The following is a 57671-nucleotide window of genomic DNA, read 5'->3' as shown; positions in this document are numbered from 1 at the left end:
AGCCCAGCCCTGATCCATAATGTATGACAGCAGCACACCATTAAAATTAGGCATAGACTGCACTCTTAATGTAGTTAGTTCTTTACCTGATTCTGAGGTCTCTGCCTTTTTGCCGGAATCCTTTTTCTCTTCTTTCTGCCCCTGACATCCTGTCAATGCCGTTGCGAGTATCGCCGTTGCCAATAACAGACTCATCACTTTTTTCTTCATATTCCTTTTCCTTTCTCTTACTGATTGTTTTTAAGCTGTCTAAATTATATTCTTTTTTCATTTTTACTGCTATTCCAAAAAAGTAGAGTATTTAACAATTTTTCGTCCTATTGTACTATACAAAAATAATCGGAAATTATCTTTATTACAAATCCGTATATTTAATATCACTTATCCGCGTATTTTTTATTTCAAATTACTTTCCAGTTCTTTTTTCTTGACATTCCTTTTTTCTTATCAGAAACTAGAGTTATAACTTATTTATCGTTTTCACATAAAGCAGGGGATACTATGAGAACGCATATTTTTAGATGTAAAAAAACCTTGGGGTTAAAACATATACTATCTATTCTTTTTATTACATTTATTTTATCTGTATCTGCATTAATCATTTTTCCTTCTTTTTACTTTTATAAACAGCAGCTGATTGAGAATATTTCCCAGGGACGTATTGATACCCTGTCTCAGGTAAATAGCAATATAAATAAAATAAAAGATGAAATTGTAACAATATCAGATATGTTCTTTTATGATGAAGAGCTAAACCAGATGTTATACCAAAAAGACATATTTAAATCTCCCGAGAAAGAGTTAACATATATCCGCAGCCTGGATCGCAAAGTCAGGAGGACGCTGGCTCATTACTCTTTTGAATACGAAATGCAGTTGATTACAGATAATGGACTAATATACTCCACAGATTCCGAAAAAATGGATGAACCGCCACAATATAAAGAGGAGTTGTGGTACTACAAAGCAATTGGTTCGGCAGAACAGTTATACTGGCTTTCCAGTCTTCGAACAAGCAGCAGCCGTTTGAATGACAAAAACTATTTTTCCCTTCTTCGTTTTATTAGAGACGAAGATTCCCGGCCTGTCGGACTCCTGATGATTAACATACCTGAACGCTTTTTATACAATACCTATCAGAATTTGACTTCAGACGATGGAAATATCTATCTTGTAGATACAGACGGACAAATTATATCCCATACAATAGAATCCATGGTCGGACACTATTTTTACAAAATGCCGGTATTCTATGAACTGTTTGGGGATAAAAACTCTGCAACAATAAAAAAATCAGGAGTACCCTACCTTTTTTCCAAGTATTCAACAGATGCTTCCTCCTGGATTGTAGTTGAGGAGATACAGATGTCCTCCATTCTGCAGCCCCTGTACAGAATTGAAAGAGCGATCCTCCTGATTGCATTTTTGGTATGCGTTATCAGCATTTTAACCTCTTCTTGGATTGCAGCCGCTGTTTCCCGCCCCCTGACAGAAGTATATACTGTTATGGTGCAGGCTCAAAATGGAAATTTTAATGTGGCCTTTCCCAGAAAAGGCTTTGCCGAAACAAGGTGGATTGCAGATGCCTGCGAGAATTTTGTCATAAAGATAGCCTCTTTGCTTAATGATATAAAGAAAAAAGAGCACTTGAAAAGAATTACGGAACTTCATTTTCTGCAGATGCAGATTAACCCACATTTTATGCACAATACACTTTTCAGCATAAAATGCATGGTGGATATGGGACGTTCCGAAGATGCCTGCCGGATGATAGATGCTCTGAATGCCATGCTGAAAAATATTCTGAACTGTGAACAGCAGTTAGTCTCCGTTCAAGAAGAGGTCGACACCCTCAGACAGTATACGTATATTTTACAGCAGCGTTATACCAACTCTTTCATTTTTAAATTTCTGATAGATGACAGCTGCAGGGAATTATTAATTCTGCGGTTTATACTACAGCCTATTATTGAAAATTCTGTATTCCACGGTTTTTCTAATAACAAGAAAAACGGAATCATTGTAATCAGGGTGAAGGAAACCAAAGAACATATTATTTTAAAAGTAACTGATAACGGGATGGGGATGGCAGAGGAAGTCATTCAGGAGATTATGACGGATGATAAAAAGAAGAATCATATCGCCCTTAGAAATATTGCTTCCCGGCTGGAGCTGCATTATCACAATCAGGCCAAATTTGAAATATCAAGCACTGTGGGAAAAGGGACATCCGTACAAATTACAGTACCTAAATATACGATTTAAAATGCCGGCACAATCCTATTAAACAATATGATTGTATTGATTCGTATCAGCACGGCAGTGTTCTGTTGATATTAAACCGGCTGTTGCACCAGAGAGGAGCGAAACCTATGAATATCTTAATTGCGGATGATGAGACAATTATACGCGAGTGGCTGCAGCATACGATAGAATCTTTTGATTTTATCACTGTTCACGCCGATACTGCTTCTGACGGACTTGAAGCATTAGAAAAAATACGAAAAACAGAATACGAGATTGTCTTTATTGATATCCAGATGCCAAGGATGAACGGAATCGATCTTATCCGTGAAATCTATAGCGTAAACAGTAATATCCTCACTGTCATCTTAAGCAGCCATGATCAGTTTGACTACGCCAGAGAGGTTATGAGAAACGGTGCATTTGAGTATATGCTAAAAAGTGAATGCAGCAGACAGGCTCTGGAGGAATTATTGAAAAAGTGTAGTGAGCATTTACTTAGCAGGCAGGCCAGCATTGATTCCTTACGAAGTGCTTTCTTAAGCCTCTCGCTTCAGCCAGATAAGCAGGACTCTGCAAAAGACCAGATTGACGCCCTTTTCTCTGATCTTACAGACAAATCTTATTTTACTGCTGCTCTTTGTAATGAAAACATTCCTGTACACATATCTGTTCCCATAGCTCCGGCAGACGGCATCTTTTTTTGCGGTTCGCTTCTTGGCCTGGAAGCAAACCTGCATTACTATGTGTTTGAATATGTACAGCTTTCGGAATCTGAGGATTTCCGTAAAACACTTCACCTATTTTTACAGGAACTGCATAACCAGTATCCAAAAATGACCATAGGATGCAGCAATGTTTACCATTATAAGTCTGAACTTATCATCTCCATCAATCAGGCCCGCACAGCTTACGAACAGCTTTTTTACTCTTCATGCCCCTATATGCTGTCCGATAAACAAAAAAACAGTCTTCCCATAAAGGAATTTAATCTCTTAAATGCCAAAGCTATAGAATATATTCGTTCTTATCAAAATCAACTTTTTTTTCAAACTATGCGTACTCTTGAAAAATGGATTTTGGAACAAAAACCTGAGGTTGATTATGTAAAAAATACTTACGGGAATCTGATCCATACACTGTATCTCTGCTATAGTAAGGATACCGACGAACTACCCGATATGCTGAGCCTGATAAAAAAACGTATAAATGATATCTCCTCATATGTTATATTGAAAGATTATATATGGTCACTCATACGTCAATGTATGTTATCACTCCCGGCATCTAAAAAATACAGCTCCCATGTAGGGGCTGCATTAACTTATATTGCGGAACACTATGCTGAGATTATATCGTTAAAAGAAGTGGCCGATTCCATCCATATAAACACGGATTATCTGACCCGTCTTTTTAAAAAAGAAACCGGCAGGAATATGAGCACGTATCTGATGGATTATAAACTTGACATGGCTTCCTTCATGCTGAAAACCACAAATCTGCAAATCAGTGATATTGCCATGAATGTTGGTGTGCCTAATATCAGCTATTTTTCAAAAAAATTTAAAGAGCGGTTCGGAATGCAGCCTATTAATTACCGGGCAATCAGCAAGGAGTAAGTTTTTTCTTCAGGTACAGTAACTTAGCCTGTCTGCCTCTATATAGGAGACATACAAGTATGGCACATCATTTCCCCTCATAAGTCATAGGAGGCTGAAAACAAACATTTGTTTTCAGCCCATATCATCATACAGACCACCCTAAATGACTACAGATAGTTTTTCATATTCTTTTTTATCAGTTCCTGATAAAACGCTTCCCCTACTTTCCCATCCTTACCATAACGTCCAACATAATCCGCAAGATCCCAGCTGATTCCTCCTGACACATCTTTTTCATTCCCTGTATCCGGTATGGTGGGATGCGCCGTTTTCACCCTGCTTGTCCTTATAAGCCAGCAGTATAACTGATATCGTAAGTCCTGTACCACCTTCTCATATTCCGGTTCAAAATACAGGTTCTTCAATTCATAAGGATCTGCCTCTATATCATATAACTCACCGAATTCCTGTCCCTCAAACTCAGGAAGATACTGTGTCAGCTTATACTTTTTGGTATGTATGGTCTTCGTATTCGGATTTTCTGTTACCGCAAAGTCGTGAATAGCTCTGCCGCTTTCTATCAATTCCAAAGCATCTTTCCCGTCCACCCAGTCCGGCATCATAATACCCAACAGGCTGCAGATCGTAGGCAAAATATCTACCGATTCTATAATTTCATCTCTGACCTCGTTCTCCGGAAGCCTTCCTTTCCAGGAAAATATCATTGGTATCTGTGTCACGCATCTGAATCCAATTCCTGGTGCTTTTTCTATCATACCATGCTCTCCGGCAAACTCACCGTGATCCGTCATATATATAATCAATGTATTTTCCCGTATCCCCAGCTCCTCCAGCTTATTCAATACTGTACCAACCGCATCATCCATTTGGGACACACATGCATAATATCCTCTGAGTACTCTTTTCCTTGCCGCATCAAAATCCTTGTCCCCAAATGCAATCCAGTCCTTATCCATCTGGAACTTTCTCTGGGTATCCTTCGCTGCTGATGAACGGTGTTCCATTTTATCATCATAGTTTGGCGGAAGCTCTAATTCAATCCCTTCATACAAATCCCAAAACTCCTTCGCTGCCGCATATGTCTGATGCGGTCTGGGCATTGTAAGCCAAAAGCAAAACGGCTTTTGTTCCTGATCAGCCTGTTCTATAAACTTATTTGCACAGTTTGCCGACCACATTTCTATGGTATGTTCCTTGGGAATTCTGGAATATCTGGCATCCACACATTGTCCTTTTTTATGTTGATTTTCCTCAAACCATTCCTGAAGAATTTTGTCATCTCTGTCCCCATAGCAGCCGAGCCTGGCGAGATAGTCTGTATAGTCATTTGTTACAAGCCCCTGACACCCTTCTTCCAAATGTCGGTTCCATGGTTTTAAAGGCACCTCATATCCATACCCGTCAGCAACGTAGTCACACTGGTCAGACACCCAGCCTGCCGGAGTATGTAATTTGCCCGCTGCTCCCGTCATATATCCCTGCTCTTTTAATAATCCGAACAGATTAGGGAGCTTCTCGGGCTTCTCCCCCGCCAATCCATAGTATCCTGTGTTATGCGCATATTGTCCGCTAAGCATGCACATTCTGGATGGTGTACAAATCGGATTCTGTGTATATGCATGCTGCATAAGCACACCTTCTCTTGCAAGCCTGTCCAGATTCGGGGTTTTGACCTGCTTATTCCCATAACACCCAAGTGTACGTGCTGAATGTTGGTCACTATATAGAATCAGCACATTTGGTTTCTTTTTATTTTCCATTCCCATCACCTACCACCATTTAATTAAGTCAGTTACCTGATTTCTCAGATTAACAAATTCAGCCGCTGCAATATCTCTGGGTCTTGGAAGCTTATCATCCAGAAATGTCTTTACCGTTGTGGGTTTATTGGTAAGTACAAGAATTTTTCGTCCTAAATATACTGCTTCCTCTATGTTGTGTGTAATGAACATCACTGTTGTTCCCGTAGCTTCCCACAGCTTAATCAATTCATCTTCCAGCTTATACCTCAGTTCAATATCCAGCTGGGCATATGGTTCGTCCATCAGAAGTAAGTCCGGCTTTGTCGCAAAGGCTCTTGCGATTGATACTCGTTGAAGCATACTCGCCGACAGCTGGCAAGGAAAGAACTTCCTATATTCTGTAAGACCCACAATCTCCATGAATTCCTCGACTCTTTCCATTTTTTCTTTTTGAGGAAACTTTTTTATATCCAGTCCAAAGCCTATATTTTCTTCGACTGTGAGCCACGGCATCGTTGAATTTTCCTGAAAGATATAGGAAACATTATGCCGCTTCAAATCTACAGGCTCATCATTCAGCAGAATCTTCCCTTCTGTTATTTCATACAATCCGGTCAGACTGTTTAAAAAGGTTGTTTTTCCGCAGCCTGTAGGTCCTACCACGCAAAGCAGCTCTCCTGCTTCCACTTCAAAATTCATATTATCCAGCACTAGTAAATCCCCAAATTTCTTTGTAAGATTCACTGCCTTAATGCTTGCACCCTGTCCCATATTTTCCTCCTACTTTGTCACATCCACAATGCCCGTGATTTCTTTTCTGAGCCGTAAAAATTCAGGATCCACATAGCTCCTCGGTCTGGGCAGGTCGATTTTATACTCTGCTTTTATATGCGCCGGGCAATTGCTCATCACAACAATCCGGTCTGCAAGATACAAGGCTTCTTCGATATTATTCGTGACAAAAATGACTGTCCGCTTTTCTTTCTGCCATATTTTTTCAAGCTCTTCCTGCATCAGGTATCTTGTCTGTGCATCCAATGCTCCAAATGGTTCATCCATCAATAAGACTTCAGGCTCATTGCAATATGCACGGGCAATTCCCACCCGCTGCTTCATCCCTCCAGACAATTTAACTGGAAATGCGTTCTCGAAACCCTTCAGGCCAACTAAATCAATATAATACTGAGCTTTTTCTCTGCGCTCCTGTTTCTTAATGCCTCTGATTTTAGGTCCGTACTCTACATTCCCCATTGTCGTGAGCCACGGAAACAGGGAAATGGTCTGATATACGACACCTCTGTCCGGACCAGGGGCCGTTACTTTTTTCCCATTTACAATAACCTCACCTTCACTTGGCAGATCCAGCCCCGAGATGATATTTATCATCGTAGTTTTTCCGCACTGCCCCGGACCAAACAGAACAAGAAATTCATTATTTTCCACTTCCAGGCTGATATCATCAATGACCAGATGCTCCTCCCCGTGCAGATTAATAAAGCTTTTATTGATATGGCTGCAGGAAATTACTGAATCTTTTACTTGCCTCTTACATTCCACTGACATAATCTTGCCTCCACTCCTCTCATACATGTGGCCAATAAAAACCCGACCAGACCAATTGCGATAATCCCAACAAATATCTGTGGAATATTATTCAGATCCATTCCGCTGACAATCAAAAAGCCAACTCCCCTTGAAGAACGCACCATCTCTGCTGCCACAACTGCCGCCCAACTGGTTGACAGGCCAATCTGCATGCCGGCAAAAATATATGGAACAGTTGCCGGCAGCACAACCGTCCAGAATACCTGTGTCTCGTTTGCTCCAAGCATCTTGGCACAGCCTGCCAGCTCCTGGTTTAAAGCTTTCGTCCCCCGGTAAACATTGATTGTCAGTACATTAAAAGTAGCCAGGAAGATAATGAAGTATGTCATGCTTTCTCCGATTCCAAACCACAAGATCGCAAGAGAAATCCAGGCAATCGGCGGAATAGGGCGGATCATTTCGTAAAATGGATTAAAGATCGCCTCCATCAGCCGAAAGCGTCCCATAAGCAGTCCAAGCGTTATTCCCAGGAGACATGCCAATATGTACCCCACAAGCACCCTGCTGAGAGACCAAAAAATATGTCCCAGAACCGTGTATCCGGCAATTTCCTCTACAAAAGAGCGGAAAAAGGCATTTAATATTACTGCCGGACCCGGCATGATTTTTCCTAATCCAGTTAACGACACGGCTGCCTGCCACAGAAGAAGGAAACCCAGGATAGAAATCGCTCCACAGATTATTTTCTGCATGTTTTCCGGTAAACTTTTCGTCTTTTTCATCTACCACCTGCCTCCTCTCATCAATGCCTTTTCAATCAGACTTAATATTCCTGCAAGAACAGCCCCTACCAGTCCAATCATGGCCATGCCCGCTATAATAATATCCACACGCATCAGGCCTCTGCTCTGCTGAATCATGAATCCAAGCCCTCTTGTCGATGCCAGAAGCTCGGCTGCCACCAGCGCCCCCCATGATGTAGCAAGCGCACCCTTCATCCCCGTCATGATCATAGGCAGAGCGGTCGGCAGCGCAATCTTAAACAGCATCTGGCTGTTGCTTGCCCCATAAGTCTGTCCTACCCAGAGATGCACACTTTCCGTCTGTTTGATGCCCGAGTATGAATTAATAACACAAGCCGTAAAGGATGAAATAAAAATCACCATAGATTTTGAAAGGAGTCCAATTCCAAACAGTATGATCATCAGAGGAATCCATGCAATTCCCGGTACCGGGCGTACCAAATCAAATAATGGTCTGGCAAACCAGTCGAACCTCTTATACCAGGCCATACATACCCCCAGGGGAATTCCTACAATCAGACCAATTACATAGCCTGATAATGCAACCTGGAGTGATGCCAGCAGATGCTGCCACATGGTAGATCCATCCGGATTAGGATCTGAAAATTTTGTAAAAAAGGCCTTTACTACACTTACCGGTGTCGGCAGCATTCCTGTATTATTAACAGTAGCAAAAATCTGCCATACGATCAGGAATACTGCGACTGAAATAATTGATACAGGCAAATACTTATTAAACTTTTTATCTCTCATAATGTTCTCCCTGTTTTCCTATTCCATTGCTGCCGCCTTCAGGTCAATATCAAGTGCTTTGTTCAAATATTCCGGGTTTAACGAATCATACAGCTTCGGCACCTGATCCTCTGTAATTTTTCCATTTTCCACATAAAAATCACACTGATCTGCAAATGCCTTTCCAAACACATAGTTAGAATCTAAAAACTCTTCTTTTCCCATATATGCTCTTACTGCAATTTCATCGTCCATATCCTCTTCTGTATATTCACGTCCATTTGCTGCAAAAAACTCCATGGAATATTCTTTTCTGAGTGCATCATCTTTCATTTCTTCTGTGGCCTTCATGACACATTTCATGAACTTCTCAATATCCTCAGGGTGTTTATCTATCACTTCCGTGCGTCCGAATATTGCATCATACATAGAAAAACCTGATGAATCTTCGAAGGTGGCAGCCTCAACCATTCCCTCACTCAATGCATAGAACGAATACGGCGGGTATGCTGCAAGCGCATCTCCCTCTCCTGCTATAAAAGCCTGATAGGCCGGACCGGCATCCATATGCACAACCGTATAATCATCCGCTTTGAGGCCGAACTGTTCTGCATAGCGAATTACATTTAACTGGCTTGAGGTTCCAAGCTGTCCTAAAAATGTCTTACCCTTCAGGCTTTCCGCTGATCCATACATTTCTGACAGACCCTCAATCTTTCCTTTCTCTTTCAATATCTCAGAATCTGGTCTTACATAAATTCCCATGCCGCCTGCAACATCCAATTCTGCCAATAAGGTACAATTTCCACTTGCTAATGAGAAAATACTTGCTGCACCAGAAGCGGCTAAATCGATTTGTTTTGCTACAATTGCTTCATTTACAGGTGCCCCCGTCTGAAAGACAGATATCTCTATGTCAAGCCCTTCTTCTTCAAAATACCCTTTGTCATAGGCATACTGAACCGGAACCCCAACTGTCGAAGGCATAATCCCCACCCTCAGTTTTTCTGATTTTTCTTCTTTACTGCCTGAATCATTTTTCCCCTGGCATCCGGCTGCCATCGTTCCTACCATTACGACCATCAGAAATACACTTACCATTTTTTTGAACATACTAATCCTCCTCGTTTTTCTTTTCGTTTCTTTATTTTTTGTTTTTTATCTTGTGTTTTTATCTTATCACAATGCCTTTTTTATTCAATATGCCAAAAAATCTTTTTTTCAAATCGATTTGATTTTCTTTTTTGACATCCTATTCTCATAATGATATAGTAATTGTAATATTAAACTATATCAGACGTGAATGCTCGTATTCCGGAACAATACACGTTACCAATGAACAAATGAGGTATTTAATATGGGAAATGTTAAAATCAAAGATATTGCCGAGGCTGCCGGAGTCTCTCCAGCGACTGTATCCTGCTGCCTTACCGGTACTAGAAATGTAAAACCCGAGACAAAAGCCCGAATCATGGAAACAATTGAACGTTTGCGCTATATCCCCAACTCTTCTGCCAGAAACCTGCGTTGTAATTCTTCGAGCCATGTCGGTATCGTTCTCACAGGTATGGATGAATCTTTTTATGCAAATGTGCTGATTGGCATTTCTTCTGCCTTATCTTCTTCAGAACTATCATTGAGAGTGGCATTTTCACATAATTCTCCGGAAACAGAGTGCACCATCATTGATGATTTTATAAGTCAAAATATCTCTGGCCTGATACTTGTAACATGCCAGCCTGAGAATACGGCATTTTTTGAAAGCAGAATTGAACATTACCAAATTCCTGCAGTTTTTTTGGACAGAACCCCACATAGTTTAAAGACAAATTATGTAGGTTTCGATAACTTCAAAACGATTTCGTATTTTATGGATATCCTGCTCCGGAATCATTACCAGAAAATCGCCCTCTTCTGCGGCCCCACACATTTCAGTTCTGAAGCTGACTGTATTCACGCTTATCAGCATCATATGAGTCGTTTTCATCCCCAGCTTAAAGAGCTTATTTTTCCTACCAATGCTTCTAAAGAGGATGCGTTTAAAAATGCATTTATCAGCCTCAATGAACAAAATATGCAGGCTATTATATGCTCTTCTGAAGCAATTGCGACCGGTGTTTCGACGGCCGCCTCTCTCCTTGGACTGGATACAGAAAAAGACCTGCTGATTCTGTCACTGGCCGGAGAAAACTGGTGCCTTCCGGTTCAGTCACATGGCATGGTCTATTCCTCTAAATCAGCTTATAAAATGGGACTCCAGGCAGGCAGACTTTTAATGCAGGCAATGCAGGATGAAAGCCACAGTCAGGCTGTATCAACTATCCTAACGGATTCTATCTTGAGTCAGCTTACCTCCGAAACCATCCGGCAGGCGCCGCCTTTGATACAGAATCCCCATTCCCAGCCAAACTCCGTCCTACGGATTATGCTTACCGATTTAAATTCCGCTAATTCTATTACTATTCTCTCAAAACAGTTCGAAAGATTGGAAAATGTTAAAATAGAGTATGAGTTTGTTACACAAAAAGATGTCCTGAAATCAATTATTGCCGACAGCAAACTGCCAAGGCCCAGATTTGATATTTATATGTACGATATACCCTGGATTCACTATCTTGCACAAAATCGCCTGATTGAGGATATAACTGAATATATAAAGACAAGCCCTTTCCACGAAGGAAACTTTTTTTCACATAATTTAAACAATTGCCGGGTTGGAAACAGCTATTTCGGTGTACCCGTCGTAGGCGGTGCGCAGATCATGTTCTACAGAAAAGACCTGTTCGAAAATAAGACCTTGCAGAAAAGATATAAAGAATTATACAAAACTTCATTGAAGCCACCAAAAACGTGGAAGCAATTTCTTCAGACAGCACGTTTTTTCACAAAAAAATACAATTCCGGCTCTCCGACTCCATATGGCACGTCCCTGGCCGGAATTGATTCCCTGACATTAGCGCCAGAATTATTTGCAAGAATACTTTCGTGCGGCGGTTCTGTATGGGACTCCCACTGCCGGGTATCATTGAATTCACCCGAGAACCTCCAGGCTTTTTGCATTGTACAGGAGACAATTCGTTATTGTGAGAATTCTCCATTCGAAACTTCCATTGCTAAGACTGTACAGGATTTTTGCACCGGTAAAACAGCAATACTTATTACATATATTGAACGTGCAACCGAAATCACAAATGCCCTCACCCATAATATGATAGGTTCCGTTGATTACACTACCGTCCCCGGCTATGTCCCGGTAAGTATAGGCTGGAATTTTGGGATCAGCCCTTATACTGAGAATCTGGACGTAATCTATCACTACCTGAACTGGCTGGGAGACCGGGATGTCAACAATTATCTGACCATTCTTGATGGACAGACTGCCCACATGGAGCCTTACCATAATCCTGAATTTATCAGGCTGTATCCCTGGATGAAATATACGGAAAATAGTTTTAAATATTGCCGCAACCGAATACAGGTCTACAAGAAAAATGCTATGATAATACCACAAAATGAGATTGATAATCTGTTATATTTAATTTTAATGGATATTGAAATGAATGATTATACCGTAGAAGATGCCTTGTACAAAGCTCAGACCGAAGGCAAAGAGCTATTGAAGAAATATGGATATTATCCGACACCTAAACTGCATTGATTCTATTACCATATTCCTCGAAGAAAGGATTGGCAGTCCATTCATATGCGCTGCTGACCATAATGAATCGCCGGCATAAAGATGTTGACTGACCTCGATGGACTGCCTGACATATTTCATCCTTTCAGATGGAGGAATTTGCGTAATTCTTATCTTATCTGTTGTAAAGGAGTATGGTTTTGTCGGGTCAGCTTTATATTTTAAACATTCAGAAAATAGTAAAAGTCAATTTCATGCTTAGTTATCGTCATTCCCGGATTATCCAATCTGCCCCTGACTTCTTTAATGACTTCTTTATATGCATTCCAATATGCTTCTTCGCTGATTGTCAATGAAGGATTTCTTATGCTTACAACTATATAAATTATATCACCTGATTCGTGCCCACTTTTCAATTCACTCACAAGGTAATTTGTATCTATGATGCCTGTGACATAAATGCCCGTTTCCTCAAAAACCTTCTCAGCGCTCACTTCCCAAATATCGGCTAAAACATTAATTGTATAGCTTCTCTGGTCAACTCCCAGAAAAGTAACTGAATAGCGTTCTGTTATCATAGTTTTCCTCCATTTGTTTACAATTAGTATATGTTTCATGCCGAATATTGTGCTATAGAGCACTCCCCTAATCGCCTGCATCATATGTACTATTGTTTTCGATTTTTATACTATCAAACTCTTAATTTGTAAATATATAGTAATTATAAATATTAATGCAGATAATCAGAATCAGTAAGGCTGTAAATAATCTGTCAACAGCCCTGTTGGAAATTCTACTGTTGAGACTGCGCCCCATTATCCCACCCAATATGCCGCCGAGAACCATCATTAAAAGCATCGGTACGCTGAATTTAGGTATACTCCCTGTTAGAATAGCGGAAAGCAGGCTTGTAATCTGTGAATAGAAAATTATGTAAAGGGAATTTTCTGCTGCCGCCTTCGTATTCATGGAAAAGAAAAAGTATAAAACAGCAAGATTAACGGGGCCGCCGCCTATACCGAGAAAAGAAGAAAGAATTCCCAAAACAATACCTATAAATACACATACCGCAGCATTGGTAATATGATATGAGTTAAGCTTATTTCTGCAAAGGGTATATAATAGAGTTGCTGCAGTAATAATCAACAGGCAAATGGCCTGTATTGCTCCTATTTTATTTTTATCAGAACTCAAAGCAGAAATAAACCCAAACATCCATTTCCCTAAGATTCCCCCCGCAGCAGCACCGAGTGCAAGTGGAAGCCCGGTTTTGGGCTCAAGCTGTGATTTACCGTTGACTTTACTTTTCAGAACAGCATATGTGCTCATGGACAAAACAGTACAGCCAGATAAGAAGCTGATTGTGGCAACATCTAAAATTTGAAAAGCATCTAAAACAGGCTTAATAATAACACCGCCTCCAATGCCACAGATTGCACCGACAATAGACGCGCCGAAACAGATTACAAAAAATATAACCAGTAACATAGTTTCTCCTCTCTTTGTTTTATTTTTATGGTCTGTTTTAGTGTATAGTGGTTTATTGAAGTAAAACAATTGTTATGTTAATATAGAATACATATAAGAAATGATATAAATAAAACTGCAATTGGAAGAAAGGAACATAATATGACATTAAAGCATTTTCAGATATTTTCAGAAGTATGCCGATTTGGGAGCATAACAAAAGCAGCAGAATATATGAACATGGCTCAGCCCGCTGTCAGCCATGCTATCAGAGAATTGGAAAGCTACTATAGTGCCAGACTCTTTGAACGTATGAATCGCCGCATATATATCACACCGGCAGGTGAACAACTTCTTGCATATGCAGATTCCATACTTGGCCAGTTCAATGAAACAAGAGATGTTCTCAGAGATGCAGGTCGGTTCACAAAAGTAAGAATAGGAACGAATGTATCATATGGAACAGGAATATTTCCAAGTATGGTATCTGCCTTTTCGAAAGAGCATCCAGATATCCCTCTGTTTTTTACAGTACATAATTCAGGGAAGATCGAAGAATCTCTTTTGCGAAATGAACTGGACTTTGGAATCATTGATTATCCCAATAATCCTTTATATTTTCATTATATGCTGATAAGAGAGGAGGAAATGGCGGCGGTATGTACGCCAGAGTTTGAAATTCCTGATACTATCTCTATGGAAGAAATAGAAGGTATCCCTCTATTAGTAAGGGAAAAGGGGAGCGGTTCCCGCAATTATGTTGAACGCATTCTGTCTGATTACAGTATAAAACCACTGATTAAAATGGAAAGCGTAAGCACTCAAAGCTTAATTGAAATTTGTAAAACTGGAATGGGGATGTTATTTTTGCCCTTATCTTTAGTAAAAAGGCAGCTTGAAGACGGAAGCCTTCGGAAAATTAAAATTATAGAGAATAAATGGGAGAGAAAATATTATCTGGTTTACCATAAGAGTAAGTATTTGACCCAGAGCATGAAATTATTCCTGCAGTATGTAGCCGGAAATAAATAGAGCTAACAGGGATTGTAATCAACATAAATTTTTAATAAGTACGGTATGAGGAATGCGCTTTCTAAGAAAACATATGGAATATTACCCAGTGAATATATTCAGGAATGCCATCTGGAAAAAACAAAAGGACTTCTGCTGGCTGGAAAAACATCAAAGGATGTCGCTGAAATGGTAGGCTTTAAAGAGCCGCTGTATTTTCCAAAAGTATTTAAGAAAAACATGGCTCTGCCTCCGTCAAAATACGTGAAGCTGTGGGCCGGAAAACAAAGTCTTTAAAAACGAAGTGTTTCATTTTCTCCATATTGAAGTTTTCATATTTCCATTTCAAAATATAGATCTCAGAGATATAATATCAATATCAAAAATGCAAGAAAGGGAAAGACATATGAATAAACAAGAATATTTAGAAGAGATTGAAAAGGTAATTGAAAATGGTCCATATAAAGCGACCTGGGAATCGCTTTGCGGACATGAAACGCCAAAATGGTACCAGCAGGATAAATTTGGCATTTTTATCCATTGGGGAATATACAGCGTCCCTGCTTTTGGAAATGAATGGTATGCGCATTATGTATATAAACAGGGGAGCCCTGAATTTCAATATCATAAGGACAACTACGGGGATTTAAAAGCCTTCGGATATAAAGACTTTATTCCCATGTTTACAGCGGAAAAGTTCTGTGCAGAGCAGTGGGCGGAACTCTTTAAAGAAGCTGGCGCCAGGTTTGTTATGCCGGTCGCGGAACACCATGATGGATTTCAGATGTACGAGAGTGAACTAAGCGACTGGAATGCAAAGAAAATGGGACCAGGGAGAGATGTACTGGGAGAACTGAAAACAGCAGTGGAAAAACGGGATATGAAGATATGCGCATCTTCTCACCGCGCCGAGCACTGGTGGTTTTTTAACAGAGGACGGGATTTTGACTGTGATGTGCAGGATCAGGCATATCAGGCGTTCTACGGGCCTGCCTGCGGTCCAAGCCATAACTGGAATACCTTGTACGATAATGCCCCTGATGAGGAGTTTCTGGAAGACTGGTTGGTTAGAAGCTGTGAGATCGTAGATAAATACAGGCCTAAGATTATGTTTTTCGACTGGTGGATACAGGTATATGCGTTTAAAAGATATTTGCAGAAGTTTGCTGCCTATTATTATAACAGGGCGGCATCATGGGGAACTGATGTGGCAATAGATGCGAAGTTTGACGCTTATGTACATGGCAGTGCCGTAAAAGATATCGAAAGGGGACAGCTGAATCACATCAGTCCTGATTTCTGGCAGAATGATACCTCTGTAGCCAAAAATTCCTGGGGATATACGAAGAATAATGATTATAAGGATTCTGTAGAAATTATTCAGGATTTGGTTGATGTAGTAAGTAAGAATGGGGCGCTTCTTTTAAACATTGGTCCAAAGGCAGATGGAACAATCCCTAAGGAAGATGAAAATATATTAAGAGAAATCGGAAACTGGCTGAAGATTAATGGAGAAGCTATTTACAACACCGTTTATTGGAAAACTTTTGGGGAGGGTCCGACGGAAGTTCCTGAAGGACACTTTACGGACACACAGCGGAAGGAGTACACACCTCAGGATATCAGATTTACGGCCAGAGCAAATTACATTTATGCAACAGTCATGAAATGGCCTGTGTCTGGTACTGTGAAGATTAAATCCTTGGGAACCGGCAGCGGCTATTTCAAATCCTCTATTAAGGATATTGAGATTCTGGAAACAGGAGAGCATCCTTATTACGAATTAAGGCAGGATCTTGAAATATATACCACCCTATACGAAAGCAGCCGGCCGGTCTGTTTGAAAATAACGATAGACTAGAATCAATGGTAAATAGGCATAAAAACAGGACTGTGCATACGCTGCACAGTCCGTGTTAAAGACTTATAATATTCTCCCATAACTAACCCCCCCAATTCTTTTCCAACTTGGATAATGCCAATCTTTCCATTAAGATATCGTTCAACAATTTTTACTTTTTCTACCGGATCTATCTTACTTTTTCTAGACATAGAAATACCCCCATATAGGACTTTAATATCTCATTGTACTATATGGGGGTAGCATATCATATCATTCCCAACAGCCCCTTTATGGCTCCTACTACATTTGGTTGGCTTTATTCATCAAAATCTTTTCCTGTAACTTCCCTATAAAACGTTCTATTAATATCTATACCAAGACCTGGCAATGTTGGCTTTGCAAGGTAACCATCTACAATAGGCTCTTCATTTGTTGTAAGATTCTTTCTCAACGCACCTGCATAAAAATCAGGATGCAGGTATTCTACATACTTTGTATACTTATTGCTGATATGGAAATGACGACAAGCAGCCGCTGTTATACCTGTTTTCCACTGATGAGGGCTGACTTGTACGTTATACTGCTCTGCCATATGAGCAATCCTACGTAATTCGGTCAAACCACCACACCTATTATAATCAGGCTGGATGATAGAAACACCACTATATTTTAGCCAGATCTCTGCTTCAAAACGAGAGGTTCCCATTTCCATTCCACAAATTCGTGTTTTAACAGATTCAGATAGCTTTCTATGCCCCTCAATATCATCATGCGGAAGGGCTGCCTCTATAAAATAAATATCAATATCTTCTAATTTATTCAGAATCCACTTTACTTCTTCCCAATCGCTCCAACGGTAAAGTGGATCAACAGCCATATCAATCTCATCGCCAAGCATTTTTCTGCACTCACGCAGGTAGAAAACCACTTGTTCTTTTGTCATGATCGCATCCTGCATAAGACAAACTTTCACGGCCTTCACCTTTTTTTCTTTTGCTTTTTCCAACAAAGGTTTGTAGGCTGCCAAAGCAGTTTTGGGATCTGCATCAGAAGGACAATCCGGATAAAGTGTAAAATATGGTGTTACTTTATCGCGAAATTCCCCACCCATTAATTTATATACCGGGACATTATACTGTTTTCCGACCAAATCATAAAGAGCCATATCTATACCCGAAATTGCAAACATTCCAAAACCACGCATACCTATCCAACGTGTTGTTTCATACATACAATCCCAGTTGGCATCAAACTCTATTGGATCCCGTCCGATCAGAACGTCTGTAAGTCTGGATAACCATTTATGCTCTGTGTCTGCATTTGCAAAAGCAGCGATAACATCTGGTGAACCATCAGCTTCACCAATACCATAACGTCCTTTTTCATCAGTCACTTTTACAATACATGTATTTTGGCTCCAGTTATTTGCAGCAATATTTACAGGCAAAAATTCTATTTGTTTAATAAGTTTTCCATTCATAATCTGTTTCTACCTTTCTATTATTTTTTTTCACATTATTTATCAGCTTCTTTTGTTTCCATTTCTTCTACTGCTATATGCTCCATTATATTGGAACTAACCGTATAGTCCTTTTTCAACCACCGAATAAGGCAAATAAACATAATAACATAAAGAATAATCATAGGAGGCGCAGATATGATTGCCATCGACTTAATTGTGTTAATTGCACCGCCCATCAGTAAAGCAACCATGCTGATGGCTCCTACTGCAATGCACCATGTAATACGTATAGCCAAAGCGGGGTCACCATCTTTTTCAAGCTTTTTGGTCGTCATTAAAGACACTGCATATGTTGCAGATGACATTGTTGTAGTAATTAAAAAATATACCGATATAAGAAATATTATCAAAAGAATACTGCCGCCTGGAACAGAAGAAATTACCTCAATCACTGCCGCAGATAATCCCTTTTCATGAAACCATTCAATAATCGGAAGACTCCCTGTCAAAATACCATCTACTGTATACCCCCCTAAAACCCCCATAAAGAGCATGCACCCCAGTGAGCTGCCTACAACACAGGTAAGAATAACTTGTCTTATTGTGCGTCCTTTGGATACTTTTGCAATGAACAATCCCATCATAACAAGATATGCAAAATACCATGCCCAATAAAATATTGTCCAGTCCTGTGGAAAATTTGTCTTATGAACAGGGTCTGTATAAAACGACATTCTAAAAAAGTTATCCAGAATCATACCAGTGCTGTCACAAATATAATTTATTATGAAGGAAGTTGGTCCAACAACAAGAATAAAAATAATCATTGCAACAGAAACATAAACACAAATATCAGCTAGCTTGGAGATACCCTTTTTTAATCCAAGCGTCATAACAACAATATAGAATATAATAAACGAAGCAACAATCGTAACCTTGACACCTGTGGTAGGAACAATGCCAAATACCTTTTGAAGACCTGCACCTAATAACTCTGCCGAAAGTCCCATAGAAGTTGAAAATGCACCTAATGTACCAAAGATAGCAAAAACATTAATCATATAGCCAAGCCACGATTTTTCATGCTTTTTACCAATAACTTCTGCACAGACAGCACTTAGTCTAAGATTCGATTTCTTACGATTATGCATATAGTAACCATAAGGAATAGCCGGAAGCAAGAAAATTGCCCACCCAGTAATATTCCAGTGATATGTCGAATATGTGATTGCCCACGTACTTGCTTCTGCGCTTAATGGTTCAACACCATATGGGGGCCACAGCATATAATATATGGGCTCGCCAATCGCCCAGTAGACCAAACCCGCACCAACTCCAGCAGTAAACATCATAAACGCAAAACTTGCAAAAGAAAATTCCGGTTTTGCATCCTCACCACCAAAACGTACATTTCCATACTTCCCAAATGCAAGCCAGATTAGTACGGCAACGCAGCCTACAGCAACCGAATCTATCAAAATTCCGAGTTCGTGTGTTATAAAAGATGAACCCGCACCTGTAATGGTATTAAGTTTTTCCGGAAACATTGCTGATAAAATCATCACAACAAACACAAAAATAATTGCAGGCCACATAAGTTTCTGATCTGCATTTTTAAGCATTTCCTTCCGCCTATTAATTGGATTCATTGTTTTCCCTCCTTGATTTCGATTTTCAAACATTAAAGTTAGCTCCATCTTTGTCTAGATATTCCCTTACAGTTCTACCATCAAGCAAATCAAAATTTATATTATTTTTCATAGCTAATGCTGCTGCAATCCCAGCTGCATGTCCCATAGCGAAACACTGTGCCGTTACACGACATGAAGCAAGAGCTTCATGCTCAGCATCAATACATCTACCCGCTACAAGAAGATTAGAATACCCTATTGGTACCATCGTATCAAATGGAATCTCATAATAATCATCTTTTAGCCAAACTAACTTAGGCGCACTTCCTCGATGTAATTCTATTGGCCATGAACTTTTTGCAATACCATCTTGGAATTTTACACATTGTTCCACTTCCTTATTATGCAACATTCTTTTACAAACAACGCTGCGCGTTTGTCGTATACCTATACTAGAAGCATGCTCTCCTATATGACTTTTTTCACATCCTGGAATATATTCCTTCAAAAAGCGGGCATAATCCATTGCTTGCCGTTTTCCTATTATTTCCGCGTAAGATACTTCATTTACGTCTAGGCAATTCAAATTATCTCCATTTTTTTCAGAAACACTGGTTGCATTTATATAGATTTCTCCCGAATTTATTGTGCGGAAAATCCATATTTTTTTTCGAGGTAACGACACCTTATAAAAAGATTCTGCCGCTAATATCCTATCCGAAAAATCTTTATGGCAGATAGTATTTTCTCCGTAATAGTCCCAAAACTTCTTTTCATTCACATTTGCCAATTTAAAAATGAAACTTGGATTCTGGACAATTCCATCATTACCAAAGCGAAACATTCCGCCAGATGCTGCGACAAGAACAGCATCACCAGACGCGTCGATATAATTCTTTGCACATATACGTCCATATCCATTAGCAGTCAAAACATATACTTCTGTCAACTTTTTGTTTTCCATGACAGCATCGCATATAACAGTATGATACATGATTTTTACTCCCACAGCACAAAGCATATTTTCCGCGACAATTTTCCAGATAAACGGCTCATGGGCATCCACGTATGTATTTCCATATAGCTGGGGTTCTGTTAACCCCCCATATTTTTTCATTTCACATCGAAATCTCTCGGCGAAACCATATACTATCTGCCGAGGCCCCTTTTTAACCTGCCAATCTTCGTTTGTCAAATATAGACCACATATTGTTGCAGATAGGCCGCCAACTGCTTGTCCCCCTAGAAATCCGTTTTTTTCAACTAACAGTACTCGAAGGCCAAATCGTGCAGCCGTTTCGGCTGTCGCCACTCCTGCTGGCCCCCCACCTATAACGACCACATCTGCTTCTGCCAGTAAAGGTGCATTTTTAAATAAATAATATTTTTTTTCCTCCCGCATAGACATCACTCTCCCTTATACTTTTTATTATCCATATTAATTGTTGCTATGTATTTCTGTAATATATTATACTGATATATTACAGAAACATCAATATACATATTTAACATAAATCATCTGGTTGTTTTATGATATATTAACAAAAGAACGAAATATTTTACTGGAATTTTTCAATTGATGCAATTGATACGTATAAAAAAATTGATTTAATATATCTTGAAAAATAAAATAAAAAACGATATACTATATATATTCTGACTGATGTGTGCGCTTACGTATATTGTGGTATTTAGCCAGAGCCACTATCCTTATTTTGCTTTTGAAAGTATCTCTGAATAAAGGGAATTCTAGGCTTCCTTCCATTACAGTGATTCTCTTAACTCGCGCTACTGGTTCTGAATCGTGGTGCACATAGTCCCAATCCTGGGACAGGTATTTTTAAAAACACAAACTTATGCGGAGTTTCCTTTGTGGCTGGGTACATACACTAATAAATAGTTAAGTTTATGAGAACCAGCTATTATGTTTAGCAAACTGATAGTTTTTTAATCATAACCCATAAAAAATTAAAGATGAAGGTGTATTATGCAAACGGAAAGTTATTTTTCAAAAAAAGCCAAAAATACTTTGGTAGATACCGCTTATAAAAGATTAGAAGAAATGATTGTAACTGCCGAATTAAGACCTGATACAATAATAACAGAAACTGAGTTAAGCAATTATCTTAATATCGGTCGCACTCCTATTCGCGAAGCATTAAAAAAAATTGCTCTTACTCGTGCAATTGCCTTTTTACCCAGAAAAGGGATTTTAATACGTGTTATACCGATAGATGAACTTCTCCAACAAATTGAAGTTCGTTCTGTGTTAGAGGACTTAGCCATAAAATCTGCTGTTATGTATGCAAATGCTAAAGAACGCGAGGACTTGCGTTCTTTAGCAAAAGAATACCGACGTTTGACCGAAGAATGGAAACCAGCACTAGAAGCTTTGTATATAGATGATGAATTTAACCATTTACTTTGCAAATGTTCAAGAAATCCTTATATAACTGATACCCTTTTGCCTTTATATACACTTGCACGACGCAATTACTATTTAAATTATTTTATTGACAAAGAGTTGACGTATCTTGTAAATTTTCAGCATTCGGCCCTTATGGATGCAATAGCAGACGGAGATTTAAAATTAGCACTTGAATGTAATGAAAAACTTATGCAAAGTGTCGTTAAATTCAGCAGTCTTAGTTTACGTCTATGGCTCCCTGATATTGATGATCAAGAAAAATGCTAATTTAATCACGCCTCTGTCATACTAACAGAATAAGAAATCCCCCAGCACTTACCGGGGGAATGTCTGTCTTTTACCTTTTAAGTTTGCTTCGGCAATCATCAGGCAGGTTGGAGGATCATGGAAGAATATCCACCATCTCTTCCTTTGCCGGAAACACACTGAGTTCTTGCTAAGAGCATAAAACACTCAGGACATTCTATAAATAATGGATTTACAATGCTTTTTGATACAATAAAATCATATCTTTTTCCATTGTCTGTCGCGGATTCACCTGAACATTTGCACTTTTCATTGCATCTTCTGCCATTTGCGGGATTTTATCTTCAGTAACACCGATTTCTGACAGAGAACTCGGGAGACCAAGTTCTGCATTTAGCTTTTTTACTGCTTCCACAAGCATTTCCGGCTTGAAATCGATTTGCGGATCTTTACCTGTGATATAACCATAAATTTTCGCATAGCGGCCATGATCCGCCAACGCATTGTATTCTATGACTGAAGGCAGAATTACTGCATTTGCCACACCATGGGGAACATGGAAATAAGTACTGACCGGATGGCTCATGGCATGAACATTTCCAAGTTTTGCCCACGCGAATGCGATTCCTGCAAAATTACAGCCTGCCATCATAGCACATGCAGCATCTTCATCCTTTCGGTTGGCAACAAAACGACGAATATTTCCGCCGATCAGCTCCATTGCTTTCTCAGCCATTGCATCTGAGAAAGGTGTTGCCATCACAGACACATAAGCCTCCATCGCGTGAATCAATGCATCAATTCCACAAGATGCTGCGATAGATGCCGGTGCTGTCATAATCAATTCTGGATCAAGTACTGCATATTTCGGAATGATTTCATAGCTGATAATGGACAGTTTATAGTTTCTCTCTTCATCTGTAATTACGGCAGATGCTGTTACTTCACTTCCAGTTCCTGCAGTCGTTGGAATCGCAATCATAGGTACAATCGTTCCCGGAACTTTACAGAGACCTTCATAGTCTGTGATATTACCTCCATAATTCGCCAGCACTCCTACTGCCTTCGCCACATCCATTGGGCTTCCACCGCCTAGTGCCACAAGACTTGTCGCACCACATTTATGATAAAACGCTGTCGCTTCATTGACAATATTAATCGTAGGATTAGAAATGACTTCCAGATACTTTGTACACTTGATGCCACTGGCTTCGATAATATTCTGAATCCTATCTACAACACCAATTCTTTCCAGTCCATGATCTGATATAAGAAACACATGTTCCGAGCCGACTTCTTTTAAAATCTCCGGAAGTTTATTCAAACTGCCTGCTCCAAATTCTATATTCTGCGGTATTTTAAAACTAAACTCTTTCATTTTATTTATTGCTCCTATGTGTATTTTACGATTAGTCAATTTGCGGCGCCAGTGTTTTTAATCTTCCATCGGTGTGTATATTGTACTCATCGATGCACTCCACGATCTTTCCAAGTGTTGGACATACTGTAACACCTGCATCTTCCAATGCCGCTACTTTTGATTTTACAGTTCCCATACCGCCGCTTACAATTGCACCGGCATGCCCCATGCGCTTATTCTCCGGAGCGTACATTCCTGCGATATAAGCATATACCGGCTTTTTCATCCCCAGCTCTTTGATCTTAGCCGCTGCCATCTCTTCACTTGTTCCGCCTATTTCTCCGATTATCACAATCGCATCGGTTTCGTCATCTTTGGCAAACAGTTCCAATATGTCTGCGTGATTCATGCCGATTATTGAATCTCCACCGATTCCCACACAGGTAGAAAGTCCGAACCCCTTAAAAGTAAGGTTTGAAGCCGTCTCATGTGTCAGTGTTCCGCTTCGGGAAATGATACCAATATGCCCTTTCCCATAAATATAATCCGGCATAATTCCCAACTTAGACTTCCCCGGTGAAATGATACCTATTGTATTCGGTCCAACAACTTTTGCACCCAGTATTTTGGCTTCATTGACAATCTCTAACACATCCAGAACCGGAACGAATTCTGTGATAATTACCAGTAGCTTGATTCCTTCATGTAGTGCCCTCATAGCGGCATCTTTAACGAATTTTGGAGGTACAAGTAGCATTGCGGATTCAATTCCCGGAAATTTAATTTTTGCGTCTGCAACAGTTTCAAATACAGGTACGCCCTCTACTTTCTGTCCGCCCTTTCCCGGTGCAACACCGGCAAGGAGTTTTGCACCACTTTCCAATGTACGCATGCAGTGAGTACGGCCCTGTTTTCCTGTGATACCAATAATCATAAGTTCAGTATCCTGATTGATTAATATACTCATATTATTGCACCCCCTTTATCTTCATTAATGTTTGCACTGCTTCATCAGTTGTTCCATATTTTGTCTGTAGAAAACCAAGGTTTTCGTAAATAGTCCACCCCTGTTCCTGATTAAATCCGCGGCTCTTAACCACAACTGTTTTCTGGATTCCCAATTCTTTGTATGCTCGGGCAATTCCTTCTGCCATATCTGCACAGTTATTGATACCGCCAAATACATTGACAAGAATATAATTCGTAGATTTATTCTGAAGCAAAATTTTCATTGCATGATAGGTTTTCTCTGCCGTTACACCGCCGCCTAGATCAAGGAAATTATTAACACATCCGCCATAATGACGGATAGTATCCATTGTTGCCATTCCGATTCCAGCACCTCCCGCCATTGTCCCAATGTCTCCTTCTGGATTCAGTTCCACATAAGTCAGATCATGTGCTTTTGCATCTTCTTCCTGAGGTGACTTCTTCTGCGCAGTACGCGGAAGGATTGTGTAATCACCTTGACGCACAAGGCTATTATCATCTATTACCAATTTTGAATCAAGTGCCAACATGCTTCCGTCCTCAAGGACAGCTAACGGATTAATCTCCATTGTAGTCGCATCCAGCTCAAAGCAGGCACGGCAAAGCTTTTCTGCAATATCCGCCACCTTATTCAGACGTTCCTTTGGCAAATCAAAGACTGACGCTTCACCAAGAAAGACCTCTCTGTCAAACCCTGCCGTACAGTTAAATCTCAATAATTTTTCTGGTGCGTTTACCGCCAGTTCCTCGATTTCCATTCCACCGTAAGGAGTAAATAGCATAACCATAACACGTTCCTTTACATCCAGTGTCATTCCCAGATAATATTCATCTGCAATTGGAAGAAAACCGCATGCAGCCACCCCTTCCATATGTTTGCCATTGATTGTGATTTCTTCAATCACCTTCTTTACTTCCCGGAATTCTTCTTCTGATTTTACAACACGAACTGCACCTGCTTTTCCTCTTTTTCCTGAAAGAATCTGTCCTTTCAGCACACAAGGATATGTCACTTCTTCCGGAATATTATCACCATTCAAAAGGATACTATCATTTACCGGAATTCCAAAACGCTTTAACTGTGCTTTTCCTTCGATTTCTAAATAATCCATACATGCACTCCCTTTCTGTTCAAGACTCATTTACGAACTTTTTCCCATCTAATGCCACAGCGCCATTTTCATGGCGCTGTGCAGGATATTTCACCGTATTTATGATTCCCACGCGATTTCCAGATTCGGCAGATAAGACTCCTCAAACGGATATCCCACGTAGGTAGTATTCATCAGATGTTCATAATTAAAGTTTCCGCTGAAGCTGTTATTTCCCCAAGAACCGCATCCTAATGTTGTGGTCGGTACAAATCCGTTTGTCGGACTTCCTCCCCCGGTAGTCCCTGCCGGCTGATTTACGATCACACGAGATACAGAGCATTCAATTGCTGCATACTCTATATGCTCCGCTGTATTTGAATGGATAGAAATACTGTGCCCTTTTCCTTCGTATTCCAGATTTTCTACCATCATTGCAACACCCTCTGCAAAAGTTCCGTACGGATATACGGTAAGGACTGGACAGAGTTTTTCACGGCAGAGATCATCGGCATGTCCGATAGCTTGTGCTTTCACTACAATTGCACGGGTTCTTTTCGGTACATCCACCCCCAGCATTTTTCCAACCTGTGCTGCAGTCAATCCTACTACATCACGGCTGATCGGACCTCCTTCCGGAAATAGACCTTCTCTTATTTTCGCTACCTGCCTTGGATCATCTACATAATAGCCACCGTGATTCTGCATTTCTTTTGCAAACACATCAAATTTCTCTTCCGGAGCAAATGCAGTCTGTTCACCCAAACAGATTAATCCATTGTCAAAGCTGCGCCCTGCTAAGATCTTTTCTGCTGCCTCACTCAAATCCACATCACGGTCTACGATACACTGGACGTTTCCCTGACCTACGCCAAGAGACGGCTTTCCACTGGAATATGCAGCTTTCACCATACCCGGTCCGCCTGTAGCTACAACAACATCTGCCATGCTCATCAAGGCACCACTGTCATCAATAGATACCTGTTCCAATCCCAACACAAGATCCTTTGGAAGTCCGATTTTTCCCAATTCTGTCTGGAACATATCTACCAGAAGTTTTGTACATTTCACAGCTCTGGGATGTGGGGCAAAAATAATAGAATTCCTTGTTTTCAGTGCAGACGCTGCATTTCCCATTGGAGTAACAACGGGATTTGTAGACGGAATGATTGCTGCAACAACACCCACCGGTTTTGCTATTAGCAGCATTTTGCGTTCTTCAATTCGATTGATAATACCAACTGTCTTCTTTCCCTTTAAGCTCTGCCAAATCAGTGCGGATTTATTACGGCATTTTGCAATCTTGTCTGTCACATTTCCCATGCGAGATTCTTCTGCCGCCATTTTCCCAAGCATTTCCGCATTGTCATAAACGACTTTACAGATTGCGCGGGCTGCTGTATCAGCCTGCTCCTGTGTCGCAAATTCAAATTGTTTCTGAGCTGTCTTAGAACGCGTAACTAATTCTTCTACGGTCATTTTATTCACTCCTTTATTTAAATTTTCCTATAAATTCTTACCGTTAAAACCATGCATAAAGAATTACAGAATTTTAAAGCAAACCAGTCAATTTCCACATTGGATATATAACAATAACAAATCCTAAATACATGATAATCGTTCGCAAGGTCATCTGCTTGATAAATTCTTTCATTGGTATCATCCCATACTGATACATAATCAAATAGCCTGATGATTCATATGGAAAGAAAACCATTTCACTTGAATAAATCAATAACATAACAGCAGCTACCGGGTTTATCCCCAAAGAAACTGCAATGTGAGCAAATGGAATAGCCAATCCCCCCAACATTGCAAACGGTGTCATAAACAAATTTGCAATCATCCCCATTGCAAGCAGCACCAAACATACAAACAGCATTCCCTTTCCTTCCAAAATCGGCAAGGCAATAGTTGTCAGAAGATCATCAAAACCAATTGCAGATCCCACAATCCCAATTCCCATACATGTGGCCACAAAAAATACCGTTGAAAAATTTAACCTTTTTATGGTATCTTCATTTCCCAACCGTATGCCCGGCATAAACATCAACAACGGGAGGATAATAAATCCGTATGACTCTGGTAGTCCGATAAAACGAGAACAATTCAAATATATCAGCAGTATGACCAACATCACAACGGCTTTTTTTTCCTTCTTGCTCATCGTTCCCAGTGTTGCATAGCGTTTTTCAAAACACTCTTTATAGCTACTGTACCCCTTCATCTTATAATCCTTAACCTTGTACACCTTCATTACAATGATAAACACCAGCATACACCACAATAAAAACCAACCATTATACTGAAATGCAGATTTCAAAGTCATCCTATACCCTGGTGCAAATTCTGTCAGTGCACTTTCTACCATAGAAAAATACACTGGATTATATAAGCAGATTTCACTCCCTGATGCTCCCATAATTCCTGCAAGACAGACGATGGCCGATTCTTTAGAGCACTTTAACTCCATATTTTTACAGATACCATAAATAAGAACACTACCAATCAGCCACCCATTACAAAACGTTACCAGATTCAAAATAATTCCAATAATAAAACTGCCAAATACAACACCCTTAAAGGTTCTGCCACATTTTTTTATAACAAAACAGGAAATTCTTTTTAGCAGACCGCAATCTTCCAACATATTGCTAAGAAGCAGCCCCCCAATGACCATCCATACCGTCCTGCTGGTCCATGATGCAAAGGCTGTTTCCACTGGTACAAGCTCCGTTACCATATATAAGCATGGCAAAAGAACTGCGGCAATTACATTGGGTAACAATTCAAAGGCAAAGATAAAAATAACAAAAAATGTAATAACAAAAAAGAGCTTTAGTGAACCTGAAAATATATCAGAAACTGGAATACATGCGATAAACGCTGGAATTGAAATACTAATTCCCCATCCAATCATCGTTTTTCTGTCCGCCTTATTCTCCAAGGTTTCCTCTCCTTTTTCCGTTGTGTTTCCACAGATATTTTATAATAGCTTTTCCCATAACTCCATCATATTCTTTTATATCCACAGGATGCTATATTATCAAAACAGAGCCAATAAACTAGTCACAAACATGCTTCCACCAGTACCCAACAGAACTACATAAATAAAACGCAAAAATTGAGCACGGTTAACTTTATGTAACAATTTAATACCAAAATAATACCCCAAAATTGTAAACGGAACTGCACAAACAAAATACCCTAGAACTTCCGGTGTCCATCTACCGGTAACGCAATGACGCACTGCATTAATCGTGTCCAGAATGCACCACATTGTCAGCATCGTGCTACGAAACCTATACTTATCCTTAACTGCATTTAAGGTATAAACAGTAATCAAAGGACCGCCAATTGTAAATGCGCCATGCACAGTAGCTCCAATAATTAGGCAAGTATAACGAAATACTTTTTTTCCTAATGTATCAGATTCATCATCCTCTTCTTCCTCCGGAATTTTGAAAACATAAGGTTTAATAATGTGTTTCCAAATATTCATTAAAGCGATAATCGTAACAGCTCCCCCAATACCAATTTTAGCCATATCAGCGTTAATAATAATTCCCAAATAATTTCCAAGAATGAATCCCGGCGCCATGAACAAAAGGATTTTACCTAAATCTTTCCAGGATGTTGTTTTAAATCCGGTAATTGCTGAATAATACAAAACTGGCAATGCCAACATAGTTGCAAAGGGAATACTTGTATCTGGTCCTATCAAAGCCGCATTAATAGGAGAAGATATAACTGAACCACCGAAACCGGCACAACCTTCAACGAAGTAACCAAATGACTGCAACATGCCTATAAATAACATCTTCAATTCAAAAATCATAACAAAGACCCCTCTCATTTTAATTCTAGATTATTTCAGTAAGTGACCAACTTTTACCTTTTTCACAGACCGAAATAATCTAGTATACTAATCATGGTAAAATCATTATAATATTTCATATAATGTTAAGCACCTTATTTGAGATTAAAAGTGATACTCTGTACGTCCAATGATATCATTCTGCAGACGCCTGCCTAATTCAACAAAATATGCAGAATATCCTGCAACTCGCACCAACATATCCTTGTAATCCTGCGGATTCTTCTGTGCAGCTTTCATTTTCTCGGCAGACATAACATTGAACTGGACATGAAGAATCTTTCTGTCAATTAACTCGGAAATGAAACCTGCCAGATTGTCTCGCCCTTCTGTTCCTGCAACTGCATCCTCAGGGAAACGAATATTTAAAAGTGTTCCATTTGTTGCAAAACCATGATCTACTTTAGCTACAGAATTTATAATTGCTGTTGGCCCCTTAACATCGTGAGATGCACATTCGGTATGAACAGGGCACATATTTTCGGAAATTGGTTCCCAGTTCTTCCGCCCGTCAATACTCGCAACTGTTTGGTGACCCATACTAACATTTGCATTAACAGAGTAAACACCCGGATTAAATTTTCCACCTCTTGGATGATTCTTATTCTTTTTCATATTTGTGCAGATGCTATTAAATACAAACTTAAAGAGGTCATCTGCATAGTCATCATCGTTACCAAAATGATGAACCTTCGAACTATTTACCAGTTGATATAGTTTTTCATGACCTTCCCAATTATCCAGACATGCCTGAACCAGTTCTTCTATCGAATAGCTCTTTTCATCAAATACCAATTGCTTAATTGTTGACAAAATATCTGCTGCTGTCGCACAACCTGATGTCTCCGGTCCAGTTCCATTATACTGTGCACCACCTTCTGTCAGATCCAGGCCGTTGTCAAGCGGATCGTTAAACAGGGTCGAAATAAACGGTAATGGCTTACGTTTTCTATGTGATACATCCAAAACATTATTACATTCACATATCATTCTTGTTGCATATTCAAATTCCTTATCCACTGCCCCCAAAACTTCTTCAAAGCTCTCGAACGTATCGTAACCGCCTGCATCAGGTCCGATCTGCTCACTCTCTCCAAACAAACGTCCATGATTTAGTGCCATTTCCATAACCTTAACTGCATTAATCATACCTGCGCCGACCCATCCATATTCTCTTCCGTCAAGAGTAGGCTCAACGCAACCAACAACAGAATAATTTCTAGCTTCCTCTAATGTTGCCCCCTTTTCCAGATACGCTTTAATCGCAGGAGCATCATTATAAAGTTTTGGATGTCCAAAACCGCACCGTATAACTTCAACTGTCTTAATCAGAAGCTCATACGGTGTTTTATCTGAAAAGCGAACTGCCGTCCATGGCGCCAGCATACGTGTATGCGCACTTGCTTCCAGAACCATCATTGTTGTATCATTTGTTGCATCCTCTCCATCCGGTCCAATACCGCCAATTGTCAGCGATTCGCCTCCAAATCCACGGCCATTACGTTCTGCAACAGTATCTGCATCTTTCAACTTTGTCGGATTGTTCAGCTTAACAAATTGAACTTCCAACAGTTCCAAGGCAAATTCTTTTGTAATCATACCTTGTTTTAAATCATGCTGAAGATATGGATCTAACCACTGGTCAAAACGCCCATAAGAGATTGACTGTCCATTCGCTTCCATTTCGATTAATGTAGTCAATAAATTAAACAACTGCAATGCCTGCCAATATGTCTTTGCGGGTCCTCCTGCAATTTGTTCTAAGTTTGCAGACATTTGTTCAAGTTCACTCTTTCTCTGAGGGTCTGTTTCCTTTGCTGCATACTCAGCAGCAGTCTCTGCAAAACGCTTTGTATATGCTTTTGCAGCCCTCAGAGTAATCAGCATTGCCTCGTACTGTTCCATCTTCTCTTCATAATCCGGGGCCCCCGGATGTAAATGAGCACGTGCATTCTCCCCCTTCTCAATCAAGCCGTCAAACCCTAGCTTCAGAGCTCTTCCATAATTAACAGCTGTATGTCCAATACCTCCAAAACGATAATCCGAACTAATACCAATACTTGCACCACACTCATTACTTTTTTTCATTTCTTCTGTATAGGACTCTTCCACTAATGCGTTGACAGTCTTACCAATCCACCATTCGCATAGTTCAAGAATTTCCTGCCGGTCTTCATCACTCTTGATGTAAAATTCATCATTTGGACGTTCCTCAAAAGGATGGTTTTTAATCTCATCAATGATCCATTTAACAGAATATTCCGGGAACAGCGGTGCTTCTTTTGCCGGCGCCGCAATCTCACCGACAATCAGTTCATCCGGATAAATCACAAGAGGAATATTTGCTGTCAAATGCTCGAATGCATGAGCCGTTTGCATCTTCCATGATTCTCCCCAGTGCTCTTTGTAAGACTCAGTTACCAAACGCAAACGTGTTACGTCAATATTCCATGGCAATTCTCCCCATTTTTCGCGCAACCGATTTACACGTGGGAACGGTGACCATCCCTCATGTCCTACCTGGTATCCAATCCCCCCATACTGGTGGTCATACGGATAAACCCCGCTTGCAGTAGTGTGATTCATTTTCTTCATAGTTATATCCTCCTTTAAAATTTTTTTACATCAGATTGGCATCAGAAGATCTATTTTCCTCCACTTCTCTGGTTCCTACAACACAATGAATGCCTCTCCCATTAAAGTAATCTGCATATTTCTGAATTCTTTTCTGCAATGCTGGACGATTCATTCGATACCCACGCATTGGATAAGGCCTGTTTAAAGACTCATACTTTTCCTCACCCAATCTCATATAACTTAATAACTGTAATGTCCTAACTTTATTTTTCATTTCTTTAATGATAAAATCAGCCGTTTCCTCCATATTCTTCATATCATCATTAAATCGAGGAATAACAGGTATTCTTAAGATAATAGGTTTTCCCTGCTCTGCCAGCTTCTTTAAACAATTTAAAATTTTCGTATTAGACACACCAGTTCTAGTCTTATGAACCTCACCATTCATATGTTTAATATCTGCAATGAATAAATCCGTACAGGGTAAAACTTTCTCTACGCTTTCCCACTCTCCATAAAAATCAGATTCAAGACAAGTATGATACCCCTCCCTCTGACACTGCTCAAACAATGCAGCCACAAAATCAACCTGTACCAATGGATCACCACCAGAAACAGTAACGCCCCCGCCTGAACGCTCATAGTATCCTTTATCCTTACGAATTTCTTTCATGCAGTCCTCGATAGTCATAACCTCTCCCCACTGTTTTAAAGCATCACTGGGGCATTCCTTAACACAAGCCAGACAACCTATACACTTTTTATAGTCAATGGATACCAGTTTCCCTTGTTCATTAAAATTCAGCATCTCAGGGTTTGGGCATACTTCCAAACAGCCACCGCACTTCTTATCTGTAATACATCTTTTTGTATAAACCCCAACTTCAATCTTAACTTTCTGACTTTCTGGGTTACTGCACCACTCACAACGAAGAGGACATCCTTTCAGAAAAAATTCTGTACGCAAACCAGGACCATCATGAATGGTATAGCGCTGTACATTGAATACAATCCCTTTGTTATTCATTTCATCTCCTTTTACATCATACCGGTATACCGGTTTATCTTTGTAAATCTAGTATATGCTCACTCCGGTATACCGGTCAACCCATTTTTTTATTTTCTATGTTTTGCATAATTGATTCACATAAATTTGTATACTTTTCACAACACATAGACTTTCAACAGTTGATAACAATATAATTACTTACAAAATTTTGTACATCAAAATATAGAAAGAAAATCACATTGGGAAGGCAATTAAGAGAAGAGCGTTTACTGTGAGCTAATAGCAGAATGCGCATTTCGGCGCTATTTAGTAATATATGGAGTTGAAATTTAAAATAAAATATCGTAAAATGAATTAAATAATCATAAAATAAAAAACTATATTGAATTTCAAACATTAAATTTGGGAAGACATATTTTGAACAGAGGAGTTTTAATAAATGACATCATTAAACCAACATGCCTACAATCATCTTAAGAAACTTATTACCACTCAACAGCTTTCAGCTGATAAGATCTATTCAGAAACAAAGCTGGCAAACTCTCTTGGCATTTCCAGGACGCCTTTTCATCATGCAATGCTCCGTCTTGTACAAGAAGGTTATATCGATATTTTGCCAAGTAAAGGATTTTGTATTCATCAGCTAACAAACCAAGAGATAATTGAAACAATCCAAACTCGACTAGCACTTGAAGCTTACAGTGCTACAATAATCACAAGTCATTATACTCAACCTAAGGCAAAAGAACTTTTTAAGATATTACACCAAAAAACAGATTTCATGTTAAGCATATATAATACAACACAGTCGGTTGACGAATTTCTTGACCATGATTTTTCATTTCACTTAGAGATAATAAAATATATTGAAAATGAAGAATTTATTTTACTATTTAATAAATATTTATATCGTATGCTTAAGTTAGCAACACTTTCTTTTGCTCGTCCAGGAAGAATGTTACAAGCATACAAAGAACATATTTCAATTTTGGAAACCATGGAAAAAGGTGATATTGAGCATATTTATGCTATTACATTAAAACATAAAAATATACCAGACAAGATTAACCCAGAAAAAAATGACATCTTATTGTAATTTTTGTGGTAATGTAATATAAGTTGTGTCTATGGAAATAAATGGCTCTTTCTTGGAAAGAATTAGATAAAATAATTCTTTTTCAGGAAGGAGCTTTTTATGGCTATAGCAAAGGAACAATTACGACAGATTATTGCAGAGAATGACATTAACAGTGTGGAGGACATCTACACCCTCTTCAAAGACAGCTTCAAAGATATGCTGCAGGAGCTTTTAGAGGCTGAGATGGATGCCTCCATCGGCTACACCAAAAATAATAAGCAGGATATGGAATCCGATAATAAACGGAATGGGTATTCACCAAAGACCGTCAAAAGCCAGTACGGTGAGTTCTCGGTGGATATCCCCCGTGACCGGACGGGTGAGTTTGAGCCCAAAATCATTCCCAAATACCAACGGGATATTTCCGGTATAGAAGAAAAAGTCATTTCACTTTATGCCAGGGGAATGACCACCCGGGATATCCATGACCAGCTGCAGGACTTGTACGGGATTGAATTGTCCGCAGACATGGTCAGTAAAATCACGGACAAGGTTCTGCCGGAAGTCAAGGAGTGGCAGTCAAGACCGCTTGATCCCGTATATCCCTTTGTCTTTATGGACGCAATTCACTATAAAATACGGGAGGACGGGAGAATTATCAACCGGGCCGCCTATGTTGTCCTTGGCGTGACACTGGATGGGAATAAGGATATCCTAAGCATTACCATCGGGGCCAATGAGTCCTCCAAGTTCTGGCTCGGAATGCTGAATGACCTGAAGAACCGGGGAGTAAAGGAGGTGCTGTTCTTCTGCGTAGATGGCCTTACCGGCTTCAGGGAAGCCATAAATGCCGTATATCCGGATGCGCAGGTGCAGCGCTGCATCATTCATATGCTGCGTAATTCTTTTAAGTATGTATCCTATAAAGACATCAAAAAGTTTGCATCCGATTTTAAGGCAGTCTATAAAGCCCCGACTGAAGAAGCGGCACTTTCAGAACTCGAAGGGGTGAAAGAAGTCTGGGGCAAAAAATACCCTTATGCCATTAGCAGCTGGGAACAGAACTGGGATGTGGTAAGCCCGTTCTTCCAGTTCAGTGAGGATATCCGCAGAATTATGTATACCACAAATATAATTGAAGGGGTAAACCGTCAATTCCGGAAAGCAACAAAAACGAAAAGTTCTTTTCCAACGGACAGTTCTTTGGAAAAGATGCTTTATCTGACCACACAGAATGTCAAAAAGAAATGGACACAACGGTACCGTAATTGGGATCTGGTATTAAGCCAGTTAGTAATCCTTTATGGCGACCGTATCAACCAATACCTCTAAAGGACAGAAAAATACCGGCTGACAGTTGGTAAGCTGAATCAGCCGGTATCCTCTATTCTTTTTCCGTCGGTACCTATAGTATAGCCGTTTTTTTCCTTCTTATTCCAGAGCCCACATAAAAAAATGATTTATGGGTATCGTAGTTGGTGTGCAAAAAAATAGTATAAGATTTATTTAATTGGACATACTATAAGTAAAGAAGTAATTCGACATGATAAAAAGTTTGTTTCCGACAGGAAAACCCATACATATCTAACTTAATCCAAGAAATCTAACGCGTTTTCAGACACAGAAAAAATTACGCCCTCATTTTTGTTCCTACACTTGTCTCAGTGCTGCTTGCATTTCATAAGTGTGGATCACATACTTCTGCACGCTGACTATAGTAAGCACGCACTGAGACAAGATTTTAAGCGAATTTATCCTCACAATATTAGCCCACACTTCTACAATTAAATGTTGCACTTAGTAGGTACATACTCCAATCCCTGCTATACCGATATCACTAAGCAAATAACTCGCTTTACTACACTCATCCTCATAATTTCCCTCCACAGTATATATCATCCCATCTTCTACTTTTTCCACGATCCCCACATGTTCCGATATCCTGTCCCCATCAAAATCAAAAAATATAATATCACCAGATATAGGAACATAATCCCGTCCTTTCCAGCGTCCATGTTCTTGAAACCATGCAGCTCCATTTGGGCAATATGCAAATTTCGGAACCAATCCACTTTCTATATATCCGCACTGCTCTGCACACCAAGACACAAAGCAGGCACACCATTCTTCTCTTCCGCTGAATCCGTACCATCTCCAATAAGGCTCTCCCCCTATATTTCCGACCTGAGACAATGCAACTTCCACTATCGCCTTGCTACCGCCACCTTGTACCACTTCCCTAAAAGCATAATAACGAAGTACATGGGAGGTATATTCTTTGTCTCCATAGCTGCTCCATCCCATCCTCTGCGCCATCATATCTGAATATTGTGCCGCATTTGCAGCAGTATACTTTCCATCCTTTTCTACTGCCCAGTTAATATACGCATTTCCAAAATTATATCCCTGTAAAGCCAGTTTGATTCGTGTTATATCTATCGGATTCTTCACATCAGCCATCTGAATACTATCTCGCAGCATCTGCACTCCGCATTCAATAGAATATGCGGGATCAATAATTCCATTTGGTGTACGAGGATATCGGTTATTATAGCCACATTCTGAACTCTGCATTGGATCTTGCCCACGCCCTCCACTTTCCTGCATCATAACCGCTTTAATCAGTTCCGTATAATCTTCAATTCCATATTGTGAGGCATAACGCCAAATAGTCGATTCATACTGACGAACCTCAACGCTGATCAAATCATCTGCATTCCCATTGTTTCCTCCACTCACAGACAAAACACTCCCAAAGAGAACAACCATCAGAATCAGTACCACTGCTGCACTCCCAAACGTTGAAACTAATAAAAATATGCTCCTGGTGGTGGAAGCCATCCTCTTAGCAATCTTTGGAACACCACGGATCAGTCTTTTAGTTACAGAAATTGAACTCCCCATCTTACGAGAATTCTTTACTGTTTTATCCATATCTTTAGCTGCTCTCAATACATTCTGTCCACTTGCTCTAGCAGATGTCTGTGCAATTTTCCTCTCCTGCTGATATGGTTTTTGAACTGGATATACCACTTGTTTTATATCTTTACCCGCAGAATAACTAAACTGTTTTACCGCCTGTTGCGAACGCCTTAAAGTCTTGATTTCTTTCTCTATTTTATCTTTCTGTTTAATTTCAAACTTCTTGATTTGCGACTGCATATCCCGGCCTGTTAACATATCGTCTTGTCTGTCTGGCGTCCCATTTTCTGCTCCAAATGTCTGTTCATTAGTTGAATAATGCGCCTCATGCTTACGGCTTGAGAATCCCCTTCGTATTTTCGAGACCCGTTGTACAGTTTTTTCGCTTTGAGCCCAAATCTGTTTTCCAGTAAAGTCAGCCACTTTCTTAGTCCCTGCACTGAACTTCTCTCCCGCATATGTTGATGGACATGTTCGATCTTCGTCCTGGGCCTCACTGACATCCATCTTAGTTTTTACTACAGAATCTTTCAGATGTCCCGAAACAATCTCAGCCTTATTCAATAGCTTAATATCTTTCCTACTTTCTTTCTCTTTCACATCTCTCCCCATCAGTTCTGCCTCCTCCTTTACCGTGCTGACAACAAATTTATCTATACCATACCTTCTCCTGCCCTCTTTTAGGCTCCGTTCTGAATTGCTCCGGATGCCTCAGTTTTACGCCTTCCATGTAGTACAGTGCAAAACGGCTGTTAAACAATTCATAAGGCCCCAGCATCTCTTCCCGCCCCTCCTGCATAAACCCATTCCACAAATTGAAGGCAAGACATGTTATCTCCGTACTCTCTCCCGTCTGCCATCCTGCATGGATTGCTTCCGGCTTAATACTGTCATCTTCAAAGTCAAATAACTTACCAACGTTATCACGGGTTATTTCCGTAATTCCAACGCAATAAAAAAAGGCACAGTGGTATTTGTCTTTCCTTCCACTCTGCCTCAGCATTCGGTTATAAAATTCTTCATGTTTCTTCGACGCAAAATACAAACCTTTCATATTTATCCCTCTAATTTCTATCCATTTTCGCTTCAAGCTGCTAACTTTCCAAATTCGGTACATAAAGATATGGCGCCCGGCGTTTATGCCAGATGCCTAATCCACTTACTGTTTGACAATAATAGTCATTCCTTATTCTGCTGCTATGCTGCTGAATCGCCCACTGGGCATATGTTTCGGTGTGTCCTTTGGGTATACTCCCTGGACGCATAAAAGCGCATGAAACTGTTACGTCTCATGCGCCTCAATATTTTTAACTACTATAAACTTTCTCGGTTTAACATTCTCTCGATTTCTTCTAAAAAAAAGACTCCTGTTAAATTCAGATTCTTATCCACTTTCTCCAAAACCGAATATTTTTCTTCAGTATAACCTTTAGCAATAACCGCATATACTTTTTGAACCGGACTTGCAGTTACATCCCTTATATCCTTTTTCAAAAGAGTATTCGGCACATTCAGCCTCGTATTCCAATCTTTTACAAAGCCAATACAAGCACATATGCTTCCCGCAGCTTTTTCCGAATACAGTTTTGGCCCCCTGTCTGTAAAATCTCCAATCATTGTAACATTCCGTTTAATCTGCATCATACTTTCCAATATCTCCAGTTTTTGTCCTGTAGAACCATCTCTTGAAAAGGAAAAATCATCTTCATTCAAACGTCTGTTCAAACACTTCTCATAAAAATGTATAGCAGAAGCTACCAGAGAAGTATTTATCTTTACACCTGTCAAATGCAGAAAATTATACCGATGAAACGCCACTTCATAGCCTTTAATCGCAGATATCCTTTTTTCTTCTGTCTGAAACTGTTTTTTAATCTGAGAGGGGTTCCGTAGAGAAAAAGAATCTTCTGATCTTCGAGATTTTTCTGATATAAGTCTGCCGCTTTTGTCATAATCTGGATTGCTTTTCTTTTGTCCATAGCCTTATCCTTTAGCCATATAGTTTCATAAAAGGGAATGTCGATGCCGCAGCACCAAACATTCCCTTCTCAGGGTTGATTTTTCCGTTGTCTGCCAACCTCCAGCACCTACGTCTGGATAATAACAGGTTTTTCCGTTGCCTGCCAACCTCCGACACCTGCGTTCGGAAAACGTATCAGATTTTAGGTGTCAACCCACCGCTGATTCACAGCTTTTCTAATTACATTTTACAATACCCTTCCGCAAAATGCAATTACAACTTTATTTTATGCCAATATAATGATGTTCATTCAGAAAATCTCTGTTCAACACTTTCTATTTAAAATTCCTCCGATGGCTTGGTGGTCATCAACCGATACAATTCCGTATCCTTGGGAAATGGATTCAGAAACGGCACCAGGGAACTCCCCACTTTTGCCAGCCCATTCCCCGCCCTGGCGTTCGTAACATAATTCAGCTGTTCCTGTGAGATATGCAGCAGTTCCGCCAGCCTGTCCCTGTCAGAAGCCGCCTGGTTCAGCATCAATATAAATTCAGAATTAGAAAGCATCGTGCGCGCCTTTGTAGAATCCAGAACATATTCCACATTCTGTGTCAGACTTGTCACCCATGCATTTCTTTTTCGGAACCGCCGATATGCACTATCAAAAAAGTTTTCACTGTACCGATGTTCCAAAAGTGTATGAAATTCATCTAAAAAGATATGTGTTCGAATTCCATTCTCCCAGTTTGTCGCCACCCGGTTAATCATATGGTCGGTAATGACCAGCTGTCCCACAGCCTTTAAGTCCTCTGTCATATCCCGTGTATTAAAGCAAATAATCCGGTTGCTGATATCTACATTTGACGGATGTGCAAAGATATCCAATGTTCCGTCCGTAAACAGTTCCAGCATTAATGCCAGTTCCTGCGCTTCCGGTTCCGTCTGCTCCAGCAATATCCGTCTCAGTTGAAAGAAACTTGGAACAATCCCACTCTTTTTTCCGTCCTGATAAACTCTTGCAACACACCGATCCAGAATACTCTTTTCTTTGGGCCCGATAGCTTGATGATCACTGATCCGCTCAAAAAGAGACAGGATAAACTGAGACTTGTCAATGATCGGATCCTTCTCCCCATACCCCTTCACCATATCCATCGCATTGAGATGTACCTGCCCGCCCGCAGAAAAGGTCAGCACAATTCCATACAATGCCTCAACTAAAAGCTGATACTCGCCTTCTGGATCGTAGATTAGGATATGATCATCGGTAGACAAAGCAATCAAAACAATCAGCAGCTTAGTGAGCATAGACTTCCCACTTCCCGGAACTCCCAGGACAAATGCCGAAGGATTCAGAAGATTATCCCTATTTACCAGTATCAGATTATGAGAAATTGCATTCACCCCCATATAAATACCCCCGGCATCCAGAACCTCCTGCGCCCGGAATGGCATCAATACAGCCAGACTTTCCGTTGTCAGCGTCCGAAGTGCATGAATCTTCCTGACTCCAATTGGCAGCGCAGTATTCAGTCCATCCATCTGCTGATACCGAAGCACTGCAAACTGACACATATGCTCCCTTCCGATCGCCAGCAAAGCCTCCGTATCAATGTCCAGCTGTTTCTTTGTATCCGCAGTGTGCACCAGCGTCAGTACCGCAATCATCATCCTCTGATCGCGTGTAGTCAGATCATTCAAAAATTCCTTGCTTTCCTTCCGCTGCATCTCCATATCATAGGGAATGGCCGCACTATAATTCTGGTTCGCATTCTGCCGCCTCTGCCAATTTGTAATATTCGTCTCTACCCCCAGCAGCCGCCTTTCTACTTCCTGTATTGCTTCATCAGTAGGCACAGGTATAATATCAATGCTCAGCATCATATTCCTGTTGATATCTGCCAGAGCGGAAATCATATTGTCCTTGATATAAGATGCATAATCTTTCAGGTATAAAACACGGCCATACCTCTCCCCCATCTGGAAGCAATCACTTTCAAACGCAAAACTGTCTGGACAGATGGAGTCCTTAAAGTCATGTCCTTTTCTGGCAGAGTCCTTCATATCGAACTGGAAGCTGCTTTCTTCCCCTGCGCAGTAAAAATCATGCAGAATACGCAGTTTTTTCTCCGTTTCCATTTCCACACAGGTGCTTCCGAGATCCGCAAAATGATTTACCAGACTGTTTCCCATTCGCAGGAAATAATTTCTCGCCTCTTCAATGCCCTTTTTATAGACCGAAACAGTTACATACAGCTCCTTCATCAGCCCATTTGCATCCTGCGTCTTGTCGAGCAGCATCTGATTCACCTCCTTCCTGAAGCGGTCCAGCTCATCCCCCTGGTATGTCATGAGTATTTTTTCTTTGAATTCCTCCTTATTCATCTTCCTTACTGCGACAGTCAGCTTCACAGTGGCCCCACTGTCCAAAGAATTTAAAATATCGCTGTAATTCCAGAACATTCCTTTTTTATCCTCATGGGAAGCCACCTCATAATTAATGTCCGTAAACTTATAAGTCTTTGCATACTTACTCCTTCCCACTTTAAAAATCCCGTCAAGATAGACTGTCTGAATCGGAATGGCATCCTGCACTCTTTTCGGCACCCTGAATGGCTCCTTGTCTTGTTTCAATACATTTCCCAATGCCTTTATCATGTCGTTTTATCCCCTCCTTCACTTTTTGTTCCAGGCAGCTTTTCACTGCCTCGTAATATAAGTTTTCCGGGCAGAACACCAGATGTTTCGGGATCATAATCTCTGATTTCAGCCACGCCCAAATAAATTGTTCTGCATTCATCCCGTGGTACCGGAAGAATCCCAGTACAGCAAATGGAGCCGCCCCCAGCACACATACCCATGAAACTGTCTCCGTCCCCAGATAAGGATGCAAAAAGAAATACATCCCCACTGCCGCTCCACATGCCAGGGCAGAAAAAAGAAACTGCCGCAAGGACAGTCCGAAAAACATAGTCTCCGTATATTCCCGTATGTCACGGTTTATTTTTACTTCCATACATCACCAATAGCAACAAACTCTTGACTTCTAATGATAATCCTCATTTTGTTGCCTTTCCTTTCACAAAATATTTGCACATTTGCAATCATTGCCGTTCCTGTTATACTGTTCATAAGAAAACAATTCAGGGGGTGCGACTATGATATATGCAGCTATGCTTTCACTAGGAATAACTATTGTTTTATTCCTGCTTTCTATTATTTTTAAACTTGCCGGTAAATTACGCCTGACGCTTCCGGTCATCTATTTTCTTTTAATCAGCACTGTGCTGAACAAATGGGCTGCCGCACATGAGAAGCTGGCTTTTATCATTCTCTTCGGCCTGCTGGGCATCACACTCATCAGCTGGATTGTATCTCTTTACCACGCAATTCAGGAACACCGATACATGAGTGCCCGGGCAGATGATATTAAATGGCAGCTGCAGCGCTCAAAAGAAATGGGGATCCCGCGCGATGCCGTCTATATAGATGCCCGCGGTGATATGCGCTATGAGGATACCGATGAATCTGTTTTTTAACATCAAATGCTAACGGACGTTTCCATACAGGGAGCGTCCGTTTTTATAATCCCATCATTTCCCTTACCACCCGGTCTGACATCTTGATTGTCCCCACCAATACCAGCATATTGAATGTTAACTCTGCAGTATAGCTCCACACCATAGTCACCGCTGCCTCACTTGTATTGACTGCCGGCGGCGAGGACGCAAACAAGGAAAATATGATACACGCCAGTGCAATGATCGCCCCCTCCAGGCAAACCGCTGCATAGCTTTTCAGAAAACTCTTTCCCACATTCTGACTTGGTTCCCCCGCAAATGTTGATAACGGAACCGGCGCAATTGCCGTATACAGGTAAACCTTAAAGAACCGTCCATATACAGACAGTATCATGATAAAAGATAAAACCGTCACCAGCAGCCCACCTATCAGTGTAACCGCCCACAGCGGAATGCTTTCTAAAAATCCACAGTCTTCAATTGCCGTCACCATCTCCTCCGGCAGAGCAGCTTCGTCCACATTTCCAAAGCCTGCCGTATTCATGATGGAAGAAATAATCCCCTGGACAATCGTAAAGAGAGCCATCATCAATTCCATCCCATAGCTAATGATACCTTTTGCCAATGCAAAGCGCACAAACAGCTTCACTGCATGTTCTGGACGCTTCACCTCTGTGAAACTGCCGCATGTCTTCACTACCCCAACAACAAAAAAGAGTACAAGCAGCGCATATCCAATCGCCTGCAGTGCTCCATTGATATTGACCATAACTGCCCATATCCCCCCGCCTCTGAAGGTTTCCGGAGACTGGGTCAGCAGCTCCCATATCTCAGAAAGCTTCTCGTTCCACGTCTCCAATGCCTTCATCAGATTCTGGACCACCCAATTATCTGACTCCATTCATCCACCTCCTTTCCATGCCCAGACAGCAGGTTCTTACCGCCTGGCTCCCTTCTCTTTATCCGGCAATCATATTCAGGATTTCCTTTGCAAATGTTATAATGATTCCTCCTGCCAGAGTCAGAAATCCATTTGCTCTTTGGGATGGATCATGGGATTTCAAGGACAGTCCTACCTGCACAATGCCAAACCCAAGCAGGATCATTCCAATCGCCCTGATCAACCCGAAGATAAAATCAGAAAGATTATTTACAACGGTTATAGGATCACCTTCCGCATGAACTGTAATGCTTCCAACAGTAATCAAAAGCACCGCCACGGCATAGATCATAAAAAGACAGCGGGCATTGAAGTCCCTACTTTTACGCCGCCTCTCATTTTTTCTTTCCTTGCACTCTTTCTTCCGATCCATTTTATTGCTCCTCCTTTTGTCTTAGAAATACTCATCCAAATCAGCCTCTGAGAGCAGTTCATAGACAATTGTTTCTTCCTGCCCTGTTTCCAGCGCCGGTGTAACATCGAGCGTACCGTCAGGTAATACACCTGTGACTATGCTGACACTCCCTATCGCCCCGTCTGCCTCTCCATGTCGGTATGGCTTTGCGCCCCCGTCCGTAGTCAGCCCTACATTCGGATGTTTCATGATGTCAAATTTATAATCCTTCACTGCTGGTTCCCCACGGATAAACAAAAGCGCATACCGGTTATCCAGCATACGCACTTCATCGGGTGTCATTAGTTCCCGTCCTGTTATCTGATAGTTCGTGGAATAATTTCCTGAATGCCCTGTCGATTTTCCATAAGTATTCGTATCAATAGTGGCTTTTCCTAACAGCTCACTAACATACTTGTGGGTACCCTGCTCATTTCCTCCCAGATAGAGGAAGCTGTCACAATTCCCTAAAATCGACTCCCACTGCTTTTCGAACAGTGCCTTCAGCTGCGACAGGTTCTGCAGAATAATAGAAACAGATATCCCCCTCGAACGCATTACCGAAAGAATCTTATCAAAGTCATCCGGAAGTGAAACATTGTAGGCTAAGCGCCCAGCGCCTTACTGTCTCACAACAGCAGGTTTCCGAACGCTCGCCCCCGAACCGTACGTACACCTCTCAATGTATACGGCTCTCCATTTACCTATAATCTACATTTCATTGTGAATGAGTCTATGACACTCTTCACACACAATAATGGTCTTGCGCTTTCTCTTCTTCATCCACCGTTCCCATTCAGTCTCCCCCTTTAAATCAAGAAGACTTTTTACTTGATGCACGGTGACTTCATTACATTTTTTGCCACATAATTCACATTTTCCCGATTTATACCTATAGAACAATTCTCTGGGTTTATACAGATGACTATATTCTGGCGTAATGTCTACTCCGTCATATAACGGTGTTTTCATTTTCACAAAACCTTTGTTGTAAAAGGTTGCGTATTTCGTTCCATTTTTTGTTTCATATGGAACTGAGAACACCTTATCTTTCCAATATTTAAGCTTTGCCTGAGTCATCGTAATACGATATTTTGCAGCAATAGTTTTGTATAAGCTGTACTCCATTACATAATAGAATTTGTTCAGGACTGACACGTTGTTAGCGAGTCTATAATAGTTATAGAGTCCTCGTATCTGTTCATTGAACTTCATTACCATTTCATTAGGCTTAAGATAGATGTATTCATCTCGTTGTAACGGTTTCCATTTTTCTTTTTCGCCCGCTTTGTTAATAATCTTAAGGGCATCATTCTGCAACAGCTTTCCAATCCATTTTTCCTTAGGCACATATAACTTCACTTTACTGTAAAAGATTCTGCTTTGCCCTCGTGATGTTTTTGTGGTATTCATATCTTGGGAGATTGTTATCTCATAGCTAAGAAAGCGAGCCTTATCCTTTCCACTGGTAATCAGTGTTTTTTCATCCGATAGCTCTAGCTTCAGCTTGTTCCGAAGAAACAACTTAATATCGGCTTTTATCATTTCTGCATCCTCACGGCTCCCAATTACTCCGATTAAAAAATCATCAGCGTAACGTGTGTACTGAATACGTTTATATTCGCCGTCCATCGGCTCTTTGCTGGGAACATTCAAAAAATCTTTTCTCAGGCGTTTGTCCTCTTTCAGCCGGACTCTCTTTTCTTCCTCGGAAAGTGTATGCCATATCTTCCTGTTACCTTCTCTGAATCTCTGATGTCTGCCATGTAACTTTCCATATTCCTTTCCTGAGCGCCGTCCACTTCCTTTATTGAAATTTTGAGCGTACTCCGCCATATACTTGTCCAATTCATTTAGATAAATATTTGCAAGTATTGGACTAAACCCTGAACCCTGAGCTACGCCAGAGTAGGTCGCATTATACTCCCATCTTTCAAGATATCCTGCTCTCAAAAACTTCCATATCAATTCCAGAAATGATTCATCCTTGATACGCTTCCGCAAAATATTCACCAATATATGATGGTCTATCGTGTCAAAATAGGCTTTTATATCACCTTCAACAAACCACTTGATACCAGTGAAATTATGCTGTATCTGCAACAGGGCAGTATGACAGCTCCTTTTGGCTCTGAAACCATGAGATAGTGTCGAGAATGTCGGTTCATAAATACTTTCCAATATCATTCTGATTATCTCCTGTACCAGCTTGTCATCCGAAGATGAGATACCCAGAGGACGCTTCTTGCCATTTTTCTTTGGTATATAGACTCTTTTTACCGAAGCTGGTTGATAGCTATGGTCTTTCAGGTTTTCAATAAGTCTATTTACCCTTTGACCCCCAAAACCATCAAGTGTCATCCCATCTATGCCGGGTGTCATAGACCCTTTATTGGCATAAATGTTTTGGTACGCCTGCAGATAAAAATCAGGATTATACAAATTTCTGTACAATCTGTTATACTGGTATTCCTCTGCTTTCGCGTGTTTTTGTAGATTTTCCAAAATAATATTTGGACTTCTCATAATGCATCACGCACCTTTCCTAAATTATTTTGAAGAGATAAACTGTCCTCCTTCGCATAGCGATATTTTTTTATCGCATTGTAGGCGGCTTTCCCGCCCTCAAACTACTACGAGGACTCCGTGACCATACCGAATATTCAGACGCTGATGTCATAGCTTGCGTATCAGCAAGCATTTCGGGTTAGGTCATCCCCGTTTAGACTCATTAGAACAAGCATGTTTTGTTGTCGGATACGACTTTCGCCATTTTCCACTTATTGTGGATGGTTAGTAGCAAGATATGGTGTATACGTACTTCGCGCAACTTTACGTATACTTGCTACAGCTTGACGTAAGTAATCATCAATTCCGTCAAGGCTGACGATAAAGCTCCTCTGGCTATCATTCAAGTAATTCAACTGTTTATCCTCATACAAAACATCTTACCTCGATGCCCGTTCACAACCTGATGATTGGTTGAATAGCACCTTTTTCGACATGCTGCACTCCCCGTCTGGTTTCCCTTTCGGATAAGCCGAATGGTAATAGGTCTTTCCATATCTAACCTACTGTCACGCTACTGACAGATTTCTAATAAGCCCGTACGGGCGCACGGCAAATTCGTCCATTACAAAGTGCACATGTACCGGCAGACTCCCGCCATATTTGCGGTCAGCCACATAAAAAAGCTGCTGAAACAACTGCGTATATAAAATACTGACCAGAAAATTAAAACTTACATCATTGTCTGGTATCAGGGCAAATAACGCCATCTTCTCCTCACCCATCCTGGCCAGTTCCAGTTCATCTGTTACCGTCAAAGAAGCAAGGCTCTCCAAGTTGAATTTTTCCAACCGTGCCGCCAATGTTATTTGAATGGATTTCAACGTTTTAGCCGAACCCGAATGATATGCACGGTAATACTTCAATGCGATATGCTCTGGTTCCCTCATTTCCAGACGTTCAAACAGTTCATCCAAAGGGCTCTGCTCAGAGTCATCCTCCTCGCTCACATCGCCTGCACGCAGCATCTCCATAACCATTGGAAAGTTCTGCTCCTCTTTTGGAGCCTCATATTTCAGATAAAAAACCAATGCAAGCAGAAGCATGGAGGCCGCCGTATCCCAAAAGGGATCCTGTGATTGGGAACCTTTTGGCGTGGTGGATTTAAACAAATTTGTAACCAGCCGCTGGACATCGTTATCATTTTGTAAATAAACAAAAGGATTATAGCAGTGTGACCGTTCCATATTAATCAAATCCAGTACCCGCACCACATAGCCTTTGGTTTCCAGCAAATGCCCTGTATCACGTAATATCTCACCTTTGGGATCCAGAATTACCATTGAGCAGTTTGCGCTCATGACATTTGGTTTCCCGAAGAATCTTGTCTTTCCGGAGCCTGCCCCGCCTATTACCACAATGTTCAGGTTCCTTCTGTGTTTCCTGACCTGAAAGCTGATTCTTACATTCCGGGTCAGTATCTTATTACTGCAGAAATCATGATCAGCATATCTCTTCCCCAATACTTTCGGGCTCCCCCACTTTGCACTGCCATGCTCTTCCCCTTTCCGGTAATTACGTTTTGTAGCATAATAGATTCCAATGCCCATTACATATGCAAGTAAAAACAAAAAAACTGTTTTCAAGCTGCCCTCACACCATACAATCTGCAGGGGATGTTTCATCGACTCTTTCAAACCTGCAGCAATATTCATAAAATTGTCTGGGATTAATGGTGCTGTCAGCAACGCCGCCCATATAACAAGAACTGCCCCTGCCAGATAAAATGGCAGCGGCAGTTCCTGTTTATATTCTTCCGTCATGTTCCCTTATCCTTTCCAGCCTCCGCTCCAGCACCTCTGTCTTCCGGATCCCGCTGTGAACATTTTCAAATATATCATCCACCCACATTACCTCACTTTCCCTTTCCCTGATTTTCGCCCTGGCTGCGCATGTGGCATTTCCTTTTTGTTCGATACTTTCTCAACACTTTGTTTTCCTGCCTCCGCCTTCTTTCCCCTTGATTCTTTCATCTCTTTTAGCATCCCGCGAACTGATGGTTTGTGATCCAAATCAGAAGTACCCCTGGCGTCGTTCCCTGGCCTCCTGGAGGATGGCTCTGACAGAGGGCTTTTTTCTGTCTCCCCCATAGAAGGGTTTCCCTGCATTAGGCTCTCTTTTTCTTCCTGCGCTGCCCGATGCCCCTGATCTTCCTTTGCCGCCGTTTTTTCTAATAATTCCTCTATAGGTTTCTCTTTTTCAGCCTCGTGTTTTACTCCGGCATTCTCTACAGCAGCAAATTTAAACCGGTCTACAATCCGTTCAATCTTGGCGGCATCTTCTGCTCTTACCATAATATCGCACATTCCATCCGGACTGCCTTTTGAGTCGCGCAGGGCACAGTATAGAACACCATACCGCTTAGCCTCTTCCTTAAATGTCTTCAAATCGGAGTTCCTAACTCCATAGATCTTCAATTCCTTTCCTGAACGCAGCATGGACTTTAACCGTGTCCTGCCGCTGGTTTTGTTCTTATCCGCATCCCGGAGTGCAGCATACAAAAAGGCAGCAATATTCTTTGCTGCCGAACCTGTAATCTTCAATACAACCTCATATCCTTCCAAAGTCAGGCGGACAATCTGTTCCGCCGCATCACCTGACGTATTCATTGTGGTTCCTCTCTTTCTCCTGGTTTTCCTTTTTCCCATACTGTATTGTTTTCATAACAGCTATTTTTTCTTTTATCATCCCCGATCTTTCCCTGATACCATTACATAAACGTTCTTCTTTTCTAAGTCCCGATATCTGACATGTCAGCTCTGCAATATCGTTCTTCACTTTTTCCAGTGTTTCTGTATCCTTTAATTTTCGGGATAAGCCTCGCATTCTTGTTCTCTCCTTGCCCAACGCTCTCATTTGCGCCTTAATCCCCGCCTGATATGCGTCCAACTGTTCTGCCGTATCAATGTGATTCCTGCATAATAGCTTGGTCTCTTCAAAAATCCGCTCCATCTTCCGCACATCTTCTTTTAATACGAGAGGCATTTCACCTTGCTTTCGCCGTGAAGGCTTCTGAAATACACCTAATAGATAGCAATAATGGAGGCATAGCCCGCGAAACCCGCCAATTTTACGTGTTTCACTTTTCTTTCCCTTCACCGGAATCTTCCAATATTTATCCCCTCCGCCTCCTTTTGCTCTAATATTTCCTGTTAAGCGTTTCGAAGGTTTATTATTTTCTTCCAATATCCTCTTCTGGATATTTTCAAGGGAGTACTCCGGATTCTTCCTGTCAATCCGTACAAAACGCTCCTTTCCCAATGGGCGGAGTGTAAAATACTTACGGTTCATTTTTATCTCGTATCCCTGCACCCCCATATTATGAAAAAATTGAGAAATCGTAGCGGATCTGGCTATATTTTTCTCAATGTCTGCTAAAATATAATCTCTCCAGGTCGGTTTCCCCTCCTGACTTGCCAGATATGCATCATAACTCGGCCGCCTTCCTGTCTGCGGATTCTCAATTACGGACAACCGGTATTCTCGGCAAAGCCGGTCGGATGTTTTCCTCATAAGGTCATAGGATGCATTGTTATCATAATAGCGGCGCCCATCTGCAAATGAAACCGAATTCAGTACAAAATGGTTATGAATATGGGCCTTATCCAAATGGGTTGCCACGATCACCTCGAACCTGGCCCCCCACAATTCCTCTGCCAGCTTCACCCCAATTTCATGGGCCTGCTGTGGGGTGACTTCTCCTGGCATAAAACTCTGATATCCGTGGTATGCAATAATGCCCCCTTCCTTCTGGTACTGTTTCTTCGTAACCATCATTTCCTGCCTTGCTGTTTGGGGATGGCAGTTCAGCCCCGTTACATAATACTGCTGTTCCGTCTTATAATCCTGCAGCATATAATCCATGACATCCCGCAGCCCCTGCAGATCCTGCCGCGAAAACTTCACATTTTCTGTTTTCTCAGCATTATTTACATAATCAATTACATGATCCATCCTGCCCCTGACATCCCATATCTTTGTCGTAGCCAATTTTAATCACACCTTGTCCGGCAGCAAAAACTTCTGTTTTATTTCCAGTTGGAACCTTGTCCACCTGTCTGCTTCTTTTTTGTAATAGGGAGCGTCAATGAGACCCAGCACATTTGCCTTTGTGGAAATCTGATGGAGATGAATTCCTATTATATTCATCTGGCGCATGACATCATAGAATTCTTTATCCGGTTTTTCATGCAGTATATAACCGTTCAGGACGGCACGTATAAACGCCTCTCTGGAGAGCCCCGACTGTTTAACCTTCCGATCAAGCTCCATCGCCTCTGTCTCCGTCATTCGGAACATCAATGAAACATTTCGTTTTCTCATCTGTCCCTCTCCTTTTCCTTTGGTATTGAATCCCTTAGCTGAGACAGCTTCCTTGCCTCACGATTATATTCATAGGCACGATCAGAAAGTACCTCCTCCGGCTCCACCTGTGTTGCATTGATTTCCCGTACCATCTCCCCAAGTTCCCTGGCTTCCAGGCTACGACTTTTGGGGACAATTATAAGTTCGTGAATCGAAGATGGAAGGATATGAAAATCATCCTGAAGGCATTCCCCTATTTTTTGCAGCACGTCCGGATACAGTATGGAGCTTGCACCAAATGACTTGCTGCCATTGGTAAGGACATACATCTGATCTTCCGGCAGATTCCTAAATGCTTCTTCATCAACAAATAAATTAAGCCCCTGTTCTTCAGCTTCTTCTCCAATCATGTTAATAATGATATCTCCCATCCGCTTAAAGACCGGTGGTTTTATGCGCTGCATATTTTCCAGTGCAGTTCCATAGAGTTCACCTTTACTAATATTCCACTGCTCCAGCATTTGGTTCGTTATCTTAGCATGCATCTCTCCACCGGGTATGTCATGCTCTACCTGGTAGATGATAGATAAATCTTCTATATTCTTATGAGGCACCTTCTTAAGCAGAGACGAATTTGCTTTTTTGTTAATAATGCTGCACGTGATAAAATCTTTGACATACTCATATCTGTTCATCTGAAACTTCTGTAACAATTCCTCAGCCGGCATAGAATCTCTGACGGTCTCTCCCAGCCGGGTTAATATCTGAACCATGTCCTCTCCTTGAAGATAGGATTTGTAGCATTCCTCAAGATAAACCGTGGGAGATACGTTAACTCCCTGCGGCTTGATAGAGACTCCGGTCCGGATCTGCCCGTTGTTCTTTTCTGTGTTCATCAGGCTCACCTCACTGCCATCCAACTCTTCTGGTAAGTGCTGTGGCAGATCCGCCTCCACTCGCTGTGCAAATTCCTGAAACGTCATCATGATCGTATCACTCCCTTCTTCACGGAACGCTTTTTCATCTGGTTCTGATAGGCTGACAACCTGCTTATCCTTCTTCGCTTATCCACTTTCCTGCTAATCTCTGTTTTCATCTGACAATCTCCCTTCATATTGATTTATCCTTCCAATCTGCACCAAACAAATTGCAATAACTCCGCAGAAACTACCCAATATAAATCCAAGTCCTAACATTAGTACCATGTTCATTTTTTTCTCCTTCCGGCATTAAACAGGGGATTGGGGAAGCTCCCCAACCAACGAATTCGGCTGCCGGAGGCAAGCCAAATTCAGTGCTGGTTAAGACAATGTATTTTCCCCACCTGGTCTATCTCATATCACACTTTTTTTACGCTGACTCATCTCCCCCTCCCTCCCATCCGTTTCTTTTCTCTTGTTCTTGTTACTTCCAGCCCCCGGCTGATGCACAGACAGTCGTTGCAATCCTTCCCTTTTACCGGGGGCCTGTCTTTTGTCCTATACTGCTTCGGAAGTACTGCCTGTATTGCCTGAACTGCACGCCTGCCTGCAAAATCGTTATCTAAATGGAACACAACTGTATCAATTTCCGTGTGTTCCTGTAGGAACTGGCTAAGTGCTGCCGGCATCTTGCTCATTTCAATTTCTTTTGCAGGCTTGTACACTCCTGCAAGTGATAACAGGTGTTCAGCTCTCCAATTGTTCCCCTCCAGCTTCTGCATCGTCGCATAGGAAAGCAGGTCGATAGGCGACTCAAAAAGATGCACTGTTAATGCTTTTTCTTCTGCAGGAACTGCAAATGAATACCTCTTATCACTTCCATTTGCATCTCCAATAAAATCAGAATCAATCCCACGGAGGGCCGCATAGCGGGGTATTCCAGCAGAATCTTTCCCAATAAACACGGCATTATGATACTGCCGGGTCTCACATATCCTGCCTGTGTTGATGCAGAAATCTATAATCTCCCTGTCAATCCCCCTGTTCAACAGATACTGTATGACCTGCTCAGGGTACTGACTAAGCTCGGGGAGCAATAGCTTTTTCTTTCGTTGTTCTTCTTTCTGCGGAACATAAACCGGCGGAGTAATCGCCGCCTGCCCAGCAATAATTTCTACCGCTTCCATAAAAGAATAACCCTCCACCTTAATGAGATAATCCAGGGCAGACCTGCCGCCAATCCCCCTGCTCCACCACATCCATTTACCATTTGAAATCTTCAGCGAATCATGGGTTCTTGTGGTATATGTGTTGCCAGAAAAACGGACAAGTTCATGCGGCTCATAGTTTTTCAAATAGGTCAGCAGATCCATTTTCTTCACCTCCTGCACGACTTCGGGTGCAATATATGGCATTGTTTTCACCTCCTCTCCAATAAAAATAGCCGGTCGGCAATTTAGTTCACCAACCAGCTATGTAAAGAATTTCCTGATATGTAATTGTGTTTTTGTATCGTCCATCATCATATTTTTAGGAAGGAAAGAAGTGCTATAGCATCACGCACCCCGAGAAGATAAAGCTCCATCCGTTCCACATACTCCTGATTATCTTCCGCATATAGATAATCAGACAGTGCCTCCAATTCTTCCCTGGAAAAAGTACGTCCTTCCGTTATGCTGTCATGCCCATCCAATATGGCGATAAAAGGATAAGTATCCAGAAATTCCTCTGCCTCTTTCACAAGCCTTGTATAATCAGAGCAATGTTTTTTTGCTGCTTCCCTGGCCCGCTCATCCACTTCATCAAAAAAAGCATTCTGCCAAAGCGACAGATTCAGATGGTTAAAGTCACGCATTACCTGACCTCCTCTTATTTTTCTGTAGTAATTAAAAAGAAACATATTCATGGCTCTTCGCCTCCCTTCTTTACAAAAGTTACTATAGATGATTAACACCTGCACCGCAATGATGCAAATGCCCGGGCATATGTACCCCCTGTACCGGACATCGGTACAGGGGTAAGTTCAACGTTCCTCACGCTCTTTTCTTCTGTGGAATGGTATAAGCTCCGCTTCAGCCACTTCTGAGGATTCCATTTCCTGTAGGTATCCCCTTTCCTTAAAGCTAAACATTTCCCCACTGGTTCCGGCTATGATGATGTGATCTGCTATATCAATACCCAATAACCTTCCACACTCCCATAGCCTTCTCGTTATACGCTTATCTTCATTTGATGGATTCAGGCTTCCACTGGGATGATTATGCATCAGTATAATGGAACGGGCATTCGATAAGATGCTGCTTTTAAACACCTCCCTCGGGCTCACAATTGCCTGATCCAGTGTCCCCATGCATACAATATTCATATTAATAATCTGCCCGTTCGCCTTTAGGTTCAGGACACAGAACACTTCCCTGTCATACTGGCTGATTTCCTTTCCTACTACTTCCACCGCATCTTCGGGTTTGCGGATCAGTTTGTCACAGTACAGGGAAGGCTCTCTTACAAGCCGGATATTCACTACCTCTAATTCATTCATCTTCTGCCTCCTGAATAATGATGCACAGTATCTGGCTCTCTTCCATAGCTTCCACCATTTCTCTCAGTTCACTGAAATCATGGATAATAATTTCCTTCATGCGCCCTCTTCTCCCCTCCACAGCTGGAATCCAAGGTTTGCTTCGTATTCTGTTCCTTTTGCGACTCCACCTGTTCTGAATCTACCTGTTGATTTAAATCATTCTTAGGAGTCGTTTCCCGCGGATGTCTCCCGCCTAAGAATGTGATTACCTTATTTGATTTCACATGTTTTTGTAACTCATTAATGACAGCAAGCTCAGTTACTGTTATCCCCGGCAGTCTGAGCATATCTTCCATACTCAGAGAAAGAATGGCTTTCTCCGTGTCATATCCCGCATCTAACACCCTACTCAGTGTCCTGAATGCCTTTGTGTTTTTTGCCATTTATACGCCGCCTCCTCTTCTTATAAGCTATTCCGGCTGCTACGAACGCTGTTGCAATACATAATACCATTAGGCTCAGCGCTGCTTCTGTCTTGTCTCCCGTTTTAGGCCCTTGGGGTATAACCGGTTTCTTTTCGATCGCCTTGTCCTTCATTTCTACCTTTTGTACCTCAGCCGTATCTTCCAATTTAAATGTAACATCTTCTGCTTTCTCATAATGATCCGGTGCTGTAATTTCCCGCAAAATTAAATCGACTCCTACCGGAAGCTGATCGACTCTGTGCGGAGAGCCGTCCGTAATCCATTCTTCAAGAATTATTTCTTCCGTTGTCAGAATCTGAAGTTTTGCGCCTTTCAATTCTTTTCCTGTTGTAATATCAGTCTTGATAATTTCTGTTTTTGAAATATCATCTTTCATTTCTACTTTGACCACGCTGCCATCTGCCTTCACATCAAACTCTACGTCATTTGCGGTAACATAGCCTTCCTTAAATGGCGCAAGTTCCTCATGCAGGATATAAGTTCCTTCCGGCAGACCATATATGACATGTGCTTCTTTCCCACTGATCCACTCTTCCACGACTTTGCCGTCTTGAGTTTTCACCTGTAATCTGGCTCCTTCTACTTCTTTTCCGGTAGTCAAATCAGTTTTTGTGATTTGGGTTTCTGTAGGCTGATTTTCAAACTCCTTTTCAACGGTAAGAATCGCCTGACTCTGGTCTTCATAAGGCACCACAACCTCCCAGATTTCTTCGGATTGCAAGTACCCGGGTAAAGATCTTAGCTCTTTCACATAATAGGAGCCATGAATCAGGTCACTTGAGAATGTCAGTTTCCCATTCTCATCTGTACTTTTCTGCTCAATCAGCGTGTCTTTTTCCAGAAGCAGCGTGCCATTGGCTGACAGGATATTCTCTTTTGTATACAAACCAAAAACCGCCCCCTGGAGAGCCTTCCCATCCACCTTATCTTTCTTCTTTACGCTGATTTCTATCTTTTGCCTCTCATTCATACATTCCAGTTCTTCATAGACAACCGCTGCAGTATCGTCCTCACTGGTCAGTACAAATTCTTTTATCTCTGTGTTTAAAACAAAATGTGCCCCAGCTTCTACCTCCTTCACATAATAGGAGCCCAGAGGCAGGTTATTAACGGTGGCCTTACCCGTATTATCTGTCGTCAACATTGCTGCCACATCATCTTTGTGGTAGCGGATGACTGGATTTCCTTCATTGTCTTTGGCCCCATCTGGGCTAACAATATCCTCTTTTGCCCTGACCTCAAAAACCGTTCCCGCGATACCTCCCTCTTCATATTTAAACTCATGGAATACAGCATCTGACCAATCTTCGCCAATAACTGCTTCTTTCACTTTGTTCCAAATGCCTTTTGCTTTATCCAACACAGACTCTCCCGTGATGGATTGAAGCTGCTCCCCAGTCTTTACAATGGTCAGACTGCCTACCTGCTCATTATTCCTTTGTTCTATTGTAACAATTGGTATCCCGCTCTCCGGATCGACCTCGGAAACATTGCCAGCCTCGACTGTAATGGTAATCGGTTTCTGCTCCTGTTTTTTATAGATTCCCTCCATCTTGACATCTAAAAGTGATATCTTCTCATCCCCTAAAAACAGTTCCATTTCACTTCCGGCCCGGACAAAATTCACCGGTGCCTTTACTTCTTCAATCCTATAAGTTCCTGGCTGTAATTTTTCCGGTGTGACTAGATATCCGTCTTCTGTGGTGGTAAATACACTGATCCTTTGCTTTTTAGGATAGTTAACTGTCTGCTCCACATATTTCCTGGCTTTACAGTCATATATCTTGTACGAAGCCTCTTTCCCGAGAACAACATTTCCGGTCTGGGCATCTCGTTTTATTATTTTAAGAAAGAATTGGTATGGCCTATCATCAAATATACGCCATGTCATGGGCTCCCGGCTGTCTTCTGTTATATTTACTATAAACGGATTCACCTTGTTTAAATTTTCTGGAACCGTACTCTCTTCCACAACATACGTTCCATATGCAAGTTCAGGGCTTACCAGATACCCTTTATTGTCTGTAAATAATTCAGGCACTGGTACTGGCTTCTTGTTCTTATACGTATGGGCTGTAGTCTCCTTGCTGAAATCATAATCTACAAAATCCTCTGCAGTGTAATAGGAGCCATTCTTTGGCTTCAATGTGCCATTCTTTACCTTGGTAAGGCTGTTTACCAGATAGACTTTAAATCCGGCACCTTCTACTAATTCCGTTTCCGTCTGTTCCCCGTCTTCGCTTATTTTAATCAAAGAGAATGCCTGTTTTTTTACTTGTTCCTCCACGATTAGGCTTTTGGTCACAATCTCTACTTCCTGTCCGCCATAGCTAAGTGTTGCATCATACTCTTTCGGCTGCAGCAGATAAGATTCCGGAGATATAATTTCTTTTACATTCATCTGCCCTAAATATAAATCCTCAAAAGTAATGCTCCCTTCACTTCCCACCGTTTTTTTAGATATCAGAGTTCCCTTAGGATACAGGACTCCCGTCCTTCCATCCGGATGCACGATGTCTTCTTTTGCATAGAGCCCGAAAACAGCCCCTTCCAAACTGGCATCTCCCTGTGCCTCAAAGCTGCCTGTCTCAGCATCCACTTTTTTTAGGATAATACGGCCTTTTACAGCCTTGTCTACTGCCTGTACAGTAACGGTTTTTCCTGCCTCTATATTTACGGTATGAGTGGATTCATCTTTTAGGTAATTAGGCGCTGCTGTAATCTCTTTTACATATAC

The 57671-nt window shown here is 41.1% G+C and carries 49 protein-coding genes and 2 pseudogenes (2 of these 51 cut by a window edge); 10 read left to right on the top strand and 41 right to left on the bottom strand.

The window, feature by feature from the left end:
- A protein-coding gene (locus HMPREF0240_RS16390; RefSeq protein WP_009004528.1) for an ABC transporter substrate-binding protein crosses the window boundary here: on the bottom strand, positions 1–210 show its 5' end (the start). It extends 864 nt beyond the left edge of the window; the window shows 210 of its 1074 coding nt (coding positions 1–210); its start codon is at positions 208–210; the stop codon falls past the left edge of the window.
- Between the two features lie 291 nt (positions 211–501).
- On the opposite strand from HMPREF0240_RS16390, the gene HMPREF0240_RS16385 reads away from it, so the two are divergent.
- Positions 502–2265: a sensor histidine kinase gene (locus tag HMPREF0240_RS16385; RefSeq protein ID WP_009004527.1), complete on the top strand. Its 1764-nt coding sequence runs from the start codon at positions 502–504 to the stop codon at positions 2263–2265.
- Between the two features lie 107 nt (positions 2266–2372).
- Positions 2373–3863, top strand: a complete 1491-nt coding sequence (locus HMPREF0240_RS16380; RefSeq protein WP_009004526.1) for a response regulator — start codon at positions 2373–2375, stop codon at positions 3861–3863.
- 149 nt (positions 3864–4012) lie between these two features.
- On the opposite strand, the gene HMPREF0240_RS16375 is transcribed toward HMPREF0240_RS16380, so the two are convergent.
- Genes HMPREF0240_RS16375 through HMPREF0240_RS16350 form a run of 6 tightly spaced genes read right to left on the bottom strand, consistent with a single transcriptional unit; the run spans position 4013 to position 9801 of the window.
- Complete coding sequence (locus tag HMPREF0240_RS16375; protein WP_198137812.1) at positions 4013–5626, bottom strand: sulfatase-like hydrolase/transferase; 1614 nt, start codon at positions 5624–5626, stop codon at positions 4013–4015.
- Between the two features lie 9 nt (positions 5627–5635).
- Entirely contained in the window at positions 5636–6379 is a 744-nt protein-coding gene (locus tag HMPREF0240_RS16370) for an ABC transporter ATP-binding protein (protein ID WP_025656282.1), read from the bottom strand.
- A 9-nt stretch (positions 6380–6388) separates the two neighbouring features.
- A complete protein-coding gene (locus tag HMPREF0240_RS16365) occupies positions 6389–7171 on the bottom strand; it encodes an ABC transporter ATP-binding protein (protein WP_035313801.1) in 783 nt (260 codons plus the stop codon).
- Positions 7144–7935 (bottom strand): ABC transporter permease, encoded by a 792-nt coding sequence (locus tag HMPREF0240_RS16360; protein WP_009004524.1) that lies wholly within the window; start codon positions 7933–7935, stop codon positions 7144–7146. The genes HMPREF0240_RS16365 and HMPREF0240_RS16360 overlap by 28 nt, the downstream gene beginning before the upstream one ends.
- The gene (locus HMPREF0240_RS16355) at positions 7936–8709 is read right to left on the bottom strand and encodes an ABC transporter permease (protein WP_009004523.1); all 774 of its coding nucleotides are present in this window, start codon (positions 8707–8709) and stop codon (positions 7936–7938) included.
- An 18-nt stretch (positions 8710–8727) separates the two neighbouring features.
- Positions 8728–9801, bottom strand: coding sequence for an ABC transporter substrate-binding protein (locus HMPREF0240_RS16350; protein WP_009004522.1), 1074 nt, complete (start codon positions 9799–9801; stop codon positions 8728–8730).
- A 244-nt stretch (positions 9802–10045) separates the two neighbouring features.
- Between HMPREF0240_RS16350 and HMPREF0240_RS16345 the strand changes: the two genes are divergently transcribed.
- Entirely contained in the window at positions 10046–12346 is a 2301-nt protein-coding gene (locus tag HMPREF0240_RS16345; RefSeq protein ID WP_009004521.1) for an extracellular solute-binding protein, read from the top strand.
- Between the two features lie 200 nt (positions 12347–12546).
- On the opposite strand, the gene HMPREF0240_RS16340 is transcribed toward HMPREF0240_RS16345, so the two are convergent.
- Positions 12547–12903 (bottom strand): hypothetical protein, encoded by a 357-nt coding sequence (locus HMPREF0240_RS16340; protein WP_009004520.1) that lies wholly within the window; start codon positions 12901–12903, stop codon positions 12547–12549.
- Positions 12904–13024: 121 nt separating this feature from the next.
- Positions 13025–13882 carry a sulfite exporter TauE/SafE family protein gene (locus HMPREF0240_RS16335; RefSeq protein ID WP_347462627.1) on the bottom strand — a complete coding sequence of 286 codons (858 nt, stop codon included), beginning with the start codon at positions 13880–13882 and terminating at the stop codon, positions 13025–13027.
- 72 nt (positions 13883–13954) lie between these two features.
- Between HMPREF0240_RS16335 and HMPREF0240_RS16330 the strand changes: the two genes are divergently transcribed.
- The 3 genes from HMPREF0240_RS16330 (at position 13955) to HMPREF0240_RS16320 (ending at position 16664) form a co-directional block, all read left to right on the top strand.
- The gene (locus tag HMPREF0240_RS16330) at positions 13955–14824 is read left to right on the top strand and encodes a LysR family transcriptional regulator (RefSeq protein ID WP_009004518.1); all 870 of its coding nucleotides are present in this window, start codon (positions 13955–13957) and stop codon (positions 14822–14824) included.
- A gap of 45 nt (positions 14825–14869) precedes the next feature.
- Entirely contained in the window at positions 14870–15100 is a 231-nt protein-coding gene (locus HMPREF0240_RS16325) for a helix-turn-helix domain-containing protein (protein WP_009004517.1), read from the top strand.
- 109 nt (positions 15101–15209) lie between these two features.
- Positions 15210–16664, top strand: a complete 1455-nt coding sequence (locus HMPREF0240_RS16320) for an alpha-L-fucosidase (protein WP_035313798.1) — start codon at positions 15210–15212, stop codon at positions 16662–16664.
- Positions 16665–16666: 2 nt separating this feature from the next.
- On the opposite strand, the gene HMPREF0240_RS16315 is transcribed toward HMPREF0240_RS16320, so the two are convergent.
- The 4 genes from HMPREF0240_RS16315 to HMPREF0240_RS16300 form a co-directional block, all read right to left on the bottom strand.
- Positions 16667–16855, bottom strand: coding sequence for a hypothetical protein (locus HMPREF0240_RS16315; RefSeq protein ID WP_035313797.1), 189 nt, complete (start codon positions 16853–16855; stop codon positions 16667–16669).
- A 107-nt stretch (positions 16856–16962) separates the two neighbouring features.
- On the bottom strand, positions 16963–18126 hold the full coding sequence (locus HMPREF0240_RS16310; protein ID WP_009004515.1) for a mandelate racemase/muconate lactonizing enzyme family protein: 1164 nt from the start codon (positions 18124–18126) through the stop codon (positions 16963–16965).
- Positions 18127–18161: 35 nt separating this feature from the next.
- The gene (locus tag HMPREF0240_RS16305; protein ID WP_157134256.1) at positions 18162–19757 is read right to left on the bottom strand and encodes a BCCT family transporter; all 1596 of its coding nucleotides are present in this window, start codon (positions 19755–19757) and stop codon (positions 18162–18164) included.
- 25 nt (positions 19758–19782) lie between these two features.
- The gene (locus HMPREF0240_RS16300) at positions 19783–21141 is read right to left on the bottom strand and encodes an FAD-dependent oxidoreductase (RefSeq protein ID WP_009004513.1); all 1359 of its coding nucleotides are present in this window, start codon (positions 21139–21141) and stop codon (positions 19783–19785) included.
- Between the two features lie 585 nt (positions 21142–21726).
- Between HMPREF0240_RS16300 and HMPREF0240_RS16295 the strand changes: the two genes are divergently transcribed.
- Positions 21727–22434 carry a GntR family transcriptional regulator gene (locus HMPREF0240_RS16295; protein ID WP_009004512.1) on the top strand — a complete coding sequence of 236 codons (708 nt, stop codon included), beginning with the start codon at positions 21727–21729 and terminating at the stop codon, positions 22432–22434.
- 211 nt (positions 22435–22645) lie between these two features.
- On the opposite strand, the gene HMPREF0240_RS16290 is transcribed toward HMPREF0240_RS16295, so the two are convergent.
- The 8 genes from HMPREF0240_RS16290 to HMPREF0240_RS16255 all read right to left on the bottom strand — a co-directional run bounded on the left by HMPREF0240_RS16290 (position 22646) and on the right by HMPREF0240_RS16255 (position 33335).
- On the bottom strand, positions 22646–23791 hold the full coding sequence (locus tag HMPREF0240_RS16290; protein ID WP_009004511.1) for an iron-containing alcohol dehydrogenase: 1146 nt from the start codon (positions 23789–23791) through the stop codon (positions 22646–22648).
- A gap of 31 nt (positions 23792–23822) precedes the next feature.
- Entirely contained in the window at positions 23823–24740 is a 918-nt protein-coding gene (gene sucD / locus HMPREF0240_RS16285; RefSeq protein ID WP_025656271.1) for a succinate--CoA ligase subunit alpha, read from the bottom strand.
- 1 nt (position 24741) lies between these two features.
- The gene (locus HMPREF0240_RS16280) at positions 24742–25875 is read right to left on the bottom strand and encodes an ATP-grasp domain-containing protein (protein ID WP_009004509.1); all 1134 of its coding nucleotides are present in this window, start codon (positions 25873–25875) and stop codon (positions 24742–24744) included.
- A gap of 99 nt (positions 25876–25974) precedes the next feature.
- Positions 25975–27333, bottom strand: coding sequence for an aldehyde dehydrogenase family protein (locus HMPREF0240_RS16275; protein ID WP_035313795.1), 1359 nt, complete (start codon positions 27331–27333; stop codon positions 25975–25977).
- A gap of 73 nt (positions 27334–27406) precedes the next feature.
- Positions 27407–28801, bottom strand: coding sequence for an SLC13 family permease (locus tag HMPREF0240_RS16270; RefSeq protein WP_009004507.1), 1395 nt, complete (start codon positions 28799–28801; stop codon positions 27407–27409).
- A 99-nt stretch (positions 28802–28900) separates the two neighbouring features.
- Positions 28901–29692 (bottom strand): sulfite exporter TauE/SafE family protein, encoded by a 792-nt coding sequence (locus HMPREF0240_RS16265; protein ID WP_025656268.1) that lies wholly within the window; start codon positions 29690–29692, stop codon positions 28901–28903.
- A 144-nt stretch (positions 29693–29836) separates the two neighbouring features.
- Positions 29837–32326: a pyruvate formate lyase family protein gene (locus HMPREF0240_RS16260; RefSeq protein ID WP_198137811.1), complete on the bottom strand. Its 2490-nt coding sequence runs from the start codon at positions 32324–32326 to the stop codon at positions 29837–29839.
- A 25-nt stretch (positions 32327–32351) separates the two neighbouring features.
- Positions 32352–33335 (bottom strand): glycyl-radical enzyme activating protein, encoded by a 984-nt coding sequence (locus tag HMPREF0240_RS16255; RefSeq protein ID WP_025656267.1) that lies wholly within the window; start codon positions 33333–33335, stop codon positions 32352–32354.
- 421 nt (positions 33336–33756) lie between these two features.
- Between HMPREF0240_RS16255 and HMPREF0240_RS16250 the strand changes: the two genes are divergently transcribed.
- Both HMPREF0240_RS16250 and HMPREF0240_RS16245 read left to right on the top strand, forming a co-directional pair.
- Complete coding sequence (locus HMPREF0240_RS16250; protein WP_009004503.1) at positions 33757–34413, top strand: GntR family transcriptional regulator; 657 nt, start codon at positions 33757–33759, stop codon at positions 34411–34413.
- 99 nt (positions 34414–34512) lie between these two features.
- On the top strand, positions 34513–35727 hold the full coding sequence (locus HMPREF0240_RS16245; protein WP_009004502.1) for an IS256 family transposase: 1215 nt from the start codon (positions 34513–34515) through the stop codon (positions 35725–35727).
- 465 nt (positions 35728–36192) lie between these two features.
- Here HMPREF0240_RS16245 and HMPREF0240_RS16240 read toward each other — a convergent pair whose 3' ends face one another.
- The 6 genes from HMPREF0240_RS16240 to HMPREF0240_RS16220 form a co-directional block, all read right to left on the bottom strand.
- Complete coding sequence (locus tag HMPREF0240_RS16240) at positions 36193–37917, bottom strand: lysozyme family protein (protein WP_198137810.1); 1725 nt, start codon at positions 37915–37917, stop codon at positions 36193–36195.
- A 49-nt stretch (positions 37918–37966) separates the two neighbouring features.
- Entirely contained in the window at positions 37967–38371 is a 405-nt protein-coding gene (locus tag HMPREF0240_RS16235; protein WP_009004500.1) for a DUF6075 family protein, read from the bottom strand.
- A 260-nt stretch (positions 38372–38631) separates the two neighbouring features.
- Entirely contained in the window at positions 38632–39135 is a 504-nt protein-coding gene (locus HMPREF0240_RS16230; RefSeq protein ID WP_009004499.1) for a PBECR4 domain-containing protein, read from the bottom strand.
- A complete protein-coding gene (locus HMPREF0240_RS25065) occupies positions 39102–39296 on the bottom strand; it encodes a hypothetical protein (protein ID WP_009004498.1) in 195 nt (64 codons plus the stop codon). The genes HMPREF0240_RS16230 and HMPREF0240_RS25065 overlap by 34 nt, the downstream gene beginning before the upstream one ends.
- 320 nt (positions 39297–39616) lie before the next feature.
- The gene (locus tag HMPREF0240_RS16225) at positions 39617–41938 is read right to left on the bottom strand and encodes a VirB4-like conjugal transfer ATPase, CD1110 family (RefSeq protein WP_009004497.1); all 2322 of its coding nucleotides are present in this window, start codon (positions 41936–41938) and stop codon (positions 39617–39619) included.
- Positions 41838–42296 (bottom strand): PrgI family protein, encoded by a 459-nt coding sequence (locus HMPREF0240_RS16220; RefSeq protein WP_009004496.1) that lies wholly within the window; start codon positions 42294–42296, stop codon positions 41838–41840. The genes HMPREF0240_RS16225 and HMPREF0240_RS16220 overlap by 101 nt, the downstream gene beginning before the upstream one ends.
- A 142-nt stretch (positions 42297–42438) precedes the next feature.
- Between HMPREF0240_RS16220 and HMPREF0240_RS16215 the strand changes: the two genes are divergently transcribed.
- On the top strand, positions 42439–42819 hold the full coding sequence (locus HMPREF0240_RS16215) for a hypothetical protein (RefSeq protein WP_009004495.1): 381 nt from the start codon (positions 42439–42441) through the stop codon (positions 42817–42819).
- A 43-nt stretch (positions 42820–42862) separates the two neighbouring features.
- Here HMPREF0240_RS16215 and HMPREF0240_RS16210 read toward each other — a convergent pair whose 3' ends face one another.
- From HMPREF0240_RS16210 to HMPREF0240_RS16145, 14 genes and pseudogenes are all read right to left on the bottom strand, one after another.
- Positions 42863–43702: a hypothetical protein gene (locus tag HMPREF0240_RS16210; protein ID WP_009004494.1), complete on the bottom strand. Its 840-nt coding sequence runs from the start codon at positions 43700–43702 to the stop codon at positions 42863–42865.
- Between the two features lie 58 nt (positions 43703–43760).
- Positions 43761–44033: a glutamyl-tRNA amidotransferase gene (locus tag HMPREF0240_RS16205; RefSeq protein WP_083806289.1), complete on the bottom strand. Its 273-nt coding sequence runs from the start codon at positions 44031–44033 to the stop codon at positions 43761–43763.
- A 102-nt stretch (positions 44034–44135) separates the two neighbouring features.
- Positions 44136–44735, bottom strand: a pseudogene (locus HMPREF0240_RS16200) (TraG/TraD/VirD4 family protein); the annotation flags it as partial.
- A gap of 111 nt (positions 44736–44846) precedes the next feature.
- A complete protein-coding gene (locus HMPREF0240_RS16195) occupies positions 44847–46661 on the bottom strand; it encodes a reverse transcriptase domain-containing protein (RefSeq protein WP_009004491.1) in 1815 nt (604 codons plus the stop codon).
- Between the two features lie 593 nt (positions 46662–47254).
- Positions 47255–48466: pseudogene (locus HMPREF0240_RS16190) on the bottom strand (type IV secretory system conjugative DNA transfer family protein); the annotation flags it as partial.
- Between the two features lie 87 nt (positions 48467–48553).
- Entirely contained in the window at positions 48554–49312 is a 759-nt protein-coding gene (locus tag HMPREF0240_RS16185; protein WP_009004489.1) for a PcfB family protein, read from the bottom strand.
- Complete coding sequence (locus HMPREF0240_RS16180) at positions 49296–50693, bottom strand: relaxase/mobilization nuclease domain-containing protein (protein WP_035313794.1); 1398 nt, start codon at positions 50691–50693, stop codon at positions 49296–49298. The genes HMPREF0240_RS16185 and HMPREF0240_RS16180 overlap by 17 nt, the downstream gene beginning before the upstream one ends.
- A gap of 6 nt (positions 50694–50699) precedes the next feature.
- Positions 50700–51026, bottom strand: coding sequence for a relaxosome component (locus HMPREF0240_RS16175; protein ID WP_009004488.1), 327 nt, complete (start codon positions 51024–51026; stop codon positions 50700–50702).
- On the bottom strand, positions 51023–51994 hold the full coding sequence (locus HMPREF0240_RS16170; protein ID WP_009004487.1) for a DUF5688 family protein: 972 nt from the start codon (positions 51992–51994) through the stop codon (positions 51023–51025). The genes HMPREF0240_RS16175 and HMPREF0240_RS16170 overlap by 4 nt, the downstream gene beginning before the upstream one ends.
- A gap of 374 nt (positions 51995–52368) precedes the next feature.
- Positions 52369–53343 carry a DUF3991 and TOPRIM domain-containing protein gene (locus HMPREF0240_RS16165; protein ID WP_035313793.1) on the bottom strand — a complete coding sequence of 325 codons (975 nt, stop codon included), beginning with the start codon at positions 53341–53343 and terminating at the stop codon, positions 52369–52371.
- A gap of 107 nt (positions 53344–53450) precedes the next feature.
- Positions 53451–53783 carry a hypothetical protein gene (locus tag HMPREF0240_RS16160; protein ID WP_148486358.1) on the bottom strand — a complete coding sequence of 111 codons (333 nt, stop codon included), beginning with the start codon at positions 53781–53783 and terminating at the stop codon, positions 53451–53453.
- A gap of 168 nt (positions 53784–53951) precedes the next feature.
- Entirely contained in the window at positions 53952–54467 is a 516-nt protein-coding gene (locus HMPREF0240_RS16155; RefSeq protein WP_009004484.1) for a JAB domain-containing protein, read from the bottom strand.
- 77 nt (positions 54468–54544) lie between these two features.
- A complete protein-coding gene (locus tag HMPREF0240_RS25330) occupies positions 54545–54892 on the bottom strand; it encodes a hypothetical protein (protein ID WP_346902658.1) in 348 nt (115 codons plus the stop codon).
- Positions 54855–57671, bottom strand: partial view of a SpaA isopeptide-forming pilin-related protein gene (locus tag HMPREF0240_RS16145; protein ID WP_009004482.1) — the 3' portion only. Its footprint extends 1563 nt past the window's final position; only the last 2817 of its 4380 coding nucleotides appear in the window; its start codon lies beyond the right edge, outside the window; its stop codon occupies positions 54855–54857. The genes HMPREF0240_RS25330 and HMPREF0240_RS16145 overlap by 38 nt, the downstream gene beginning before the upstream one ends.

It is taken from the genome of Clostridium sp. D5 (genome assembly GCF_000190355.1).
GTDB classification, from domain to species: Bacteria; Bacillota; Clostridia; order Lachnospirales; family Lachnospiraceae; genus Faecalicatena; species Faecalicatena fissicatena_A.
The sequence above is the reverse complement of the archived record's forward strand: the minus strand, read 5'-3'. Positions and strand labels throughout refer to the sequence as shown.

What these genes read in the sequence shown, in the direction of transcription:
- HMPREF0240_RS16380 (WP_009004526.1), top strand. Translation starts at nt 2,373, where the DNA reads ATGAATATCTTAATTGCGGATGATGAGACAATTATACGCGAGTGGCTG.
- sucD (WP_025656271.1), bottom strand. Translation starts at nt 24,740, where the DNA reads ATGAGTATATTAATCAATCAGGATACTGAACTTATGATTATTGGTATC.
- HMPREF0240_RS16275 (WP_035313795.1), bottom strand. Translation starts at nt 27,333, where the DNA reads ATGACCGTAGAAGAATTAGTTACGCGTTCTAAGACAGCTCAGAAACAA.
- HMPREF0240_RS16195 (WP_009004491.1), bottom strand. Translation starts at nt 46,661, where the DNA reads ATGAGAAGTCCAAATATTATTTTGGAAAATCTACAAAAACACGCGAAA.
- HMPREF0240_RS16165 (WP_035313793.1), bottom strand. Translation starts at nt 53,343, where the DNA reads ATGCCATATATTGCACCCGAAGTCGTGCAGGAGGTGAAGAAAATGGAT.
- HMPREF0240_RS16325 (WP_009004517.1), top strand. Translation starts at nt 14,870, where the DNA reads ATGAGGAATGCGCTTTCTAAGAAAACATATGGAATATTACCCAGTGAA.
- HMPREF0240_RS16355 (WP_009004523.1), bottom strand. Translation starts at nt 8,709, where the DNA reads ATGAGAGATAAAAAGTTTAATAAGTATTTGCCTGTATCAATTATTTCA.
- HMPREF0240_RS16215 (WP_009004495.1), top strand. Translation starts at nt 42,439, where the DNA reads ATGATATATGCAGCTATGCTTTCACTAGGAATAACTATTGTTTTATTC.
- HMPREF0240_RS16300 (WP_009004513.1), bottom strand. Translation starts at nt 21,141, where the DNA reads ATGCGGGAGGAAAAAAAATATTATTTATTTAAAAATGCACCTTTACTG.
- HMPREF0240_RS16155 (WP_009004484.1), bottom strand. Translation starts at nt 54,467, where the DNA reads ATGAATGAATTAGAGGTAGTGAATATCCGGCTTGTAAGAGAGCCTTCC.
- HMPREF0240_RS16375 (WP_198137812.1), bottom strand. Translation starts at nt 5,626, where the DNA reads ATGGAAAATAAAAAGAAACCAAATGTGCTGATTCTATATAGTGACCAA.
- HMPREF0240_RS16320 (WP_035313798.1), top strand. Translation starts at nt 15,210, where the DNA reads ATGAATAAACAAGAATATTTAGAAGAGATTGAAAAGGTAATTGAAAAT.
- HMPREF0240_RS16305 (WP_157134256.1), bottom strand. Translation starts at nt 19,757, where the DNA reads ATGAATCCAATTAATAGGCGGAAGGAAATGCTTAAAAATGCAGATCAG.
- HMPREF0240_RS16260 (WP_198137811.1), bottom strand. Translation starts at nt 32,326, where the DNA reads ATGAAGAAAATGAATCACACTACTGCAAGCGGGGTTTATCCGTATGAC.
- HMPREF0240_RS16225 (WP_009004497.1), bottom strand. Translation starts at nt 41,938, where the DNA reads ATGATAAAGGCATTGGGAAATGTATTGAAACAAGACAAGGAGCCATTC.
- HMPREF0240_RS16160 (WP_148486358.1), bottom strand. Translation starts at nt 53,783, where the DNA reads ATGCGTGACTTTAACCATCTGAATCTGTCGCTTTGGCAGAATGCTTTT.
- HMPREF0240_RS16350 (WP_009004522.1), bottom strand. Translation starts at nt 9,801, where the DNA reads ATGTTCAAAAAAATGGTAAGTGTATTTCTGATGGTCGTAATGGTAGGA.
- HMPREF0240_RS16220 (WP_009004496.1), bottom strand. Translation starts at nt 42,296, where the DNA reads ATGGAAGTAAAAATAAACCGTGACATACGGGAATATACGGAGACTATG.
- HMPREF0240_RS16210 (WP_009004494.1), bottom strand. Translation starts at nt 43,702, where the DNA reads ATGGAGTCAGATAATTGGGTGGTCCAGAATCTGATGAAGGCATTGGAG.
- HMPREF0240_RS16315 (WP_035313797.1), bottom strand. Translation starts at nt 16,855, where the DNA reads ATGTCTAGAAAAAGTAAGATAGATCCGGTAGAAAAAGTAAAAATTGTT.
- HMPREF0240_RS16370 (WP_025656282.1), bottom strand. Translation starts at nt 6,379, where the DNA reads ATGGGACAGGGTGCAAGCATTAAGGCAGTGAATCTTACAAAGAAATTT.
- HMPREF0240_RS16290 (WP_009004511.1), bottom strand. Translation starts at nt 23,791, where the DNA reads ATGAAAGAGTTTAGTTTTAAAATACCGCAGAATATAGAATTTGGAGCA.
- HMPREF0240_RS16360 (WP_009004524.1), bottom strand. Translation starts at nt 7,935, where the DNA reads ATGAAAAAGACGAAAAGTTTACCGGAAAACATGCAGAAAATAATCTGT.
- HMPREF0240_RS16280 (WP_009004509.1), bottom strand. Translation starts at nt 25,875, where the DNA reads ATGGATTATTTAGAAATCGAAGGAAAAGCACAGTTAAAGCGTTTTGGA.
- HMPREF0240_RS16185 (WP_009004489.1), bottom strand. Translation starts at nt 49,312, where the DNA reads ATGAATACGTCAGGTGATGCGGCGGAACAGATTGTCCGCCTGACTTTG.
- HMPREF0240_RS16170 (WP_009004487.1), bottom strand. Translation starts at nt 51,994, where the DNA reads ATGATGACGTTTCAGGAATTTGCACAGCGAGTGGAGGCGGATCTGCCA.
- HMPREF0240_RS16345 (WP_009004521.1), top strand. Translation starts at nt 10,046, where the DNA reads ATGGGAAATGTTAAAATCAAAGATATTGCCGAGGCTGCCGGAGTCTCT.
- HMPREF0240_RS16295 (WP_009004512.1), top strand. Translation starts at nt 21,727, where the DNA reads ATGCAAACGGAAAGTTATTTTTCAAAAAAAGCCAAAAATACTTTGGTA.
- HMPREF0240_RS16385 (WP_009004527.1), top strand. Translation starts at nt 502, where the DNA reads ATGAGAACGCATATTTTTAGATGTAAAAAAACCTTGGGGTTAAAACAT.
- HMPREF0240_RS16250 (WP_009004503.1), top strand. Translation starts at nt 33,757, where the DNA reads ATGACATCATTAAACCAACATGCCTACAATCATCTTAAGAAACTTATT.
- HMPREF0240_RS16245 (WP_009004502.1), top strand. Translation starts at nt 34,513, where the DNA reads ATGGCTATAGCAAAGGAACAATTACGACAGATTATTGCAGAGAATGAC.
- HMPREF0240_RS16265 (WP_025656268.1), bottom strand. Translation starts at nt 29,692, where the DNA reads ATGATTTTTGAATTGAAGATGTTATTTATAGGCATGTTGCAGTCATTT.
- HMPREF0240_RS16175 (WP_009004488.1), bottom strand. Translation starts at nt 51,026, where the DNA reads ATGAGAAAACGAAATGTTTCATTGATGTTCCGAATGACGGAGACAGAG.
- HMPREF0240_RS16235 (WP_009004500.1), bottom strand. Translation starts at nt 38,371, where the DNA reads ATGAAAGGTTTGTATTTTGCGTCGAAGAAACATGAAGAATTTTATAAC.
- HMPREF0240_RS16205 (WP_083806289.1), bottom strand. Translation starts at nt 44,033, where the DNA reads ATGATCTATGCCGTGGCGGTGCTTTTGATTACTGTTGGAAGCATTACA.
- HMPREF0240_RS16255 (WP_025656267.1), bottom strand. Translation starts at nt 33,335, where the DNA reads ATGAATAACAAAGGGATTGTATTCAATGTACAGCGCTATACCATTCAT.
- HMPREF0240_RS16330 (WP_009004518.1), top strand. Translation starts at nt 13,955, where the DNA reads ATGACATTAAAGCATTTTCAGATATTTTCAGAAGTATGCCGATTTGGG.
- HMPREF0240_RS16340 (WP_009004520.1), bottom strand. Translation starts at nt 12,903, where the DNA reads ATGATAACAGAACGCTATTCAGTTACTTTTCTGGGAGTTGACCAGAGA.
- HMPREF0240_RS16310 (WP_009004515.1), bottom strand. Translation starts at nt 18,126, where the DNA reads ATGAATGGAAAACTTATTAAACAAATAGAATTTTTGCCTGTAAATATT.
- HMPREF0240_RS25330 (WP_346902658.1), bottom strand. Translation starts at nt 54,892, where the DNA reads ATGGCAAAAAACACAAAGGCATTCAGGACACTGAGTAGGGTGTTAGAT.
- HMPREF0240_RS16365 (WP_035313801.1), bottom strand. Translation starts at nt 7,171, where the DNA reads ATGTCAGTGGAATGTAAGAGGCAAGTAAAAGATTCAGTAATTTCCTGC.
- HMPREF0240_RS25065 (WP_009004498.1), bottom strand. Translation starts at nt 39,296, where the DNA reads ATGGACAAAAGAAAAGCAATCCAGATTATGACAAAAGCGGCAGACTTA.